30 protein-coding genes (1 of these 30 cut by a window edge) are annotated in these 57,671 nt (G+C 71.9%); 14 read left to right on the top strand and 16 right to left on the bottom strand.

Annotation, left to right across the window (positions count from 1 at the left end):
- The 3 genes from ACFV8H_RS16490 to ACFV8H_RS16480 all read right to left on the bottom strand — a co-directional run.
- Window positions 1-660, bottom strand: partial view of a hypothetical protein gene (locus ACFV8H_RS16490; RefSeq protein ID WP_380400299.1) — the 5' portion only. The gene continues 24 nt to the left of window position 1, outside the view; only the first 660 of its 684 coding nucleotides appear in the window; its start codon is at window positions 658-660; its stop codon lies off the left edge, out of view.
- 165 nt (window positions 661-825) lie between these two features.
- Window positions 826-1,404, bottom strand: a complete 579-nt coding sequence (locus ACFV8H_RS16485; RefSeq protein ID WP_380400297.1) for a hypothetical protein — start codon at window positions 1,402-1,404, stop codon at window positions 826-828.
- 355 nt (window positions 1,405-1,759) lie between these two features.
- Window positions 1,760-5,359, bottom strand: a complete 3,600-nt coding sequence (locus ACFV8H_RS16480) for a ricin-type beta-trefoil lectin domain protein (RefSeq protein WP_380400295.1) — start codon at window positions 5,357-5,359, stop codon at window positions 1,760-1,762.
- A gap of 546 nt (window positions 5,360-5,905) precedes the next feature.
- On the opposite strand from ACFV8H_RS16480, the gene ACFV8H_RS16475 reads away from it, so the two are divergent.
- Complete coding sequence (locus ACFV8H_RS16475) at window positions 5,906-12,982, top strand: polymorphic toxin-type HINT domain-containing protein (RefSeq protein WP_380400293.1); 7,077 nt, start codon at window positions 5,906-5,908, stop codon at window positions 12,980-12,982.
- 858 nt (window positions 12,983-13,840) lie between these two features.
- On the opposite strand, the gene ACFV8H_RS16470 is transcribed toward ACFV8H_RS16475, so the two are convergent.
- Both ACFV8H_RS16470 and ACFV8H_RS16465 read right to left on the bottom strand, forming a co-directional pair.
- Window positions 13,841-14,155, bottom strand: coding sequence for a tyrosine-type recombinase/integrase (locus tag ACFV8H_RS16470; protein WP_380400374.1), 315 nt, complete (start codon window positions 14,153-14,155; stop codon window positions 13,841-13,843).
- Window positions 14,156-15,479: 1,324 nt separating this feature from the next.
- Window positions 15,480-15,998 (bottom strand): GNAT family N-acetyltransferase, encoded by a 519-nt coding sequence (locus ACFV8H_RS16465; RefSeq protein WP_380400291.1) that lies wholly within the window; start codon window positions 15,996-15,998, stop codon window positions 15,480-15,482.
- A 51-nt stretch (window positions 15,999-16,049) separates the two neighbouring features.
- Between ACFV8H_RS16465 and ACFV8H_RS16460 the strand changes: the two genes are divergently transcribed.
- Complete coding sequence (locus ACFV8H_RS16460) at window positions 16,050-16,631, top strand: TetR/AcrR family transcriptional regulator (RefSeq protein WP_380400289.1); 582 nt, start codon at window positions 16,050-16,052, stop codon at window positions 16,629-16,631.
- A 17-nt stretch (window positions 16,632-16,648) separates the two neighbouring features.
- Here ACFV8H_RS16460 and ACFV8H_RS16455 read toward each other — a convergent pair whose 3' ends face one another.
- From ACFV8H_RS16455 to ACFV8H_RS16425, 7 genes are all read right to left on the bottom strand, one after another.
- A complete protein-coding gene (locus ACFV8H_RS16455) occupies window positions 16,649-17,692 on the bottom strand; it encodes a hypothetical protein (RefSeq protein WP_380400288.1) in 1,044 nt (347 codons plus the stop codon).
- Window positions 17,689-19,176, bottom strand: a complete 1,488-nt coding sequence (locus ACFV8H_RS16450; RefSeq protein ID WP_380400286.1) for a phenylacetate--CoA ligase family protein — start codon at window positions 19,174-19,176, stop codon at window positions 17,689-17,691. The genes ACFV8H_RS16455 and ACFV8H_RS16450 overlap by 4 nt, the downstream gene beginning before the upstream one ends.
- Before the next feature lie 362 nt (window positions 19,177-19,538).
- Window positions 19,539-21,149 carry a carboxylesterase/lipase family protein gene (locus ACFV8H_RS16445; RefSeq protein ID WP_380400284.1) on the bottom strand — a complete coding sequence of 537 codons (1,611 nt, stop codon included), beginning with the start codon at window positions 21,147-21,149 and terminating at the stop codon, window positions 19,539-19,541.
- 139 nt (window positions 21,150-21,288) lie between these two features.
- Entirely contained in the window at window positions 21,289-23,679 is a 2,391-nt protein-coding gene (locus ACFV8H_RS16440; protein WP_380400282.1) for an FtsX-like permease family protein, read from the bottom strand.
- On the bottom strand, window positions 23,676-24,362 hold the full coding sequence (locus tag ACFV8H_RS16435) for an ABC transporter ATP-binding protein (RefSeq protein WP_380400280.1): 687 nt from the start codon (window positions 24,360-24,362) through the stop codon (window positions 23,676-23,678). The genes ACFV8H_RS16440 and ACFV8H_RS16435 overlap by 4 nt, the downstream gene beginning before the upstream one ends.
- Window positions 24,359-24,892: a PadR family transcriptional regulator gene (locus ACFV8H_RS16430; protein WP_380400278.1), complete on the bottom strand. Its 534-nt coding sequence runs from the start codon at window positions 24,890-24,892 to the stop codon at window positions 24,359-24,361. Before ACFV8H_RS16430 ends, ACFV8H_RS16435 begins: the two co-directional genes overlap by 4 nt.
- A gap of 135 nt (window positions 24,893-25,027) precedes the next feature.
- On the bottom strand, window positions 25,028-25,930 hold the full coding sequence (locus tag ACFV8H_RS16425; protein WP_380400276.1) for a MarR family winged helix-turn-helix transcriptional regulator: 903 nt from the start codon (window positions 25,928-25,930) through the stop codon (window positions 25,028-25,030).
- Window positions 25,931-26,085: 155 nt separating this feature from the next.
- On the opposite strand from ACFV8H_RS16425, the gene ACFV8H_RS16420 reads away from it, so the two are divergent.
- The 6 genes from ACFV8H_RS16420 (at window position 26,086) to ACFV8H_RS16395 (ending at window position 31,995) form a co-directional block, all read left to right on the top strand.
- On the top strand, window positions 26,086-27,609 hold the full coding sequence (locus ACFV8H_RS16420; RefSeq protein ID WP_380400274.1) for an MFS transporter: 1,524 nt from the start codon (window positions 26,086-26,088) through the stop codon (window positions 27,607-27,609).
- 66 nt (window positions 27,610-27,675) lie between these two features.
- Entirely contained in the window at window positions 27,676-28,092 is a 417-nt protein-coding gene (locus ACFV8H_RS16415) for a hypothetical protein (protein ID WP_380400272.1), read from the top strand.
- Between the two features lie 196 nt (window positions 28,093-28,288).
- Window positions 28,289-29,095 carry a ferritin-like domain-containing protein gene (locus tag ACFV8H_RS16410; protein WP_380400270.1) on the top strand — a complete coding sequence of 269 codons (807 nt, stop codon included), beginning with the start codon at window positions 28,289-28,291 and terminating at the stop codon, window positions 29,093-29,095.
- Window positions 29,092-29,904: a ferritin-like domain-containing protein gene (locus ACFV8H_RS16405; RefSeq protein ID WP_380400268.1), complete on the top strand. Its 813-nt coding sequence runs from the start codon at window positions 29,092-29,094 to the stop codon at window positions 29,902-29,904. Before ACFV8H_RS16410 ends, ACFV8H_RS16405 begins: the two co-directional genes overlap by 4 nt.
- Before the next feature lie 255 nt (window positions 29,905-30,159).
- Window positions 30,160-31,440 carry a hypothetical protein gene (locus tag ACFV8H_RS16400; protein WP_380400266.1) on the top strand — a complete coding sequence of 427 codons (1,281 nt, stop codon included), beginning with the start codon at window positions 30,160-30,162 and terminating at the stop codon, window positions 31,438-31,440.
- 117 nt (window positions 31,441-31,557) lie between these two features.
- Window positions 31,558-31,995, top strand: a complete 438-nt coding sequence (locus ACFV8H_RS16395) for a hypothetical protein (protein WP_380400264.1) — start codon at window positions 31,558-31,560, stop codon at window positions 31,993-31,995.
- A gap of 31 nt (window positions 31,996-32,026) precedes the next feature.
- Here ACFV8H_RS16395 and ACFV8H_RS16390 read toward each other — a convergent pair whose 3' ends face one another.
- The gene (locus ACFV8H_RS16390) at window positions 32,027-32,956 is read right to left on the bottom strand and encodes a YhjD/YihY/BrkB family envelope integrity protein (protein WP_380400262.1); all 930 of its coding nucleotides are present in this window, start codon (window positions 32,954-32,956) and stop codon (window positions 32,027-32,029) included.
- Between the two features lie 99 nt (window positions 32,957-33,055).
- Window positions 33,056-34,375, bottom strand: a complete 1,320-nt coding sequence (locus tag ACFV8H_RS16385; protein ID WP_380400260.1) for a helix-turn-helix domain-containing protein — start codon at window positions 34,373-34,375, stop codon at window positions 33,056-33,058.
- A gap of 491 nt (window positions 34,376-34,866) precedes the next feature.
- On the opposite strand from ACFV8H_RS16385, the gene ACFV8H_RS16380 reads away from it, so the two are divergent.
- Genes ACFV8H_RS16380 through ACFV8H_RS16370 form a run of 3 tightly spaced genes read left to right on the top strand, consistent with a single transcriptional unit; the run spans window position 34,867 to window position 36,015 of the window.
- On the top strand, window positions 34,867-35,199 hold the full coding sequence (locus ACFV8H_RS16380; RefSeq protein ID WP_380400258.1) for a suppressor of fused domain protein: 333 nt from the start codon (window positions 34,867-34,869) through the stop codon (window positions 35,197-35,199).
- A gap of 55 nt (window positions 35,200-35,254) precedes the next feature.
- Window positions 35,255-35,422: a hypothetical protein gene (locus ACFV8H_RS16375; RefSeq protein ID WP_380400256.1), complete on the top strand. Its 168-nt coding sequence runs from the start codon at window positions 35,255-35,257 to the stop codon at window positions 35,420-35,422.
- 14 nt (window positions 35,423-35,436) lie between these two features.
- Window positions 35,437-36,015, top strand: a complete 579-nt coding sequence (locus ACFV8H_RS16370; protein WP_380400254.1) for a hypothetical protein — start codon at window positions 35,437-35,439, stop codon at window positions 36,013-36,015.
- 45 nt (window positions 36,016-36,060) lie between these two features.
- On the opposite strand, the gene ACFV8H_RS16365 is transcribed toward ACFV8H_RS16370, so the two are convergent.
- Both ACFV8H_RS16365 and ACFV8H_RS16360 read right to left on the bottom strand, forming a co-directional pair.
- On the bottom strand, window positions 36,061-37,257 hold the full coding sequence (locus ACFV8H_RS16365; protein ID WP_380400252.1) for an erythromycin esterase family protein: 1,197 nt from the start codon (window positions 37,255-37,257) through the stop codon (window positions 36,061-36,063).
- Between the two features lie 56 nt (window positions 37,258-37,313).
- Window positions 37,314-38,531, bottom strand: a complete 1,218-nt coding sequence (locus ACFV8H_RS16360; protein WP_380400250.1) for an alpha/beta hydrolase family protein — start codon at window positions 38,529-38,531, stop codon at window positions 37,314-37,316.
- Window positions 38,532-38,643: 112 nt separating this feature from the next.
- Between ACFV8H_RS16360 and ACFV8H_RS16355 the strand changes: the two genes are divergently transcribed.
- The 3 genes from ACFV8H_RS16355 (at window position 38,644) to ACFV8H_RS16345 (ending at window position 57,553) form a co-directional block, all read left to right on the top strand.
- Window positions 38,644-39,291 (top strand): TetR-like C-terminal domain-containing protein, encoded by a 648-nt coding sequence (locus ACFV8H_RS16355; RefSeq protein WP_380400248.1) that lies wholly within the window; start codon window positions 38,644-38,646, stop codon window positions 39,289-39,291.
- Window positions 39,292-39,460: 169 nt separating this feature from the next.
- Window positions 39,461-40,054 carry a fasciclin domain-containing protein gene (locus ACFV8H_RS16350; protein WP_380400246.1) on the top strand — a complete coding sequence of 198 codons (594 nt, stop codon included), beginning with the start codon at window positions 39,461-39,463 and terminating at the stop codon, window positions 40,052-40,054.
- Between the two features lie 315 nt (window positions 40,055-40,369).
- Window positions 40,370-57,553: a hypothetical protein gene (locus tag ACFV8H_RS16345; protein WP_380400244.1), complete on the top strand. Its 17,184-nt coding sequence runs from the start codon at window positions 40,370-40,372 to the stop codon at window positions 57,551-57,553.
- The last annotated feature ends 118 nt before the right edge of the window (window positions 57,554-57,671 follow it).

The following is a 57,671-nucleotide window of genomic DNA, read 5'->3' as shown; positions in this document are numbered from 1 at the left end:
CTTGCCGTCCTTGTCGATCCACAGCAGGTTCGTCAGCGGCTTGTCGCTCGGCGCCAGGTAGACCGCGCACTCGTGCTCGCTCTGCCCCTTGACGAAGTCCTTGCCGCCCTTCGGGACGTCGCTCTCGCACTTCGGGAAGCTGCTGAGCAGGTCGACCTTGCGGGCCTGGGCGGTGTCGCTCACCATCACCCGCAGCTGCCGGTTGAAGTAGGGCTCGAAGATCCCGTTGCCACCGGTGTGGGTGTAGGTGACGTTCACGTAGTACGGCGTCTTCCCGGTCATGTCCTCCGGCTTGAGGAACTTGGCCAGGTCACCGATGTCGCCCTTGACCACGCTCGTCGGGGCGATGCTGAGCGAGATGTCGCCCTTGTCACCGTCGTGATAGGTGCCCTGGGCCTTCGCCCCGATCGCCGGGGCCCCCGCGAAGCGACCGCCCGCGATGGCGCTCTGGCTCGGACTCGACCCCGGCTGAGCGGGGTCGGAGGCCGCAGATGTGACGGCCGGCGCGGTCGTGCCGGCCGTCCCTCCCGCCGAGGCGGCCGACGACGGCCCGGCGACGGGGGCGTCCGCACCGCTCTGGTCCGGCCCGCAGGCACTCAGCAGAAGGGCGAGCGCCGCGGTCGCGGGCACGGCCGAGCGCAGCAGGAGGTCGGTACGCATGAAAGGGACTCCGTGGCAGGGGTTGGTGGGAGGACAAGGACCCGGCCGCCCGCAATGACCCGTGGAACCTCGGAGCCACCGCCGGACGCAGGCCCCATGCTCCGGCAGCCGCAGCCCTCCCCGCCTGAGTACGCGTACTCAGACGCGGCCGGCGCTGCTACTCGATCACGACGAGCTGCGCGGGACCGGATGGTTCGCGCTCGGGGGCGTCGTGGTCCACCTCAGCTCCGGTACGCCGCTCACAGCGGGGGACACCGAACAGACGATCAGCACGTCGCCAGTGAGTGCCATGACAGACGTGTGGCCCTTGTAGGCCAGCGCTCGACCGGCCAGGCGTTCGCCCTGGACAACGAGCTCGGTATCCGTTGCAGGCGTGGCCGTGACGTCCCGTAGAACCCTCTCCATGAGCTGCGGCATGCGCAGTCCGGTGTGTTCGCCCGCCGCCCACAGAGCCTGAGCAATGAATCTGGCGGCGGACGCCTCGTGATGCATCCGCGGCGGTGGCGCGTCCTTCCCGGGAACGGGTCGGATGGTTTCCACCGCAGCGACGGGGAGGGAAGACCTGGTATAGGCGATCTCGACCATTATCGGAGTCCCATCGGTGGCTCCCCTGTCGATATTCCACATCCAGGAGTCGTCAATCCGTGCGAGATCGGCGACCGGCCTGCCGAGGCTTTCGAGGACTTCCTTCGGGAATGGCCTTTCGCCGTCGTCATCGTGGGAATTTCCGCTTGTGAAGAACACGGTTGAACCCTTCGAAGTCCGTAGGGGCGGTGCGACACCTGTAGAGGTATCGCACCGCCCCTGACCCGTGTGCAGACCTGCTCCTCGGCCGGTGAGGCGCCCTTCCTGACCGGGTACTCGGAGCCCTTGGCGGTCTGGGTACACGGAGAAGCTATCTCGAACATCCTCCGCACGTCACCTATTAATCACCGTGAGATTCGGAATGGGAAAATCCCGATCCGAGTCGATGGTGAATCATTGCTGGTCGCCCGAAACGTGGCCAGGATGAATCGGTTGCGGGGCGGGGCTCCGGACTTCCTCGGAGCCCCGCCCCGCGGGGTAGCACTTCAGTTCATCTCATGAGGTGGCTGACGGGTTACGGGGTGCGTTCGGGCTGGAGGGTCCAGCGGCTGTTGTCGAAGAGGCCCGGGCAGTCCCAGATGTCGAGCCGGGTGCCCTGTTCGGTGTGCCAGTTGTTCAGCTCGATGCAGCGCCCGGTGTTGGGGTCGCCGCCGGTGATGGTGGTCTGGTTGATGATGCGGCCGTCCGGTCGGACGTTCCACTGCTGGGTGGGCCTGCCGTCGCAGGTGGCGAGGGAGAGCTGGGTGCCGTTGGTGTTGGCGTTGCCGACGGTGGAGACGCAGTAGGAGCCGGCCCGGATGGTGCCGTCCGTGCTGAGGTTGAACCTCTGGTTCACGGTGTTCCAGCAGCTGCCGATGGCCAGCGGCGCGCCGTCCCGGGGGCCGCCCCAGGCGTCCATGCACTGAGAGGAGGCCAGGTTGGGGTGAAGGGAGGTGCTGGCGTCGGAGTAGCCGAGGAACTTCCAGCTGTCGAAGCCGTCGACCTTGTTCTTCGTGCCGGTGCTGCTCTTGCCGGGGAAGACGGTGATGGCGTTGCTGGTGTTGATGGCCCAGAGGTCGGGGTAGCCGTCGTTGTTCAGGTCGGCGGCACCGACCAGCGGCTGGGCGGTGACCGTCCAGTTGGCGCCGGTCAGGATCGGCGTGCCGGCGTCCGGCTTGGTGAGGGCAGAGTAGTCGACGGTGCCGTCGGCCTTCCAGGACAGCGGGTAGGCGTAGATGTTGCCGTTGGTGCGGTGACGGGCCCAGACGGTGGTCTGGTACGTCGGGTCCGTGGCCCCCGGCATCGTCGTGGCGCCGTTGGCGGCACCGGGCGTGAGGATCTCGAAGTCCGACCAGTTGCCGCTCGCGGTCGGGATGAGCGTCGCCGTGTCGAGGCCCTCGGCGAGCCCGTTGGGCTGGAAGAGGTAGAGGCTGTTGTTCTCCACGGTGAGCAGGGAGGTCTGGGTCATCATGACCTTGTGGTCCGGGTGGCCGGGCTCACCGCCGATGGCCTCCCCCTCGGGGGTACCGATGGCCACGACCTGGGAGACGTTGCTCCAGACCTTCTGCGTGTAGGCAGGGCAGGGTTTGCCGGTTCCGTAGGTGGTGCAGGTGGTGGGGCGGTTCAGTGCGGACGGGGTCAGCGTGCCGAAGCGGCCGGTGCCGTCGTTGGGGATCAGGTACATGACGTCCTTGAGTTGGGGCGTCTTGTCCTTGTTGTAGTGGGCGACGAGCTGGTCGACCGGTTGGCCGACGGCGAAGGTGCCGTGGTGGCTGATCTGGAAGTCGGCCCACGTGGTGCCGAACTCGCGGCTGCCGGGGGCGGCTGCGGCGGGAGCCGCCAGCGAGGTCGACGGGTCCGCGCCGCCGCCGATGATCCGCAGGTCGCCGTTCTTGTCGGCGAGGACGATGTCCGGCTTCTGGTCGTTCGTGACGTCGCCGAACAGCGGCTGGGTGCCGGGCTTCCACGGCACGTAGAAGTTGTAGATCGCGGGCTGGCTGTAGTTGCCGGCGTTGTCCATGGCCCACGCGTACAGGGTGTTGGTGCCCCACTGCTTCGCCTGGTAGTCGTACGGCTGTCCGGGGGCGAGGGTGTCGTTCTGGCCGCACTTCCAGCCGACGACGGGGGTCGGGTCGGTGCTCACCCGCACACAGGCGACACCGGAGGCCCGCAGGCCGGGGCCGGGGGCCGGGTCCTCGGCGTTGACCGTGAACCTGCCCCAGTCGTTCATGTACTTGGCCGGGTTCGGGTTCGGGGTCCCGGACGGCGGGAAGTCGGTGGAGCTGATGCTGACGCGGGGGTTGGTCCGGTCGACGCGGAAGTAGCACCAGCCGCTGCCGGGCGAGCTGAGGGTGCCGTCGGCGGACTGGGCGTACCAGCCGTACTGGTGGCCGTCGGACAGCGGCCCCGGCGTGACGGACTCGGCGGGGTTGTTGTAGCTGCCGCCCCAGCGTCCGTCGGTGAAGGAGAAGTTGGCGTCGTTGTCGTCCCACATCCGGTAGCTCGTGTACAGGGACATGCCGGCGGGGGAGTAGCTGTTAGCGGTCAGGTAGATGTTCTGGTTGCTGCCGATCCAGCCCGGGTTGTCCCAGGGATGGGCGCCGCCGGTGGTGCACGGTGCCGAGCTGTTGTCGCTCGCGAACCCGGGGGTGGGGGTGGCTCGCGTCCACCAGACGGTGGGGGCGATGTCGTAGGTGGTGGTGATATAGGGGTTGTTGGCGATGTAGTGGCGGAACGTCTGGTCCCACTCGTTGGTCTGCGGGGCGATGGCGGCGGTCCACCACGGCCACTGGCCGGCGATGGCCTGCTTCATGATGTCGGTCACGTCGATGGCCAGCGGGCCAGTGCCGGTGAGCCGCTGCCCGTTGACGGCAGGGCAGTTCTCCATGACGATGACGCCGTTGGTGCCGCAGGGCTGGTCGTTCCAGCTGGTGTGCTCGTGGATCGGCTTGGGCGCCGAGAACACTTCGAACGGCGTGTCCGTCCCGGCACTGGAGGCGCTGGTGACCTGGGCGTTGAGGGTGGAGGTGAAGATGGTCGGCGGGCTCTCGGCCCCGCCCGGCTTGGTGTAGAGCGCGGGGTTGATGCCGAACTGGAAGTAGGCGCGCTGGCGCCCCTCGCTGCCGCAGTCGAGGTTGGGGTCGCTGCTGTGGTAGCCGCAGAAGCCGGTGGCGAGGTTGTTCTTCTTGTTGAAGTTCTCCGCCGTCTTGTGGTTCTCCTGGACCTCCACCGAGCCCTGGACCGAACTCGTCGCGACCAGGGACGGGTCGAGGTACCACGGGCCGGTGCCGGAACCGAGAGCGTCCTGGTTCGGCGTCAGCTCGACCGCCGCTGAGGTGACCTTGGTCGTGATCGAGGCTACGTTCGCCCCGTCACCCGGTTCCTCGGCGGAGGACCGCACGCCCGCGGTGGGCACGGAGTCGGCAGCTGGGGCGGCAGGTGCGGCGGCGAAGGAGGCCTTCACACTCTTCGACACGCGAGCGGACGCCGCCGGGGTGGTGGAGGAGTCCCACTGCAGCGGCGAGGGCGAGCGGAACCGCAACGTTCCCTTGTCGTCCTTGACGTCGATGTGCCCCTGGGGGTCGGAGGTCACCGTCAGGCCCTGGGCGGTGATCGGGAACCGCAGGGTCTTCAGCGCAGGGTTCGCGGCCGCCTCGGGAGTACGGACCACGATCACGTCGCGCCACCCCCCGATGGGCAGCACGGTCAGCTGGAGGTCGACCCCGGGCAGCACGTTCGCGTAGGTCGCGGTCGCCCCGTCCAGGGCCGGCTTGGGCAGAGTGAACGGCGCGCCGAACGAGAGCCGCTTGCCGTCGGAGGTCGACACGGTCGCCATCGGGCCGCTGCCGCCGCCGGAGAAGGCCAGCGCGGTGCTCGCGACGGCGGGGCTCAGCGTGCCGTCGGAGTTCGGGCGCAAGGTCGGGTCGAGGTCGGCCCACGCCCCGTTCTGCTTGGTGCGCACGGCCTGGGCGTTGTCGGTGGTGGTGAGGGTGCCGTCCGGGTTCGCGAGGGTCTTGGACACCTCATTGGTCATGGTGTCCACGACCACCGCCTTGCCCGTCGACTTCGCTTTGGTGACGGCGTCGACCATCGCCTGCTGCACGGGCGTGCGGGCCGGGCCCGGCGTCGGCGGCACCAGCGGCGGGATCGGACCGGTCGGCCCATGCGAGGGCGGGGGTGGGGGAGCGGTTCCGGCGGCGAGCGCGACGGGTGCGGCCAGCAGACTCACACTCAGGGCGCAGCTGGCGCCCAGGGCGGCGAGGCGGACCGCCCGCCGCCCTCGTATCGATGGCGGTGGTGGTGTGGGTGGAAGTGTGCGTGAAGTGTTGGACATGCCTGGTTTGCGCTCCCCTCCCGATGCGCCACCCCTGTCTGGGTGTTGCGTTCGGGTCGGAACGATGCGGCCTGAGCTGCGGATAGGTCAAACGCATTGCCGTATTGGGGAGACATGTCCGGATGGTTCCGATGCGAATGGTCAAGGCTTTACAAAGTTCTCATGCATGGCGATCGAACAACCTGGCGATGTGTCCGAGGCCTCACATAGTGTCACGCCCAGCAAGGGCACAGCTCTGCCTACATGACGCTGTGTCGACAATCCTCGAAAGGACGCACGGTGGGGGTTTGGCCTGCCCGGAAACGGGCTGGGACGAAGACGACAAGAGGCCGATGGCGGTCACCTGCGGTGGCGACGGTCCTCGCCCTGGCCATGACCGGGCTGGCCGTGCCGCCCGCGGTGGCCTGGACGTACCCGGCGCCGGAGGGGGATGTGTGGGTTCCTCCGCAGACCCCTCTGGGCGGTGCCACCGCTTCGGTGAAGGGGCATGACGCCCAGTCGACGGGCAAGGCCGTCGACAAGCCGGCCGACTGGAAGCCGGAGCTCGCGGCACCCGTTGTCACGGGCAGCGCGACGGTCACGCTGGGGCCCGACAGCGCCGAAGCCGAGGCCGCCCGCAGGGCGACCGGCGGAGCGTCGCCCGCCTCCGGCGGCGCGACGGGGGTCAAGGCCGGGAACCTGGCCGTCCGGGTCTCGCCCGGAGCCGGCGCGGGCGAGAGCGCGCACACGGTCAAGGTCGAGGTCGCCGCACAGGAGAAGGGCAAGGCCGCAGGCGTCACCGGCCCGCTGGTGGCGCTGACCGACGCCGACGCGCCGACGACGGGTAACGGGCGCGAGGCGCGCGTCACCCTGGACCTCAAGGCTCTGCAGGCCCACGGATGGTCCGACCGGGCCGGCCTGGTCGCCCTGCCGGCCTGCTCGCTGACGACACCGGAACGCCCTGAGTGCCGTACGCAGACTCCGGTCCCGGTGAAGTCCGGCGCGTCCGGCACAATCACCGCGGACGTCACCCTTCCTCCTGCCACCGCGTCCAGCGGTGTGCAGAGCGGTGCAGTGAAGGCCTCCTACACGGCAGCGCAGGCGTCTGTCCGGACGACGACTGGTGACGGAACGGGTACCAGTGGCACCGGCGGCCCTGTGGTCATCGCGCCGACGCCCTCGCCGTCGGGCGCCATGGGCAGCTACGCCGCGACACCGCTGTCGCCGTCCTCGGCCTGGAAGGCCGGGTCGAACGCCGGCAACTTCACCTACAACTACCCGCTCCAGGTGCCCGGTTCCCTCGGCGGAGCCGTCCCCGCCGTGGCCCTGGGCTACAACTCGGCGGCCGTGGACGGCAAGACGTCCGCGACCAACTCGCAGTCGTCGTGGATCGGTGACGGCTGGGGCTACGAGCCCGGCTACATCGAACGGTCCTACCGCGGCTGCGACAAGGCCGGCATCACCGGCTCGGCCGACCAGTGCTGGGGCGGGCAGAACGCCACCATCTCCCTGGCCGGCCACTCGGGCGCCATCGTGCGGGACGACGCCACCGGAGTCTGGCACTTCGAGAGCGACGACGGCTCCAAGATCGAGCAGCTCACCGGCGCCCCGAAGGCCGCCGGCGACACCGACTACCGCGACATGGAGTACTGGCGGGTCACCACTCCCGACGGAACCCAGTACTACTTCGGCCGCAACCACCTCCCCGACGGCGACGGCAGCGACCCGGCCGCCAACTCGGTCCTGACCACCCCGGTCTACTCGCCCAACACCGGAGACCCCTGTTACAGCTCCGCTGCGGGCAAGAACTCCTGGTGTCAGATGGCCTGGCGCTGGCAACTCGACTATGTCGTCGACACCCACGGCAACCTGACCACGTACAAGTACGCCGTCGAGGGCAACAAGTACACCCGTGGCGGAGCCCAGAACAACGGCAACGGCACCCTCGCCGACTACCAGCGGGCCGCCTACCTCCAGGAGATCGGCTACGGCCAGCGCCTGGACGATCAGAAGGCCGCCAAGGGCGGCGCGAACCCGGCCGCCAAGATCGTCTTCAAGGTCGACGAACGCTGCAAGGCCTCCGGCGCGATCACCTGCGCGGAGGACCAGCGCACCGCGGCCAACGCCGACGCCTGGCCCGACGTGCCGATCGACCAGATCTGCACCGGATCTGGAACCTGCTCGAACTACGCGCCGACGTTCTTCACCACCAAGCGCCTGACCGCCATCACTACCCAGGTCCTCATCGGCTCCGCCTACCGAGACGTCGACACCTGGGCGCTGTCCCAGTCCCTCGCGGACCCCGGCGACGGCACCAAGCGCACCCTGCAGCTCGACTCCGTCCAGCGCACGGGCTCCAACGGGCAGGCCCCGATCAGCCTGCCGCCGGTCACGTTCAGCTACGTGATGCTGGCCAACCGCGTCGACGGCCTCGTCCCGGCAGCGCCGATGTTCGTGCGCCCGCGTATCCAGGGCATCACAACCGAGACTGGCGGACGGATCAACGTCATCTACAGCGACCCTGAATGCTCCCGGGTCAACAAGCACATGCCGGCCTCCGAGGACGGCAACACGATGGCGTGCATGCCGGTGAAGTGGTACCTGCCGGGCCAGTCCTCGCCCGACCCGGTCAACGACTGGTTCAACAAGCCCCTGGTCAAGGCTGTCACCGAGCAGGACCTCGTCTCCACCCCCTCCATCGGCAAGACCACCGAGTACACCTACAACGGGGGTGCCGCCTGGCACCGCAACGACGCCGAGTTCACCGACCCCAAGACCCGTACCTGGAACGACTACCGCGGCTACCTGTCGGTGACCGTGGCCACCGGCAGCGGATCGGTCAGCGAGGCGCCGAAGACCCAGCAGACCGCCACCTTCCTGCGCGGCATGGACGGCGACTACCGCGCCGACGGCACCCGGCGCAGCGTCAAGGTGGAAAGCCCCCTCGGCGGCACCGTCACCGACGACGACTGGCTCAGCGGCCGACTCGTCGCGACCGAGATCTACGACCAGGCCGGCGGCACGGTCCAGGCCGTCTCCGGAAGCACCTACAACGGGCAGCAGGTCACCGCGAGCCACACCCAGAGCGCGGGCGCGCCGACGATCTACGCCCGTTACGCGGACTCACAGACCACCAAGATCGCCAAGGCCAAGCTGGCCGACGGCAGCTGGCGCACCACCACCGCCGTCGAGACCTCCGACCCGGTCCACGGCAATCGCCTGACCCAGGTGGACGACAAGGGAGACGGCACCGCAGCCACCCCCGAGACCTGCACCACCACGAGCTACGCGACCAGCGACAACCCCCAGCGCCTCATGCTGGCCTCCGAGGTCGTCACCGTTCAGGGCACGTGCGGCACCGTGCCGTCGGCCTCGAACACGGTCACCGGCAGCCGAACGCTCTACGACGGCAGGCCCTTCGGGCAGGCGGGCGCAACCGGCGACCAGACCAGCGCCCAGGTCCTCGACCACTTCGACCAGGCGGGCAACCCCGTCTACGTCCAGAGCCTCAGCGGAACGTTCGACGTCTACGGTCGGCCCCTGACGACCGCGACGACCGACGGCTCCGCCTACGACCGTACCGGCGCCCAGGTGAGCGCCCCCTCCGTCACCCCTGCTGTCACGACCGTCGCCGTCACGCCGGCCTCGGGCACTCTGCCCACCGAGGTCCGGAGCACCGGACCGCTGGGGGCGGACTGGACGACGACCGTCACCCAGGACCCCGGCCGCGGCTCACCCCTGACCAGCCGGGACACCAACGGCCGCGTGACCACCATCCAGTACGACGCGCTTGGCCGTGCCACCGCTGTGTGGGCACCGGACCGGCCGACCACCGACAACCCGACCAAGAAGTTCACCTACACCGTCAGGGGAGCGTCCGGACCGGCTGCGACCAAGACCGAGACGATCACCGACGACGGCCGCACCTACTCCGCGTCCATCGACCTGCTCGACGGACTCGGGCGCCCCCGTCAGAGCCAGAGCACCAGCGCCGCTTACCCGACCGGGCGCCTGATCACCGACACCGCCTACGACACCCACGGGTGGGTCATCAAGACCTCCAACCCGTACTACGAGGGCACCGCCTTCCCCACCGAATCGGTGTTCATCCCGCAGGGCGACGGCCAGGTACCGAGCCAGACCTGGAACACCTACGACGGCGCAGGCCGGGTGCTGCGCTCGGAGTTCCGCTCCTACGGCAACCCCCAGTGGGCGACCAGTACCAACTACCCCGGTGCGGACCGTACCGACGTCACCCCGCCCGCGGGCGCGACCCCGACCTCGACCGTCACCGACGCCCGGGGCCGTGCCACCGCCGTGTGGCAGTACCGCACCTCCTCCGCGACCGGCAACTCCGCCGACGCCGACGTCACCACCTACGACTACACACCCGGCGGCCTCGCCTCCCGGCACACCGACAGCAGCGGCAACACCTGGAACTACACCTACGACCTGCGGGGGCGGCAGACTTCCGGGTCCGACCCGGACACCGGCCTCACCCAGACGTTCTACGACGCCAACTCCCGCATCGACCACACCACCGACGCCAAGAACAACACCCTCGCCTTCACCTACGACCTGCTCGGTCGCAAGACCGGCATGTACAACGGCAGCGTCACGCCGGCGAACCAACTGGCGTCCTGGACCTACGACACGATCGTCAAGGGCCAGCAGACCTCCTCCACCCGCTACGTCGGCGGAGCCGGCGGCGCGGCCTACACCAAGGCGGTCACCGACTACGACACCGCCTACCGTCCGCTCGGCACCTCCGTCACCATCCCCTCCGCCGAAGGCGCACTGGCAGGCACCTACACCAACACCAACACCTACAGCGACGTCAACGGCTCGCTGACCAAGGTCGGCCTCCCCGCCGCCGGCGGCCTGCCGGCCGAGACCGTCAGCTACGGCCGAACGGTCACCGGTCTCGTCACCTCGGCGACCAGCCGCGGCAAGTCGGTCATCACGAAGGTCGAGTACGACGCGCTCTCCCGGCCCGTCCGCACGACCGCCGGCAGCTACGGAGCACAGGTCGTCTCCACCCAGCAGTACGACTGGGCCACCGGCCGACTCATCAACTCCTTCATCGACCGACAGGTCAACACCGTCTCCGTCAACCAGACGAGCTACACCTACATGCCGTCCGGCCGGATCACCTCGATCTCGAACATCCAGGACGCCGCGGCGACCGACACCCAGTGCCTCACCTACGACTACCTGGGCCGACTCACCAACGCCTGGACCGACACCGGTGGCACCTCAACCATCGCGGACTGGACCGACTCCGTCGGCACCGTCCACGGAACCGGCAGCTCCAGCAAGGTGCCCGGAACCGGCGCCTGCATCAACAAGGACGGCCCGGCCACCGTCAGCCCCGGCGGGCGCACCGTCGGTGGCCCCGCACCGTACTGGAACACCTACAGCTACGACGCGACCGGTAACCGCACCAGCCTCGTCCAGCACGACACCACCGGCAACAGCCTCAACGACACCACCACCACCCAGACCTTCGGAGCCGCCAGGACCGCCAACAGCCCCACCAACGCCCCCAACACCGGCGGCGGAACCGGCGGGCCCCACGCCCTCCTGACCTCCACCACCAGCGGGCCCGCGGGCACCAAGGCCGTCACCTACCAGTACGACGCCAAGGGCCGCACCACCTCCACCACCGATACCAGCGGCACCACCACCCTGGTCTGGAACGGCGAGGACAAGCTCGACTCCCTCACCAAGACCGGCGAGGCCGGCGCCACCACCTACCTCTACGACGCCGACGGCAACCAGCTCATCCGCCGCAACCCCGGCAAGACGACACTCAACCTGCCCACCGACGAGCTCACCCTCGACACGGCCAGCGGTTCCACGACCAACACCCGGTCCATCGCGGCGCCCGGCGGCCTCACCTACACCCGCGTCACCGCCCCCATCGGCGGAGGCACCGTCCTGATCCAGGCCGCCGACCCGCACGGAACCAACGGCGTCCAGGTCAACACCGACACCAACCAGACCATCACCCGACGCCCCACCGACCCGTTCGGAAGCCCCCGTGGCACCCAGCCCGGCACCACCGCGTGGGTGGGCAGCAAGGGCTTCGTCGGCGGCACCAAGGACGACACCACCGGCCTGACCAACCTCGGAGCACGCCAGTACCAACCCACCACCGGGCGCTTCCTCAGCCCCGACCCGATCCTCGACCTCGCGTCCCCGCAACAGTGGAACGGATACGCCTACAGCAACAACGACCCCGTCAACCTCAGCGATCCGAGCGGGCTCCGTCCTGACGGCGAAGTCGGCGGTTTCGGTAGCAAGGTCTCGCACAACCTCACCGAGTACTGGACCCCTGACGGGCACGACGGCTGGGATGCGCACGTGGATGCCGTCTACGGCCTCCCGGGGCAAAAGCCGCTCCTCGTGCACAACACGCTCCACTTCAACGCCAAGAGCAACAAGCCAGCCCTCTCTTGGACATCCGAAGAGCAGAAGCGCAATATCAATACCACCTGGGCCGCCATCACCCACTTCGTGGGTGAGGTCACCGGTGTGAACGATGCCATCGACTGCGCTCACGGCTCAGCACGAGCCTGCGTCAACACCATGCTCAACCTTGTCGGCTACAACAAGGCCAAGATGGCTATGCGAGGAGCGGAGGCCCTGGCCAAGGAAGCCTTCCCGGAAGCCGACCACCCGAGCATTCCACGTGGGTGCAAGAGCCCTAACAGCTTCGCACCCGACACACGAGTCCTTCTAGCTGACGGCACCGCCAAGCCCATCGGTGACCTGAAGGCCGGCGATAGGGTCATCGCGACAGACCCGGAGACTGGTGCGACGAACGCCGAATCAGTCACGGACACCATCGTCGGGTCGTACGACCGCGACTTCACCGACCTGGCTGTCGGCGACCCCTCCGATCCATCCAAGAGCTCTGCGATCACCTCCACCCAGAATCACCCTTACTGGGATGAGACGACTCAACGCTGGACAAGTGCCGGCGAGCTCAAGGCTGGTGACCGCCTGCGGACTGCAGACGGCGAGACCGCGACGGTCCTTCAGGTCCACAACTACCGAACAAGCCCGCAGTCTGCCTATAACCTCACCGTTGCCAACCTCCACACGTACTATGTACTTGCGGGTGGGACTCCAATCCTGGTTCATAACGACGACGGTGCACCGGATGTTTCACGCCTGCCAGACCTCTCTGGAATGAGTCAGTCTGACGCGGAGGCTGTACTGGCGCGAAATGGATTTGAACTGCAAGCCATCTCCGAGAAGTACGCCACATATCTCGGTGGCGACAAGAGTAAGCTGACGATTCGCTTGGAAGATGGCCGGGTGACGCGCACGTCGGTGGTTGATCCTGGGCCGAATCAGAAAAACTATCCTCAGCGCTGGGATCAGAACGGCGAGAAGACTCAATCACACGATCATGGAGAGTATCTTGGGTGCGAGTAGTGACTTCAGAGTTACCTGCGAGCGAGCCGCCAATTTCCTTGACGGATTTAATGGTTGCTTCATCGAGAGAGTGCAGGTCGATTCTTCATGTCCAGGCGGGCGTGTCGACGTATCCCTTCGGAACGGTGTAGATCGTCCAGATGTGGTGATCTCACTAACTGGAATCGTTGGCATATTTGCCGAGAACCTGCTCGAAATGGACGCCTCCTTCGTTGATGAAATGACGGTGGAGTGCATCCCGGGGGCCGAACCCTCCTGGCCGCATGGGCTCGAAAGGCTCGGTCGCCGACACTCTGGATTCCCGGATGTTGCTCGACTGATCATCGTAGGGCCAATGACTGTGGAAGTGATTGCGCGAACGATTTCGATTTCGGTGGCCCAGGTGTACTAGGATTCACCAGTTCGGGATTCTGCAATTAGCGGGCGCCTGTCGAATTGATGTCGATAGGCGCCCCGGCGCTTTCTGAGCACCCACTCTGAGCGGAGCGGCGCCGCTCGTACTATGGGCTGGTGTGACGCCGGTCCTCGTTCACAACAGCGACTGCAGCCCTCGTTTCGAGGTCTACTCAAAGGGGGCCGGGACCGATCTCACCAAACCGGGCGGCAGGGTCGGCGTTCCGAACCTTGATGGCGACACCCTGCAAGAAGTAGGTGGACGCATCTGGGGTTCCGGAGATCCCTCTCATCTCATAGGAACGCGCTCGCCGACTGAATTGCGAGGATTGGCCGTTGTGCGCATCGGGGAGAAATCCCCGCCAACGTCACCGGGCATGAATCTACCGATGCAGATCTGAAGCCCCACCAGGTAGTGCCTGGTGGGGCTTCAGCATGGTCTGACGGCAGTAGTTGACGGCAAGGTCAGCGGACGGGTGCTGCACAAAGTGGTGGTTCGTCGTCGCCGTCGGGTTGGATGGCGGGCTGGGCGGGGTCGCGGAGGGCGTTGCCGAGGAGGTCTATGGCGTCGCGCTGGAGGCGGAGTCGGACGTGGGCGTAGACGGTGGCGGTGACGCCGATGTGGGCGTGGCCGAGGAGTTCCTTGATGACGACGAGTTCGACGCCTTGTCCCAGGAAGAGGGTCGCGGTCGAGTGCCTCAGGTCGTGGAAGCGGATCTGGCGGAGGCGGGCGCGGCGGAGTAGGGCGTTGAAGTGTCGGGTGAGGGTGGCGGGTTCGATGGGGTGGCCGTCGGGCCGGGTGAAGACGTGGCCGCTGTCTACCCAGCCCGCTGGCCTTCTCCTTCTCCCGGGCTTGCTGCCCTAGTGGGTGTGAATTGAGGGCAGGCATGGGGCGGAAGGGCGATGCGATGTTCGGAGCCGGCTGTCTGCTTTATGCGGCCGAAGGGATGACATGAATCAAGAGGAATATCGAGCGAAAAGGGAAGAGGTAGCTCTAACCCTTCAGGAGCGATGGAGTCGTGATGGATCGGTTATCGGGGTCCTGCATCTCCTGATCTCGGAGATCGGCCCGAGAGACGACATGGGAGCCGTGGCGTTTGCCGTGGTCGGGTGCATGCACGACGCGTTTGATATGTCGTTGATGGAAGCCCGCCGACTCGCGAGATGGCATGCCATCGGAGGGGATCTCTCGGACACAGAGATCGAGCAGCGATTCGCGACCATCGTTCCTCGCGGGCCTGACTCCTAGTACATTGATCCATTCCTCAGGACTGTTCCTGCGGGAGCACGGAAAGCTCCGCGCTCCCGTGTTCGTTTCCGTGGCGGAGGGTCACCAGCCCGCGCCAGCGGGATAGGAGGAGGCCGCAGATCGCTTCCTACTTCCCGAGCGCGGGACGCTCCTGAGTGTTCGCCGACGCTGAGCGGGAGCCCCACCGACGTGGAAGTCGGTGGGGCTCCCGTGCCCTTCCGAGGGCAACGCTTATGTTGCTCGAGGGCTCTGCCGACGGGTCGATGGCGTGGCCCGGAGCGTCGGAGGTTGCGGCTCTGGAGCCGTCTGCGGTGGATAGGCCCGCCCGCCAGGACGGACGCTCCGGCCCCGAGCATGCGGCCGGTTTGTGGCCTGGCGAAACTGCGATCAAACCTGGTGATCGCTTGTCGCACGTGAGTATGTGAGCGGGTGTCCCACCGTAGGCGGCCGAATCAGGCCGCGGGGGCGTGTCGCGGCGGATGCCACGTCATCCGGTCAACGGTCCCAATCAGTCATATTCGTAGAGCGGTTGCTGGTCGAAACAGGCAGCCGTCCAGGGGGCGCCGACAAGCACGCCCTACTCGGCGGGAGACGGGTGTTCGTGCCTCCCGTCAGATTGGCGCCCAGGACCGGGTGCGGCAGCGGGACTACGTCCACCTGGTCGGGGCGGCGGAGTCCGCGCGGCCGTCGGCCGGCGCGCTCCGGGACCGGCTCGCCGGGGATCCCGGCTGGACGGTGCACGAGATCGCCGTCGGGGAGCCGCCCCGGCCGGTGGGCCGGTTGGCTGGCGGGGTGAGCGGTGGAGCTGTACCCGCGGGTCCGGCTGACGGCGGCGGGCAGGCTGGCGGCGGGTGGTCAGAGGCGGAGTTCCATCCGTTGTTCCACGGTGTCCAGGCCGAACTTGTGGGCCGGGCGGGAGAGGGTCAGCTCGAACCCGGCGGTCGCGTACAGGTGGTGGGCGGCGTCGAGGCCGGTGATCGTCCAGAGCAGCACGCCCTTGTAGCCGCGCTCGCGGGCCTCGTTCAGGGCGAGGTCGAGCATCCGGCGGCCCAGGCCGCGGCCGCGGGCCACCGGGTCGAGGACCACCCAGCGCAGCTGGCCCCAGCCGGGGCGCTCCTCGGTGCGGGCCAGGCCGACGGCTCCGACGACCCGGCCGTCCAGTTCGGCGACCCACAGGCGGCCGGGTGCCGCGGAGCCCTCGACGGCGCCGGCCAGCACCAACTCGGCCATGCCGGCGGCGACGTAGGCCTCCATGGTGGCGTCCATGCCGTACTCGCGGGTGTACAGGACGCCGTGCAGGGCCGCGACGGCGCCCAGGTCTCCGGGCCGGTCGGCCTCGCGGACGGTCACGGTTCCGGGTGCGGTGGTGGCCATGGCTCCATCCCCTTCCACTGAAACACTCGTTTCAGTGGAACGATAGACCACGTGTCCACCCCAGCCCCCGCACCCAGCCACCCCGCGCCGCGCCGCCCGTCGGTGCGCCGCGAGGACCTGCTCGCCGCGACCGTCCGCTACGTCGCCGAGCACAACGTGTCCGACCTCTCGCTGCGCCCGCTCGCGGCCGGGATCGGCACCAGCCCGCGCGTGCTGCTCTACCTCTTCGGATCGAAGGAGGAACTGGTGCGGGCCGTGCTGGCCGTCGGCCGGGCCGAGCAACTGGCGCTGCTGGAACGCTCGGAGGAGGAGGGCGGCAGCGCCCGGGAGACCCTCGAACGGCTCTGGACCTGGCTGGCGGACCCCGGACGCCGGGGCGCGCTGCGGCTGTTCTTCGAGGGGTACGTCCGGGCCTTCGGGCAGGTCGAACCCTGGCGGGACTTCGGCACCGCCTCGCTGGCGGAATGGCTCCCCCCGCTGGCCCGGGTGCTCGACGGCACCCGGGCCAACCCCACCGTGGTGCTCGCCGTGCTGCGCGGCCTGCTGCTGGACCTGCTGGCCGGTGACGGCGAGGCCGACGCGGCACGGGTGCAGGCCGCCTGGCGGGACTTCCTGGACGCGACCCTCGACTAAAGCTGTAGCCGGGGTGCTCAGACCATCCGGGCGGTGGTGGGGGCGTCCGCCCCCTGGCGGCGGGCGTCGCGCCGGGCCAGGCCCGGGGTCGGGCCGGTGCCCAGGACCCGGCCGTCGCCGAGGGCCAGCCAGCTGCCGGGCGGGGTGCCCTCGGGTGCGGGCGCGGCCAGCGCGGCCGCGAGTTCGGTGCCGGACGGCGCCGGTGCCGGGCCGGGCCGGCCCTCGCGCCACCGGGCGGTGGTGCGCTCACCGCCCGAACGCCGTCGCCAGTACAGGTGCTGGGCGACGATCAGCGGCCCGAGCGCGGTCAGCAGCGGGAAGCCGCCGGACAGCACGCCGAGCGCGAAGCAGGCACTGACGGCGCTGGTCACCAGGACGCCCGCGAGCGCGGCGGACCAGGCCGCCGCCCGACCGTACGCCTTCGCCGCGACCAGCGGGAACAGGACCAGCAGCAGCAGGTCGCCCAGGCCGACCCCGACCGGCCGGTCCCCGCCGGTAAGGGCGAGCATCGGCGCGAACGGCCGGTCCTGGACCTGCGCGAAGAAGCGGGCCGTGGTGTCGGTGAGCGTGGTGGCGGCCAGGTCGTACGCGGTGAGTACGGCGGCCAGCGCGGCGGTGTGCCCGGCCCGCAGGCCGCTCTGCGTCCACAGGTTGGCGACCCCGACCACCGCGACGGCGATCAGCAGGCCGCTGCCCGCCCGGGCCCCGCCCGGGTGGCCGGTGAGGGCGGCCAGCGCGGTGGCGGCGGTGCCGGCCAGGGCGGCGGCCCAGGGCCACGGCGCGGCCCGCAGCCCGGCGGCGGTGAGCAGCGGGGCGAGGGTGAACTGCACGGCCAGGCACAGGACCAGGCCGAACACGGCGGAGACGGCCGCCCCGGGCAGCGCGGTGTACAGCAGCGGCGCGAGGACCACGCCGGTGCAGAGCACGGCGACGTCGCCCCCGGTGTACACCCCGACCGGCGGCCGGGGCATCCGGACCCGGGCCAGGTAGCGGGCCGCGACGGCGATCTCGACGGCGACGGCGGCGCTCAGCGCGGTGAGCGCGAGGGGGCTGACGCTCATTCAACGCCTCCTGGGGTCGGTGGCGCCGGGGCACTGGCGCCCGGTGCTTCGAAGCTGTGCTCGCGCAGGTCGGCGCGGACGGGTGCGGTCGGCGGCATGGCGGCCCGGTCCTCGTGCAGCACGATGGCGGACAGCCGCAGGCCGGCCGCCGCCGCCCGCTCCTCCAGCCGCCCGAGCAGGGCGGTCGCGGGCAGCCGGGGGACCAGCAGGTGCAGCCGGGCCGGGCCCGTCGGCCCCGCGGGCCCCTCGGTGAGCGCGTACCGGGCGGGCAGCGGGACTTCGGGCTCGGCCTCCACCAGGTCGAGCACCTCGCGGGTGGTGACGGCGGTGCTCAGCGGGCCGGACCAGCGGCCGAGGATCCCGGAGGTGGCCGGCAGGTGGGCGAGTTCGCAGTCCGGCTGCCCGTCCGGGAGGCGGACCAGGTCCCCGGTGGCGTACCGCAGCAGCAGGGTGCACTCGCGGTAGGGCACGTACGGGGTGTGCACCACGGTGCCGATCCCGCCCGGGGTGGTCGGCTCCCCGCTGACCGGGTCCAGCACCTCCAGGTGCCCGAACTCGGTGGTGTGGTGCAGATGGCCCTCGGTGCAGGGGCTCGCGCCCGAGGGCAGGATCTCGGTCATCAGGTACGCCGAGGCCACGGCCGCGCCGAACACCGCCTCGGCCCGGCGGCGCAGCGGCGCGGACAGCACCTCGCCGCCGACGCTGATCGACTCCAGCCCGAAGTCGCCGTGCTGCCACTTCTGTTGCTCGGCCTCCTGGACGAGTGCGGCCAAGTAGGAGGCGGAGGTGGTCAGATGGGTGATCTGCGGCGCCCGGCCGGGCAGGCCGAGCGGGGCGGCCAGGCGGTCCAGCGCCAACGCCGGGTCGACGGTGCCGAACTGGACGAAGCCGGCGCCGGCCCGGGTGGTCGACTCCTCGGCGTAGACCAGCGGCAGGGTGGCGCGCGAGCAGCCCGCGTAGGCGACGGTGTGGCGCGGCCGCAGGCCGAGGCCGAGCACGGCGGAGATGGTGCTGAACGCGATGGCGGTCTCGATCTCGGCCCGGGAGAACCACACCGCGGTGGGGGTACCGCTGGTGCCGGTGGTGAGCGCCATCAGGGCGGGCGAGGCGGCGGCGGAGACGAAGGCGGCGGGCAGCGCTTTCAGCGCCTGCTTGGGGGTGACCGGCACGCGCGACCAGTCCTCGGGCTCCAAGGTCGCCGGATCGAGGTCGAGTTCGGCGAACCGTCGGCGGTAGTAGGCGGTGTGCCGGACGGCGGCGCGGGCGGTGGCGCGCAGGCTGCGCCGGGCCACCTCGCGGCGCAGCTGGGGGTCGACGTGCCCGGCCCGGCCGGGCAGCTGCGCCGAGTCCTCGCCGGGCTCGCCGAACTCGGCGATGGTGTCGACCAGGTCGCGGGCGAGGCGTTCCAGGTCGCCCGGACGGATCCGGCGGTTCGTCAGGATCGCTGCACCGTAGCGCAGTTGACTGATGGCGGTCGCGAACAAGCGGGCTCCCCGGGCCAGGGTCGGACGGTACGCCACCCGGCCCTGGCCGGGGTCGGCCGGATCAGGCCATGTGCAGGAACATCGCGGCGGTGAGGGTGCTGTAGGCGTACTTGAGGTAGTGCTTGACCATGGTCGGTTCCTCCTCCGTGCGGGCGCGCGGCCGTACGGGTCGCGCGCTGCGGTGTCGCCCGCGGCCGAGAAATGGTCGCCGGGCAGCGGCAGTGTAGGCACGGAGCGGGGTCCCGGAACAGCCCATGTGCATGGGTAATTCCTCGGCGATTCACCTCAGTTGTCGGCGGGCGCCGGTGGAGCGGCGCCCGCCGATGGTCGGCTTCCCTGCTGTCACAGCAGAGTCGGCGAGGTCAGAAGTCCAGGTCGGGGAAGTCGTAGCCGTCCCACAGCGCGCGCTCGTCGTCGTGGGGCGCGTACCGGACGCTCGGTTCGAGGTCCCAGATCCGGGTGGCCCGGGAGTCGGGGGTGTAGCACGGCCAGCCCGGCCCGTCGCCGTGGGCGAAGTCCGTCCAGGCCGTCATCATCCGGTCGGACAGCCGGGTGAGCGCGGGCCGCTGCTCGGCCACGGTCTGCGCGCCGCGCGGGAACCGGTCGAGCTGCAGACCGCCGAAGACGAAGGGCAGTTCCAGGGTGTGCGCGGCCCCCAGGTTCTGGGCGGCCGGCAGCCCGGGGACGTACGGCACGTGCCAGTCGAACCGGTAGACGTAGGTGGGCCGCCAGCGGGACTGCGCCTCGGCGAGGCGCAGGGTGGGGATCCGCTCCGTCTGGTCGGTGAGCATCGCGTTGACCACCCGGCCCTCGGGCAGTCCCGGGCGGTTCGCCGCGTACCGGTCGTACATCCGCTGCTTGCGGTCGGCGAGCACGGCGGGGAAGGTCCGGTAGCCGCTCAGCGGCAGGTCCAGCACGGACGGGTTGAACAGTGCCCAGAAGTCGGTCTCGTTCTCGGTGGTGCCGGTCATCACCTCGACGTGGCGGGCGCTGCCGGCCGCGACCCGCTCGACCACCGGGCCGGGGATCAGCGAGCCGTCGATCCAGGGGCCGAAGAAGACGGCCGCGGACGGCCCGGACAGGCCGCCCTGGGCGCGTTGCTGGAGCTCCAGGACCTGGCGGGTGGTCAGCCGGTCGAGGTCCGCCACCGAGTGGATGCCGCCGGTCGTGAACACGCGCTCGGCGGCGCGCCGCGCGGAGCCGGCGGTGTGCACCAGGTAGCCCGGGCCGCTCTGCACGACGGCCCGCCGGAACAGCCGCTCCGGGTGGTCGCCGGCCAGCATCGCGCTGATCGAGACGGCGCCCGCGGACTGCCCGAACACGGTGACGTCCGCGGGGTTGCCGCCGAAGGCCGCGACGTGGCGGTGCACCCACTCCAGGGCGGCCAGTTCGTCCCGCAGGCCGTTGTTGCCCGAGCCCGCGTAGGCCGGGTCGAGGCCGCCGAGTTCCGTCCAGCCCAGGATGCCGAGCCGGTAGTCCAGGTTCACCACCACCGCGTCGCCGCGCACCGCCATCCGGCCGCCGTCGAACACCGGCTCCTCGGCGGAGTCCAGCTGGAACGCGCCGCCGTGCAGGAACACCATGACGGGCTTGTGCCCGCCCCCGGCGCGCGGCGCCCACACGTTCAGGTGCAGGCAGTCCTCGACGCCCTCCCCGCCCGCGCCCAGGTCCTCCGGGCAGCCCGGCCTCTCCTCCGCCGCCCGCAGCGTGCCGCCCCACGGCTCCTGCGGCTGCGGCGGCCGGAACCGGTTCGCCCCGGTCGGCGCCGCCGCGTACGGAACTCCGAGGAAGGCGCACCGGCCCTCCTGCGCCACCCCCTCCACCCGGCCCAGCGAGGTCACGGCGCGACAGCCGTGCCCCTGCCACCCGTCGGCCGCCAGGGCCTCCCGGGCTCCCGCCGGTCCGGCCGGCGCCAACGCCAGCAGCGTGGCCGCGGCCGTCGCCGCCCACCTCTTCACCCTGTGCACGCGCACCTCCGACTCCGCACCCGCGACCCCCGGCCGGGGCCGCGACGTGACACGGCCCAAGCCTGGCTGGCGGCCTGACGCCGTGTCATAGGCGCGCGGGTGGAGGTGCCCCCTCCACCCCGGGGTGGAGGGGGCGGCAGGGCCGCTACTCGTGCCGCAGGGCGCCGGGGCTCATCAGGCGCAGCAGCTGCGGCAGCCCCAGGACGGTGGTGAGCAGCACCGCGGCGGCCGCGATCGCGGACATGGTCAGCATCGCGCCCCAGTCCACGGCCGCCGAGACGCCCGCCGAGTACTGCAGCAGCGCCCCCATCAGCAGGCCGGCGACGGCCGCCAGCGCCAGGCCCAGGGCCACCGGGATCAGCGTCTGCCACAGCACCGACAGCCCCAGGACGCGCCGGCGGGTGCCCACCGCGTTCAGCACGCCGAGGACGCGGCGCTGCTCCCGGAAGCGTTCCAGCTGGCCGACCAGCAGGCTGAGGGAGACCAGCAGCAGGGTGATCGTCGAACCGGCCGTCAGCAGCCGCTTGACCGCCAGGTAGGTGGGGTCGAGCGTCCGGTCGAGCGGGAACTCGGCGCGGGCCTGGGGGTCGATCGCCATCACGGCGGTGGTCAGCTGCTCCTCGGCGTCCGGCAGCCCGTCCGCGAGCGACACCAGGACGGTCGCGGGCTGCCCGCGCAGCGCGTCGGCGGGGACGGCGGCCGGGGTGAGGAGCAGCAGGCCGGCGCCGATCCGCCCGTTGGGGTCCGCGCCCTCGACGGCCGGGACGGTGGCGGTCGCGGCGGGCAGCGGGAAGGCCGCCGGCTCGCCCGAGCCGCGGAAGTAGGCGGCGTGGACGAGGGTGCCGGGCCGGACCGGTTCGCCGCCCGGCCGCTCCGGGCCCTGGACGGCGAAGGAGTCCCCGTCCCGGCAGTCGGGCAGGGTCGCGAGCTCGCGCAGCACCGCGCAGGGCGCGATCCGGACCTCGGGCAGCTCCCAGGACTTGGCGGTCGCGCTCTCCAGGGAGAACTCGGTGTACGCCGCCGCGGCCTTCACCCCGGGGCTGCGGGTCAGGCGCTCGGCGAGCTGCTGCGCCCGGGGCGCACCGCCGGGGAAGGCCACCGACTGCTGGTACGCCCCGGCGGTGACCTGCGGCCGCGACCAGGCCTCGTAGCGTGCGCCGACGCCGAGGAAGAGGGTCTGCAGGGCGATCGCCCCGGCGACGGCCACCACGATGCCGCTGACCGCCGCGGCGGCCGGTCCGGAGCCCAACTGGAGGCGGCGGACGGCGAGTTGCCAGGACGGCGGGCCGCCGCCGGCCCGCCGGGTGACGGCCTCCACCAGCCAGGGCAGCAGGGTGCAGACGCCGACCAGCATCAGCAGTACGCCGAAGGCCACGAGGATCGAGCCCCGGGTGTCGCCCACCGGGTCGAGGACGGCGGTGCGCGGGAGGGCGCCCGGCCTGCTCCCTGCGGGCAGGATCAGGGCGAACACCGTCACGGCCAGCCCGGCGAGCGGCAGCATCAGCCGCCAGCCGATCCGGCGCCGGGCGGGGCCGGAGCGGCGGACCACGCCGAGCGGGTCGACGGTGGCCCGGCGCATGGCCAGCAGGGTGACGCCGATGCCCAGCAGCGGCACGACCACGGCGATCGCGGCGGCGATCGCGGGCTGGGGCGCGACGTCCTCGGGGTAGAAGCTGAACCCGGCCAGCCGGATCCGGCCGATCAGCTGACGGCCGAGCAGGAACAGCGCCGAGCCCGCGACCAGGCCGAGCAGCGCGCCCACGAGGGACTCCCCGGCGGCGAGCCGCGCGGTCATCCGGCGGTCCGCTCCGCCGAGCCGCAGGGCGGCGAGCCGGCGGTCGCGCCGTTCGCCGCCGAAGCGCGCGGCGGCGGCGAGGAAGACGCCGACCGGGGCCAGCATCACCGTCAGACCGACGGCGTTGAGCAGGATCAGCTTGGGATCCATGGGCTTGGGCGGCGAGAAGTGGCCGAACTCGGTGATCCGTAGGGCGCCGGTGTCGACCGAGAGGTGGTCGCCGCCGAGCACGTACGCGGCCTGGCCGGGCCCGAGCAGTCCGGCCGCTCCGATGCTGCCGACCACCGGGTGGGGGAGGCGCTCGCGCAGCAGCCGGTTGGCGGGGTCCGCGAGCAGCTCGGCCAGCGCGGGGGAGACGACCATCTCGCCGGGCCGGGGGTAGCCGGCCACGCCCGGCGGGAGCGCCGGGTGCGGCCCCTCGGGCTGGACGATCCGGCCGCGTACGGGCGTGCCGTGGAAGGTGGTGTCGGCGACGGCGATCAGGACCGTCCGGTCCCCGGGGGCCGGCAGCGCCTCGTCGTCGAAGGTGTCGTTCTGGGTGTACAGCCGCTGGTCGCGGTGGTGCACGATGCCCGGGAAGGAGGCGGTGAACAGCAGCATGGCTACGCCCAGCCCGACGCCCAGGGCGGTGAGCAGCAGTCGGCCCCAGCCGTCCCGCCCGCTGGTGACGGCCAGTCGGACGCCCAGGCCCAGCTGGTCCAGGAACGGCGAGCGGATCTTCGGCCCGTCGGCGGCGCTCACCGGGCGGGGGTCAGGTCGAGGGTGCGGCCGTCCCGGACGACGATCTCCCGGTCGGCGTAGGCGGCGACCCGTACGTCGTGGGTGACCAGCACGACGGCCGCGGCGGTCTCCCGGGCGGCGCGGGTCAGCAGCTTCATGACGCGTTCGCCGTTGAGGGAGTCGAGGGCGCCGGTCGGCTCGTCGGCGAACACCGCCTTGGGGCCGGTGATCAGCGCGCGGGCGGCGCCCACCCGCTGGCCCTGGCCGCCGGAGACCTCGCCGGGGCGCTTGGCGGCGAGGTCCGCGACCTCCAGCCGCTCCAGCCATTCGGTGGCCCGGGCCTCGGCGGCCCTGCGGCGCAGGCCGTTGAGGCGCAGCGGCAGCGCGACGTTCTCCAGGCAGGTGAGTTCCGGGACGAGTTGGCCGAACTGGAACAGGAAGCCGAACTCGGTGCGCCGCAGCGCGCTCAGCCGGGCGTCGGAGTGGGCGGTGAGGTCCTGCCCCTGGTAGCTGATGGTGCCGCGGTCGGGGCGGGTGATGCCGGCCAGGCAGTGCAGCAGGGTGGACTTCCCCGAGCCGGAGGGGCCCATCACGGCGACGAGTTCGCCGGCGGCGACGGTGAGGGAGGCGCCGTCGAGGGCCGGGGTGAGGCCGAAGGACTTGTGCAGGTCCCGGGCCTGGAGCAGGGGCTGGTCGGTGGTCAACGCGGCTTCTCCGTCAGGCGGGTGGTGAGGTCGTCGAGGCGGGCGGCGGTCAGCTCCAGCCAGCGCAGGTCGGCCTCCAGGTGGAACAGGGCGTGGTCGCAGATCAGTTCGTCGGTGAGGTCGCCGTCGAGCTTGCGGCGGGTCAGTTCGCGCATCGTCCGCAGGTGTTCGGCCCGCTGGACGTCCAGCACGTCGGTCGCCGAGCGGCCGGTCAGGATGGCGAGCACGACCTTCTGGTACAGCGTGCTCTGCAGGTACGGCTGGGGGTCCTCCGGTTGGGCGAGCCAGCCGGCGAGGTCGGTGACGCCCGCGTCGGTGATCGCGTACCGCTTGCGGTCCGGGCCGCCGCCGGCCTCGACGCCCTCCACGACGACCAGGCCGTTCTTCAACAGCCGGGAGAGGGTGGCGTAGACCTGCCCGTAGTGCAGGGCGCGGTCGCGCCCGAAGTGGTCGTCGTAGAGCCGTTTGATGTCGTACCCGTGGCGGGGCTGGTCTTCCAGCAGCCCGAGGAGCATCTGTCCGAGTGCCATGATCATCGACTATACACACCAGCTATACATGGTGTGTATAGCGAGGCATGCGACCCCACTGGAACCATCCCTGCTCGGACGGCGACCCCGCACGCGTGCACGCCCCGCCCGGGCGGGGCGTGCACGCCGGGGGCGTCAGGCGCGGTCGAGCGCCTCGCCGATCCGGGCGGCCATGGCGGTCATGGCCGGGCTCGCGGGGGTGCGGATCCGCAGCGCGGCCTCCACCGCGACCCGGATGACGGAGCGGAAGTTCTCGGCCTCGCCCGGGTCGGCGTCCCCGAGCAGCGCGGCCGAGGCGGCGAGGGCGGGGAAGACCTGGTCGGCGATGTCGGCGGTCGACTTGCCTCCGAGCTTCAAGCCCTTGGGCTTCTCGGCCAGGACGCGTCCGGTCAGACCGGTGGCGGAGCTGAGGGCCTTTCCGGCGGCCATCCCGGCCCGGGCGGAGGAGAACGCCCCGGGGTCGGCGGCGGCCATCAGGGCGACGACGCCGTGGGCGGCGGTCTGGACGGTCAGCTTCTGGCTCTGGGTGAGGGCGGGCTCGCCGACGCCCGGCCGGGTGCCCGGCAGCTCGGCGGTCAGCTGTGCGGTCGCCTCGCGCTGGACGGCGGCGCCGGCGGTGAGGAAGCCCGCGATGGTGGCGAGTTCGGTGTCGCTGTAGCGCGCGTACAGCTCGTCCATGCCGCTCATGAAGTGCTCGAAGTGCGGTGCGAGGGCCTCGGCGGGGGCCTCCGGGGCCTCGATGAGCACGCTGCGCTTGTCGGCGGGGTTGGGGATCCGCCGGGCGAAGCCCTTGCGCTGGAGCCGGTCGACCAGCCCGGTGACCGAGGCCGGGGCGAGCCCGGAGTGCTCGCCGAGTTCGCGCGCGGTGAGCGGGCCGAACCGTTGGAGCAGGTCGATGGCCTTCTCCTCGGTGCTGCTCAGTCCGTGCAGCTGCGCGAGCGCGCTGTGGAACATGACCGCGGCCGTGCTCAGCTCCCGCCCGGCCGTGTTGAGCCGGGCGATGAGCTCGCCGCGCGAGGGCTGGTCGGTGGTCGTCATGCGCCCAGATTAGCAAGCTGCTTCGCTTCGCCGAACTACTTGTTTCGCTGAACCGAACTACTTGCTATGCTTCTTTCGTCCGAACGAAACATCTTGGGCGGTGCGGCCACGGCCGGGGCCCGCCCCCACCCCTCCGAAACCGAACGAAGAAGGCCATGTCCAAGCAGCGCACCCCCATGCCCGGAGGAGCCCAGGCGCCCGCCGCCGCCTCCCCGGACACCCCGCCCGCCCACCACCGCCGCGGCCTCGCGATGCTCGTCCTGATCGTCGCGTCCTTCATGGACCTGCTCGACACCACCATCGTCAACGTCGGCCTGCCCGCCATCCAGAAGGACGTCCACGCCACCCCCGGCCACCTGGAATGGGTCGTCGGCGGCTACACCCTGGCGTTCGCGATCGTCCTGATCACCGGCGGACGGCTCGGCGACATCATCGGCCGCCGGACGGTGTTCCTCGCCGGGGTCGCCGGCTTCACCGCCGCCTCGCTCGCCGCCGCACTCGCACAGAGCGGCGACGCGCTGGTGGCGGCCCGGGTCGTCCAGGGCGCCTTCGCCGCCCTCATGGTCCCCCAGGTCCTCGCCTCCGTGCAGGCCCTGTACCGGCCCAGGGAGCGCGCCGCGATCCTCGGCATCATCGGCGCCGTCTCCGGGATGGCCGCCGTCGCCGGCCCCCTGCTCGGCGGCTGGCTCGTCTCCGCCGACGCCTTCGGCATCGGCTGGCGCAGCATCTTCGTCATCAACGTCCCCGTCGGCGTCGCCCTGCTCGTCGCCGCCCGGCTCCTGGTGCCCGACACCCGCTCGGCCCACCCGCTGCGCGTGGACGTCCCCGGCCTGCTGCTCGTCTCCACCGGCCTGTTCCTGCTGGTCTTCCCGCTGGTCGAGGGCCGGGAGTCGGGCTGGCCCGGCTGGATCCTGGCCATGCTGGCCGCGGCCCCGGTCGTGCTGGGCGGGTTCGTGGTGAACCAGCGGCGCCGGATGCGCCGGGACGGCTCGCCGCTGGCGCCGATGCACCTGTTCGGCCGGCGGGGCTTCGCCGCCGGCAGCCTCGTCCAGCTGTGCTTCTCCGGCGCCATGGCCGGGTTCTTCCTGATCCTCGCCCTCTACCTCCAGCTCGGCCTGCACTTCTCCGCCATGGCCTCCGGGCTGACGCTGCTGCCGTTCACCGCGGGCGCCTTCCTCGGCTCGGGCGTCTCGGTGCCGCTCGCCCGGAAGGCCGGCAAGCCGCTCGTCGTCCTGGGCGCCCTGATGCAGGCCGGCGGTGCCGCCTGGGTGCGCCAGGTCGTCGACTCCCACGGCGCGGGCCTGTCCGGCTGGGACCTGCTGTGGCCGCTCGCCCTGGCGGGCCTGGGCCTCGGCCTCCTCGTCGTGCCGCTGGTCGACCTCGCCCTGGCGACCGTCGACGTCCGCGAGGCCGGGGCCGCCTCCGGCGTCTACAGCACCTTCCAGCAGTTCGGCGCGGCCCTCGGCGTTGCCGTCACCGGAGTGGTCTTCTTCGGCCGCACCCACGACGGCTACGACCCCGCCGTCCTGCGCACCGCCCTGCTGGCCGGCGCCCTGGTCTGCGTCGCCGGCTACCTCCTCGCCGCCCTCGCGGGCCTGTTCCTGCCCGCCAGCCGGCTGGCCCGCCACGAGCCCGCCGACGAGGAGGAGGCCGGCGACCTCCTGCCCGCCGCCCACTGACCGCTCGACCGCTCGATCACTCACGGCCCCTGCTCCACACCGAACCCGGAGAGAAGGAAACCCACCATGTCCGACACCACCGCCGTCCTGACCGCCGACGACCGGCTCACCCTCCAGACCGCCGCCCACGGCGTCGTCGTGCTGATGGCCGCCTCCGACCCCGGCGCGATCTCCTCCGCCAAGGCCGGCATGGCCGCCGGCAAGGCCCTCAGCTCCGCCACCGGCCTCACCGGGCGCGTCCTCGCCGAGAAGCCCAAGGGCCTCAAGCTCGACGGCAGCTCCACCGCCGACATCGCCGACCGGGTCTTCGACGCCATCCGCCGCTCCCTGGCGCTGCTGGACGCCAAGGCCCCCGAGGAGACCGACAACTTCCGCGCCACCCTGACGGTCGCGATGCGGGCCGCCCAGCACGCCCGCCCCGGCGCCAACCCGGCCCAGGCCGCGATGGCCGACAAGATCGCCGGCATCCTCGACGGCGCCTGACCGCCCATCGGCCGGGGCGGCTCCGGCCGCCCCGGCAGAGCGCCCGCCCCGGTCACCTTTCGCCCCCGCAGCTCACCCCCAGGGGTGAATTCGGGGGCCGTTCGGGGTACCGGACCAAGCCGGGCGGGCGAGCGTGCCGAACGTCAGGGCAGAGCGGTCCGGCATCCGGCCGACCGCCTGGCCGAGACGGGACATGATGGCCAGCGAGCACATCGACACCCGGCTGCTGGAAGAACTCACCGAGCAGTCACAGGACTTGAACAGCGACGCGCTGCGGATCAGCCGCGGAGCGCTGACCGACTTCGCGGAGGGCACCGAGCCCCCGCGCCGCTGGTGGCAGCGCGGGGCGACCCTCGGCGCCCTGGCCGGCGGGGCCGGTCTGCTGAGCGCCGTGCGCGCCGCGGCGGCCTCGCCGTCGGCCTCCGCGTCCGCCTCCGCCGACGACATCAGGGCGCTGCAGACCGCCGCGTCCCTGGAGAACCTGGCGGTCAGCGTCTACCAGACCGCCGCCGCACTGCCGTTCATCAAGGACGGCAACAAGACGGTCGCCGCGTTCATCGCCAAGACCACCGAGCAGCACCAGGCCCACGCCAAGGCCTTCAACGCCGCCGCGACCACCGCCGGCGGGCAGGCGCAGAACGACCCCGACCCGAAGTACAAGGCCGTCGTCGACCAGACCCTGCCCACCATCAAGACCCCGGCCGACGTGGTGAAGCTCGCCATCACGCTGGAGGACGTCGCCGCCCAGACGTACACCAAGAACGTCGGCCAGGTGAGCAACGCCGACCTGCGCAAGCTGTTCGCCTCGGTCGCCCCGGTCGAGGCCCAGCACCGTGCCGTCCTGCTGGCCGTGCAGGCGCTGCTGGCGGGCAACGCCGCCGACCTGATCACCATCCCGGTCGACCCGGCGAAGCTGCCCGCGGCCGCGGGCAGCGTGGGCTTCCCCGACGCCTTCTACAAGACCGACAACGCCTCCCCGATCACCGAAGGGGCCGTGAAGTGAGCACCGACCGCACCTGGGAGCCCGCCATCGGCGAGGCCGAACTCGCCCGCCTGACCAGGGACATGGACGAGGCCCACCGCGCCACCCTCCCGGTCATGCGCGAGAGCGCACGCGAGCTGGCCGACCAGATCCGCGTCACCGGCCAGGCCGAGCTGGCCCGGCGCCGCTTCCTGCTCGGCGCGGGCGGGGTGGCCGCGGCCCTGACGCTGGCCGCCTGCTCCAGCAGCAAGGACGTCAAGGACCCGGCGCCGTCCAGCCCGGCCGGCACGATGCCCGGCTCGGCGTCGGCGTCGGCGTCCGGGAGGTACACCGGGGACCTCCAGGTCGTCGCGCTGGCCACCGCCCTGGAGAACCAGGCCGTCGGCGCCTACCAGGCCACCCTGGACGCCGCCAAGGCCGGCAAGCTCGGCACCGTCCCCCCGGCGGTGGCGACCTTCGTCACCACCGCGATGGCCCAGCACGCCGACCACGCCAAGGCCTGGAACGCCGTCCTCACCGGCGCCGGCCTGCCCGCGATCACCGACGTGCCGCTGTCCAACCAGCCGGAGACCCTGGCCGCGCTCGGCAAGGCCGCCTCCGTCGGCGACGTCGCCAAGCTCGCCCTCGACCTGGAGGACCAGGCCGCCCAGACCTACCTCTTCGCGACGTACAACGTCACCAGTCCCGCCGGCATCGCCACCGCGGCCAGCATCGCGCCGGTCGAGGCCATGCACGCGGCCATCCTGAACTACGTGCTCGGCCAGTACCCCGTCCCGGACGACTTCCTGCCCACCGACAAGGCCGCCAGCCCCACCCTGCTCACCGTCTGACCCGACGACCCCGGGTCCGACGTCCCCCGGGTCCGATGTCCCCCGGACCCGACGACCCCAGACCGGGCGCGCGCCCGGCCCACCGGCACCCGACACCCCGCCGGCCGGGCCGGCGCGCGCCCTCCCTCCGGCCACCCGTCGCGGGGGAAGGCCTCCTTCGCCCGGACGGCCCACCCCGGAGTGCCGGCCGCCGGGCCCTACGGGCCAATGGTGGTCAGCGGCGCCACCGCCGCACGGAGCGCTGGGAGCCCCCCGATGAACGAGCCGCCGGAGCCCCCGGCCCGGCCGGGGCGCGCCTCCCGGGCGGGGCGGCCGGTCCGGAGCACGGTGTCGGCGGTCCTGATCGCGCTGACCTGCGTGCTGGTGCCGGTGTCGCTGCTCACCGTCTGGGTGCACGACATCGCCCTGGACACCGGCCGGTACGTGGCGACGGTCGCCCCGCTCGCCACCGATCCGGCGATCCAGGACGCGGCGGTCAGCCGGATCACCCAGGCCGTGGACGTACGGGTGGACGGTCCGGCGGTCACCTCCGACCTGGCCGCCTGGTTGCAGGCCCGCGGGCTGCCGCCCCGGGTCGCCTCGGCGGTCAAGGCGCTCGGCCCGAAACTCGACGACGCGGTGAACCAGGTGGTCACCGAGGCCGCCACGCAGGTCGTGCACAGCGACACCTTCGTCACCGTGTGGACCCAGGCCAACCGGGTCGCCCACACCGCCGTGGTCCAGGCCCTCACCGGTCACGGGCGGGGCGCGGTCGAGGTCACCGACGGCACGGTCACCCTCGACCTCGGCTCGGTCGTCGACCGGCTGAAAGACACGCTGGTGGCCGAGGGGCTGAGCCCGGCCGAGCGGATCCCGGACGTGGACAAGCGCATGGTGCTGTTCCAGTCCGACCGGCTGGCCCGGATCCGCGGCGCCGCGCACGCCCTCGACGTGGTCGGCAACTGGCTGCCCGTGCTCACCGTGTCGCTCGGCGCCGTCGGCGTCCTGCTGGCCCGCCGCCGACGCCGGGCCCTGGTGTCCGCCGCCCTCGGTGCGGCCGGGGCCAGCCTGCTGGTGGCCCTCGCCCTGGTGGCCGCCCGCCACTACTACCTCGACCACCTGCCGCCCGCCGTACAGTCCCCGGCCGCCGCCGCGGCCGTCTTCGACACCCTGCTGCACTTCCTGCGGATCAGCCTGCGCACCGCGATCGTGCTGGGCGTGGCGGTGGCGCTCGGCGCCTACCTGGGCGGCTCGGGACGGCTGCCGCGTGCTGCCCGCAGCCGGGCGGACCGCGCCGCGGACTCCGTCGCCCACTGGGGCGACGCCCACGGCGTGCGCGCGGGCCGGGCCGGCACCTGGACCGCCGCCCACCGCCGGTGGCTCGCCGGCACGGCCGTCCTGGTGCTGGCCCTGGTGTTCGCCCTGTGGGACGACCCGACCGCGCTGACCGTGCTGCTGCTGGTCGCGATCCTGCTCGCGGTGCTGGCCGTCCTGGCCCTGCTCGCCGCGTTCGGCCGGGTCGTCACCGGCGGGCCGGACGGTTCGGTCCTACGGTGAGAGAAGGGCCGCTGCCCGGCCCCTCCGTTCCTTCCCTCCCTTCCCTCCCTTCCGTCCCGTCTCCCGTCCCCGTCCGCGTACCGGAACGAGGCGGCCGTCGTCGAAGGAGTCCATGCCATGACCAGCCGTGTCACCGAATCGGGCCGTACCGGCCGGCCCGCCGAGCACCGCCCCTTCGCGGCCGGGTGGACCGTCTTCGCCGCGGTCATGCTCATCGCCGCAGGCACGATGGCGGTCTTCCAGGGGATCGCCGCCATCACCAAGGACAGCCTGATCATCGTCACCCGTCACTACGTGTACTCGATGAACACCGAGGGCTGGGGCTGGATCCACGTCATCCTCGGACTCGTCGTCGCCGCCGCGGGCGTGGCCCTCTTCAGCGGCGCCCCCTGGGCCCGTGGCGTCGGCATCGTCGTCGCGGTCCTGGGGATGGTCGCCAACTTCCTGTGGCTGCCCTACTACCCGTTCTGGGCGCTCGTCCTGATCGCGATCGACGCCTTCGTCATCTGGGCGCTGTGCGTCGGACCGGCCGGCCGGAGCCCCGACGACGCCTGAGCCCCACGACGCCTGAGCCCGGCGCAGACGCTCACTCCTCCTCCTCCTCCGTCGCCACCGGGGCCGCGCCCGGAGTCGCCAGCAGCCGGGCCAGCCGGCCCTGGCCGGCCAGCACGTAGCCGATGCCGATGCCGAGCGTGATGGCGGTGAACACCACGATCAGCCAGCTCAGCAGGGTGAAGACCAGACCGAGCGGGCCGAACTGCGCCACACTGCGGTTCAGCGAGCGGGGGATGTACAGCCGCGACCCCCAGGCGAGCGCCGTCAGCGCCGCACTGGTCAGCACGGCCCCCGGCAGCAGCGGCAGCCAGGGCACCCGGCCGCCGAGCAGCAGGTGCTGGGTCCACCACCAGAGCAGGACGGCGCTGACCAGGTAGAGGAACACCCCGAGGCCGTCGCCCAGCCCGAACCCGGTCCGCACCTGGCCCTGGACGATCAGGACGGCGAGCCACACCAGGAGCCAGGCGAGCCACCGCCAGGCCGCCAGGCGTCCGGCCAGGTGGGGGAGGTGCCAGCTCCGTTCGCACAGCCGTTGCAGCACCCGGCTGCAACTGGTGGCCGCGAGCAGTGTCACCACGATGCCGAGGCCGCCGTAGGTCTCGGTGGTGGCGCTCCCGCTGTCCGTCCGGAGCACCTGGGTGAACTCGTCGTAGGCGGCACCCCGCAGCCCCAGGACGGTGCGCAGGGAGTCGGACACGCTGCTGCGCACCTCGTCGGGCATGAAGGCGGCCAGCACGAAGACCACCGGGATGGCCGTGAGGAACGCCTGGGCCGCGAGACGGGTGGCGGTGTCCAGCACGTGGATGTGGAGCAGCTGCGCCGCGAGTCGGCTGGGGAACGGGGCGTCGCGCAGCGTGGCCGTCCGCCCCCGCAACCAGGCGGAACCGGTGCGGAACCAGCGATCGCGGCCCGGCCGATCGCGCCGTTCCGCCACCTCGCCCTCCCGTCCCGCTGCCAGCATCTCGGATTCCGTCCAAGACTGGGCGACGGGGCGCTCACCGGCATCCCGGGCACGCCGCCGTTCGGCGCAACGGCCGGGGGAGGGCGACCGCGCGGGTGCTCAGCCGCCCTCGCGCTTGATCCACTCGCCGCCGCCCAACGGGTAGTCGTAGCCCGGGCGGTTGACGTCGGCGCTGGTACGGAAGGGCGTACCGCCGTTGTCGATGCGGACGGTGCCGTGGCGGTCGCCGCTGGACCAGTCCAGCGTGAGGTCCCAGCGGACGTCGTGCGCCTTGGTGTGGGCGGTGACGTAGAAGACCTCGGGGTCGGACTTGCTGACCTTGTACGGGAAGTCGCGCTGCCCGCCCTTCACGGTGATCACGGGACTGCCCCGGTCGAGGTCGATGTCGAAGGACTTGGCGTCGACGCCGCCGCCGCAGCCGACGCCCATCGAGTAGTCGTTCCAGGCCAGCGGCGCGCCCTTGGCGGTGACCCGCACGTGCAGCCCCAGCAGGACGACCGTGTCCGTGCCGGTGCCCTGGACGGTGAGGGCGACCTCCTGCTCGCCGGAGGACACCGCGCCGTAGGCGGCGGCCCAGCGCGGGGCGTCGCGCTCCGGGGCGGGCGGGCCGACCTGGGCGGGCCCGCTGTTCACCAGGAAGTGCTGGCTGCACGGGTCGGCGTAGACGTACGGGCGGGTGCCGACGGTGAGCGGCGCGGGGCCGCTGTCGGTCGGGGTCGGGGTCGGTGTCGCGGTCGCGGTCGCGGTCGGGCTCGGGGGCGTGGCTGAGCTCGGGGCCGGGGTCGTTTCGGCGGCGGCTGCGGGGGTGGTGGGCAGCGGTTCCGGGGCGACGGGCGTGGTCGCGCTGTCCGTCGTCGCCGTCCCGGTCCCGGTCCCAGTCCCGGTCACTGTCGTCGCCGTCGCACCGGCGGCCTGCTGGTCGCCCCTCGCCTGGCCACCGTCGCCGCCCCAGCCCGTGGGTCGTGCGACCACCAGTACGGCCGCCACCAGGGCGACGGCCGTGGCGGACACGATCAGCGCCGTGCGGCGCCGGCGCGGTGGCGCGGGCTCCGCGGACACCACCTCGACCACCGGCTCCGCCTCCGCCTCCGCCGCAGGCAGGTCCGCCGGGGGCAGGTCCGCCGCGGGGGTCTCCGGCGCCCGCTGCTCGGCCCGGCGCCCCCGGGCCGCGTCGGCCAGGATCCAACTCCGGTGCAGCTCCACGAGCTCCTCGGGAGTCGCCCGGCACAGCCGCGCGAAGCGCTCCGCGGACGCGAACTCGTGCGGCAGTGCCGTCCCGTTGCAGTAGCGGTGCAGCGTGGAGGTGCTGGTGTGCAGCCGCTTGGCCAGCGTCCCGTAGCTCAGCCCCGAGCGCGTCTTGAGCTCGCTCAGCAGCCGCGCGAACTCCTCCGTCCCCGCAGCCCCAGTCCCGTCCGACACCCGACGTCTCCCGTTCCCCGCGTCCCGCCCCCGCCGGCCCGGTGCCCTTACACGTCACCGCTGTTCAGGGCCCGTTCCGGCGTCCCACCTTACCCATCCGTGCTGATGGACGTGGCAGTCGGCACGACCGGTTGCGCGAGCGCCGGTGCCCCGACTCCGGCGAGGATCGGATCCGGTGAAGATCGTGTGATCCGCCGGTACCGAACCCCGTCGATCGGCGCCGGCGGGCTCGGGCATCATGAGCGGATGCCGAACAGCGCAGCACGCACCGCCCTCCTCGACCACCTCCGTCGGACACTCCCCGGTCGCGTCATCGACGAGGTCCCGGGTGTGGACGGGCCGATCGAGGACCGCGTGCCCGGATTCCGGGTGTTCCGGGTCCATCCCGCGTATCCGGGTGACTGGTGGCTGTACGTGACGTCGGGCTGCTGGGAGGCGACCCAGCACGACGGCCACGGCGCGGAGTTCTTCCTCGCGGCGCCGCGCGACGAATGGTCAACCTGGAGAGCATCACCGTCAACGCGTACTACCACTGCGGACCGGTGCACCAGCGGCTCGACGTCGGACACACCGTCCCGATCGGCCGCCCGTGGCTCGACGAATCCGCCTGCGACCACTACCTGGTGAGCCTGCCGTACCCCTTCGGGCCGGACTTCGAGGTGTGCGGCTGGGGCGGCGGAGCCCATGCCCGCATCCTGTGGCTGTTGCCGATCACCGAGGCGGAGAAGGACTTCCGGCGGGAGAGCGGCCTGGAGGCGCTCGAAGTCCGTTTCGACGAGCACGCGATCGACCCGGTCGATCCCGCACGGGCCTCCGTTGCCTGACCGGAGCCCGGACAATTCGCATGACAACGGCGCCCGGATCCCCGATCCTTGGCCCGTGCCCAAGGAACCGGACGTGCTCAGCCTCAGGATCACCGGCCCACCGCCGGAGGACCGGTATCTGGAGGTCCGGCCGATCGTCAACGGCCGGGATTTCCTGACGGACGTGTCCGCCCACGTCGACGGCGGCCCCCCGTACGCGGGGGTGGGCCCCGGTACCTCCTGAGCCCGGACGGGCCGTTGCAGGCCCGCGAGGCGTCCCACGAGGTCCGCCTCGCGTGGGCCGGCTGCGGTTGCGAGAAGTGCTGCGGCGCGCTGTACGTGACGGTCGGCCGCGACGGGGAGCAGGTCGTCTGGTCGGGCTGGCGCAATTCGGCCTCCGGGGACGTCGACCTGCCGGAACTCCGGTTCGCCGCAGGGCCGTACGAGGCCGAGGTCCGGCGGGCCGAGGCGGACCGCGCCTGGGAGACGACGACCGGAGCGGTCGCGCGGCTGCTCGAAGCGCGGCTCCGGAGCCGGACGGACTGGCTGCTCAGGTGGGACTGCGAGGTGGATGCCGTCTGGAGCCACCGCGAGAACCCCGACCGGATCCATCTCCTCCTGCTGCACCCCCGCGACCGGGCCGAAACCGACCTGCCCTGGCTCCAGTTCGGCATCGCCCTGCCGATCTCCGCCGACGACCCGTCGGCCCAGGCCGAGCAGTTGGAGGCCCGGCTGACCGCGACCGCCCCCCGGGCCACCGCCGAGGTCTGGGGCGGTTCGCACCACGCCGAGCAACTCGGCTACCCGTGGCCGCCGGTCGACCCGGATTTCGGCTGACCGACCGGGGGGCGGTCGTCGGCGCGGGCCCCGCCGGCGGGCCGCTCACGGCAGCCAGTGCACCGGGGAAGCCCGGCGGACGTGGACCAGGACGTCGAACGCGTCGGCCAGGGAGTCCACGGCCAGGTGCTCGACGGCGTCGCGCTCCGGGGTGTAGAGGCCGCTGACCACCCGTGCCTTCGCCGGGCCGTCCCACGCGCGGCGGACCTCCGCCCGGCGCAGGTCCAGCCAGCGGGCGGGCAGGCCGGGCTCGCCGAGCCTCGCGTCGACCAGGTCCGCGGCCGGTGCGGGGGCGACGGCGGCCCCGAGGTCGCCGTGGTGGAAGCCGATCGCCACCGAGACGTACCGCCCGCCGTAGCGCCCGCGGAGCAGACTGCCGACGGTGGCCTGCGGGCCCCGCTCGGGTGCGACGCCGAGCACCGCCTCGGTCGCCGCGGTGTGCGCGATGCCGTCCCAGTAGACGGTGCGCAGGCCGGTGCGGTGCTGGAAGGCGGCGATGGCCCCCGCCCACAGCTCGGCCTCGCCCGCGTAGGTGCCGCGCCCGGCGACGCTGTGCTCGTGGAAGTCCACGATCAGCCGCATCCTGGTGACGGCGTCACCGTCACCATCACCGGATCCGGCTCCGGTGCCGGGCAGGGACTCGACCAACGCCAGTGTGGCGCGGGCGTGTTCAGCGAACGGCCGGCCGGGGTGGACACCCCGCGCCCGCTGCACGTGCTCGTCGATCCGATGGGCCGTACGGATCGGCTCCAGGTGGGCCGCCAGTTCCGCGAGCCGCTCCGGCGCCGCCGCGCGCACCTGAGCCAGGGCGGCTTCGTAGTCGGCGTCCCGGGCCTGGACCGGCTTCACCCCGAGGATCCGGACCGGGTCGTCCGGGTGGTCACCGTTGAAGGCCCGGATCCACTCCAGCGCGCCGGCCATCTCCTCGGTGCGCCCCGGCCGCCAGGCCCCGGCCAGGGCGTCCGCCGCCGAGCCCTCGCCGCCGCGTACGTACGCGTCGAGGGCTTCACCGACTCCCGTGCCGTCCTGGACGGCCAGGGCGCGGAAGCCGTGGTCCCGGACGAGTCGGCGGAAGAGCTGGTCCCGCACCCCGAAGGTCTCCCGGGCGAAGCGGGTGGACTCGCCGAGGCCGACCACCGCCGCCCCGGCGGCCAGTCGCCCGGCCATCGCGTCGAGTTCGCCGTCGGGCAGGGGGAGGGCGGCGTCGGTGTGCGGGCGGGAAGCTGCGGTGGTGTTCGGCATGTCGATCAGTCTCGATCCTCAACTCGACTTGAGGTCAAGGGCGGGGTGCGACGGGGTCAGGCCGTGCCCCCGGGGGCCGGGGCGAAGGTGGTGTCGAGCCAGTCGAAGGCGACCTGCTGGAAGCGCGCCATGGCGCCCATGTGGCAGTGCTCGCCCGCGCCTTCGGACTCGGGGAGGGTGATCAGGGTGTGCGGGCAGGTCAGGGCGGCCGCGACCCGCTGGGGCTCGCCGCGGAAGAACTGGTCGTCCTCGGCGTCCAGGACGAGGGTGGGGCAGGCGATGAGCGGGGCCACGCCTTCGAGGGTGTAGGCGGCGGTCCGGCGGATGTAGTCCGAGGCGGAGCTCGCGCCGAAGGCCCACACGCCGTTGCGCAGGGCCCAGCGCAGCTGGGTGACCGCCTGCATCATCAGGCCGAGCACCGGGTCGGCGAGGTCGTCGCGCCCGCTCTCGACCCAGTCCAGGAGGAACGGCGGCATGACCCGGGTGTGGGCGTTGTGGTAGTCGTACAGGCCGTCGTCCAGGACGAGGGCGGCCAGCCGGTGCTCGTGGGCGGCGGCGCGGGCGGTGAGGTAGCCGCCGAGGCTGTAGCCGAACAGGGCGATCCGGTCGGGGGCGATCTCCGGGCGGGTGAGGGCGTAGTCGACCACCGGGGTGACCACGGCCTCCCAGTCGGGGCGGAAGGTGAGCCCCTGCTCGCGCAGTACGGCGCCCTGGCCGGGGCCGTCGTAGGCCAGCACGTTGTAGCCGCGGCGCAGCGCGGCCGCGCCGATGACGAAGTAGGCCTCCTCCAGGGTGGAGTCGAAGCCGCTGGTGAAGACGACGGTCGGGCGGGGGAGGCCGGAGTCGTCGACCAGGAAGAGGTACCCGGGGAGGGTGGTGTCCTGGTAGGGGATGCGCACGGCCTCGACGGGGTGGTCCAGCAGTCCGGCGGCGGTGGCGAAGGTCTCGCGGGAGAGCGCGGAGAGGGTCTTGACCTCGGGGTCGTGGGCGGGGTCGTCGCGGCGGTAGAACTCGGCGGTGCGGTAGTAGTTCGAGGCGCGCAGCAGGGCCTCGCGGGCGCTGACCCGGTGGCCGGCGGCGAGGGCGCCGGTGCCGATGGCGTGGACGCGCTGCGCGGTCCGCTTCCACTCGCGCAGCCAGGCCTCCTCGTCGCCCGCGGCGACGTTGCGGAGGGTGGTCAGGACCTCGCCCAGGTCGGCGCCGCCGTCGTTGGCGAAGCCGGCCGCGCGCAGGGCCTCGAAGGAGAAGGACTCGTCCTCGTACAGGAACTGCATGGTGCACCCCAGACCGTTTGTCGAGACGGAACGGTTTCGTCTCGCCTTCGATGTCGACGATAGACCTCGCCCAGTCGAGACGCAACCGTTCCGCCTCGTGTAGGTTCGGGGCATGCCCAGCACCCCCACGCCCCCGCCCCCGCCCTCGACCCCCGCCTCCGCCCCCGGCCGCGCCCCCGCACGCAGGCTGCCCGGCGGGCCCGTCCTCCAGGACTCGGTGACCGAGGCCATCGCCGAGGCGTTCTTCGAGGAGCTCGCCGCGGTCGGCTACGCCCGGCTCTCCCTGGAGGCGGTGGCCAAGCGCGCCGGCGCGGGCAAGGCGGCCATCTACCGCCGCTGGGCCTCCAAGCTGGAGATGACCGTCGACCTGGTCTCCGCCGTCGCCGTCGCCGAGTCCGGACCTGCCGACACCGGAACCCTGCGCGGCGACGTCCTGGCCTTCGTCACCGAGGTCGCCGACGCGCTCAACCAGCGGCTCCCCGCGCGGATCATCCCCGACCTGCTCGCCGAGGCCGGCCGCACCCCCGAACTGGCCCGGGCCCTGCTCACCAACGTCCGCGACGCGCGTCGCGGCAGGGCCACCCAGCTCCTGGAACGGGCGGTCGACCGCGGCGAGCTCCCCGCCGACGTGGACCGCGAGATCGCCCTCGACCTCCTGGTCGGCCCGCTCTACTGGCGCCTCGCCGTCGTCCACACCCCGACCGCCCCCGACCACCTCGACCGCCTCACCGACAAGCTGCTCGCGGCCTTCCGCGCCTGACGGGGTGCGGCGCGGCGCGGCGCGGGCCGCCCGCACGACGGCGGACGGGTGACGGGCGGGGCGGTACGGGCCCGACCTCCCGTCAGGCGGCCCGGCGTGGTGCCACTATCTGGGGCGTATCGGCGCATCCGGCGCGATTCGACCGGTTCCCCCAAGGAGGAGCTCCGCAATGAGCCGTCGCACCCACCGCCCCGCCATGCTCGTGGCCCTGGCGTTCGTCCTCGCCCCGCTCGCCGGCTGCAGCGGCGCCGGCGTCAGCGGCGCGGGCCCGGTGGCCGTCGCGCCCCCGCCGCCGGAGAAGGCCTTCGGTCAGGCGTGCGCCGCGCTGCCCGGCCAGGGTGCCGGCAGCCTGGAGGCGATGGGCGGCACGCCCGTCCTGACCGCGATCGACCAGACCAAGGACCTCTCCCAGCTGTCCACGCTGGTCAAGACCGCCAAGGCCAAGGACATCTTCGACTCGATGGAGAACGTCACGGTCTTCGCCCCGAACGACGCCGCCTTCGCCAAGCTGACGGAGGACCAGAAGAAGACCCTCGGCACCCAGCAGGGCGCCGGCGACCTGGTCCGCAAGCTCATCGTCGTCCGCGACCTGCGCAAGGACGACCTCCAGGACAAGCAGTACAACTCGCTGCAGGGCGCCGTCATCAAGGCCAGCGGCAGCGGCGAGGACTACCGCATCGGCGGGGCCCAGGTGCTCTGCGGCAGCATCAAGACGGCCAACGCCCGGCTGGCGATCCTGGACACGGTGCCGGCCTTCGGCTGACACCCCCCTCCCGTGGCGGGCCGGTCCCCTGGACCGGCCCGCCTTGCGTTTCCGCCCCGGTCGGCCGTCGGTCCGGCAGCGGCCCCGCCACCAGCCGCTTGCTGCCCCCGGCCGTCCGCTGCGCCGAACGAAGTCGGGCGCTGGGCCGAAAGCGCGCATTCCGGGACGAAAATACGATGACACGACGTCCGATCAACCGTACGAGCCGTTGACCTCGGCAATTCTCTTGCTCACGCACGCGGGCATTCGCGTGACGGTCCTGTTGTCCGCCCACCCACGTGCTCGTGGGTGGGCGGTCGCGAGAGGAGACGCCGGATGGCTCCGGTGAGGTTGTTGCTCGGCGGTCGGTTCTCGACGGCCATGCGTGGTGTGCTCGCGCTGCTCTGCCTGCTGCCCCAGGGCGGACTGGCGCTGGCCGCCGCCCCGCCCGCGTACGCGCCCCAGGAGCCGTCCGAGGAGCAGCGGGCGCTGGTGGCGTGCACGCCGACCGGCACCTTCACCAACTGCACCCGGTTCACCTACAGCGGCGGCGATCAGACCTTCACCGTGCCGGCCGGTGTCACCAGCGTCTACGCGCGGCTCTGGGGCGGCGGTGGCGGCGGCTCGCCGAGCGCCTACTACACCGGTCAGTTCGGCGGCGGTGGCGGCGGCTTCACCACCGGCACCATCGCCGTGACGCCCGGTCAGAGCCTGACCGTCACCTCCGGTCAGGGCGGTCTGATGAACCGGACCACCGCGGTGTACGGCGGCGGCGGTCCCGGCGGCCGGGGCGGGGCCGGCGGAGGCCTGGCGACGGGCGCCAGCGGCGGCGGCATGAGCGCCGTGTGGAACGGCAACTACGGCGGCACCCCGTTGCTGATCGCCGGCGGCGGCGGCGGTTCCTCGCCGGGCGCCGACACCGGCACCCCCGCCGCGGGCGGCGGCGGCGGGACCAATGGCGGCCAGGACAACCGCCCGGCGAGCTCCGGCCGCGGCGGCACCCAGAGCGCCGGCGGCGCGGCCGCCACCCAGACCAGCTGCGGCAGCGCCACGGCGGGCAGCCGCTTCCTCGGCGGCAGCGGCGCGCCCAACAACAACGAGGGCGGCGGCGGTGGCGGCGGCGGCCTGTACGGCGGCGGTGGCGGCGCCTGCCAGGGCCCGAGCTCCCTGGAGCTCAACGGCATGGGCGGTGGCGGCTCCGGCTACACCGGCGGCACCGGGGTGACCAATGCGCAGACCGCCGCCGGCGCCAACAGCGCCGCCAACGGCCAGGGCGGCCTGGCCGCAGGACGCGACGACGCGCTCTACGGCTCCGGCATCGGCAACGGCGGCGGCACCGCCAACGGCGGCAACGGCGAGGTCACCCTGGAGTGGGTGACGCAGATCGGCCTGTCCATCAGGAAGACGGCCGCCCCGACCGCCTACGTCCCGGGCCAGAGCCTCACCTACACCGTCGTGGTCAGCAACGCCGGTCCGGCACCCGCCGTCGGCGCGGCGGTCCGGGACGCGCTGCCCGCCGCGCTGTCCGGGTTCACCTGGACCTGCTCGGCCGGCTCCGCGAGCAGCGGCTGCGGCGACGCGAGCGGCACGGGCAGCATCGATACGACGGCGACTGTCGCGGTGAACGACTCCGTGACGTACACGGTGACCGGCACGGTCCCGTCCGGGACCACGGGCACCCTGTCGAACACCGCGACGGTGACCCGCCCCAGCGCAACGACGGACCCGAACTGCGGACCGACCTGCTCCAGCTCCGTCGACACCCCGGGCCGGGTGACCACCGGACTGTCGGTGACCAAGACGCCCGACAAGAACCCGTACGTGCCCGGGCAGCCGCTGACCTACACCATCGTGGTGAAGAACGCCGGCCCCTCGGACGCCGTCGGCACCTCGGTCGCGGACAAGCTGCCCAACGCGATCCAGGGCTTCACCTGGAAGTGCACGGCCTCCAGCGGCAGTAGCTGTGGTGCCACCGCGTCCGGCACGGGTGACATCAACACGACGGTCACCATCCTGGCGGGCGGCCAGGTGAGCTACACGCTCACCGGCACGGTGCCGTCGGACGCGAACGGCTCACTGGACAACCGCGCCACGGTCAACCCGCCCACCGGCGCCACCGACCCGAACTGCTCGCCGAAGTGCACGAGCACCGCCAACCCCATCCCGCCGGGCAACCAGGCGAACCTGGTCGTCTCCAAGACCCTGCTGACCAGCCCGGTGGTGCCGGGCCAGCAGGTCAAGTGGCAGGTGAAGGTCACCAACAACGGGCCCTCCCGGGCCCGCAACGTCGTCGTGACCGACCAGGTCCCGGCCGGGGTCACCGGGGCCGCCATGGTCAACGACCAGGACGGCAGCGCCTGCCCGGTCGCCAACGGCACGGCCACCTGCCCCGCCGTCGAGATCCCGGTCAACGGCACCGCCAGCTGGACGCTCAGCGGCACGCTCGACCCCAACGCCACCACCACGCCGACCAACTCCGCCGTCGTCACCGGCGGCCCCGACCCGTCGGCGTCCTCGCGCACCGCGGTCGCCTCGCCGACCGCGACGCCCACGCCGCAGGCCGGCCTGACCATCTCGAAGACGCTGCTGACCAGCCCCGTGGTGCCCGGGCAGCAGATCCAGTGGCGGGTGACGGTCGCCAACAGCGGGCCTTCGCGGGCCCGGAACGTGGTCGTGACCGACCAGGTGCCGGCCGGGGTGAGCGGCGCTTCGATGAAGGCCGACGCGGACGGGACCGCCTGTTCGATCAGCGGTGGTGTCGCGACCTGCCCGGCGGTGGAGATCCCGGCGGGCTCGTCCGCGAGCTGGACGCTCAGCGGCACGCTCTCGCCCGACGCGACGACGACCCCGACGAACACGGCGGTGGTGACGGGCGGCCCCGACCCCTCGGCGACCGCCCGTACGGCGGTGGCCTCGCCGAGCGCCCTGCCGACGCCGCAGGCCAACCTGGTCGTCTCCAAGTCCCTGCTGACCAGCCCGGTGGTGCCCGGGCAGCAGGTGCAGTGGCGGGTGACGGTCGCCAACAGCGGGCCTTCGCGGGCCCGGAACGTGGTCGTGACCGACCAGGTGCCGGCCGGGGTGAGCGGCGCTTCGATGAAGGCCGACGCGGACGGGACCGCGTGCTCGATCAGCGGTGGTGTCGCGACCTGCCCGGCGGTGGAGATCCCGGCGGGCTCATCCGCGAGCTGGACGCTCAGCGGCTCGCTCGACCCCAACGCCACCACCACGCCGACGAACACGGTGACGGTGACGGGCGGGCCCGACCCGTCGGCCTCGACCCGCACCGCCGTGGCCTCGCCGACCGCTGCGCCCACGCCGCAGGCGGGCCTCAAGGTCTCCAAGTCGCTGGTGACCAACCCGGTGGTGCCCGGTCAGCAGATCCAGTGGCAGATCAACGTCTTCAACTCCGGGCCGTCGCGGGCCCGGAACGTGGTGGTCGGCGACCAGATCCCGGCCGGGGTCAACAACGCCACCATGACCGGGCCGAACGGCACCACCTGCCCGATCGCCAACGGCGTCGCCACCTGCCCGGCGGTCGAGATCCCGGCCGGCCAGGCGCTGAACTGGACGCTCACGGGGACGCTGGACCCGAACGCCACGGCGACGCCGACGAACACGGTGACGGTGACGGGCGGTCCCGATCCGACGGCGTCCACGCACACGGCGGTGGCGTCCCCGTCCAACTCGCCGGTGCCGCAGGCGAACCTGGCCGTCTCGAAGGTGCTGCTGACGAGCCCGGTGGTGCCGGGTCAGCAGGTGCAGTGGCAGGTGTCGGTGACCAACAACGGTCCGTCGCGGGCGCGGAATGTCGTGGTGACGGATCAGGTGCCGGCTGGGGTGAGCGGTGCTTCGATGACGGGTTCGGACGGTTCCACCTGTCCGATCAGTGGTGGTGTGGCGACGTGTCCTGCGGTGGAGATCCCGGCGGGGCAGACGATGACGTGGATGCTCTCCGGGACGCTGGACCCGAACGCCACGGCGACGCCATCGAACACGGTGACGGTGACGGGTGGTCCGGATCCGACGGCGTCCACGCACACGGCGGTGGCCTCTCCGTCCAACTCGCCCTCGCCGCAGGCGAATCTTTCGGTGTCGAAGGTGCTGCTGACGAATCCGGTGGTGCCCGGGCAGCAGATTCAGTGGCGGGTGTCGGTGACGAACAACGGGCCTTCGCGGGCGCGGAACGTGGTGGTGACGGACCAGGTGCCGTCCGGGGTCGCCGATGCCTCGATGCGGGCCGACGCCGGTGGGGCCGGCTGTCCGATCAGTGGTGGTGTGGCGACGTGTCCGGCGGTGGAGATCCCGGCAGGGCAGACGTTGACCTGGACATTGACGGGAACGCTTGCCTCCGATGCGACGGCGACGCCGACGAACACCGTGACGGTGACCGGTGGTCCGGATCCGACGGCCGCCACGCACACGGCGGTGGCGTCTCCGTCCAACTCGCCTTCGCCGCAGGCCAATCTGACCGTGTCGAAGGTGCTGCTCACGAATCCGGTGGTGCCGGGCCAGCAGATCCAGTGGCAGGTGTCGGTCACGAACAGCGGGCCTTCGCGGGCGCGGAACGTGGTCGTGACGGATCAGGTGCCGGCTGGGGTGAGCGGTGCTTCGATGGCGGGTGCGGACGGTTCCACCTGTGTGATCAGTGGTGGCGTCGCGACGTGTCCGGCGGTGGAGATTCCGGCCGGGCAGACGATGACGTGGACGCTCTCCGGGACGTTGGACCCGAACGCGACCACCACGCCGACCAACTCCGTGACGGTGACCGGCGGTCCTGACCCGACGGCGTCCAGCCACACGGCGGTGGCCTCGCCGACGTCGTCGCCCACGCCGCAGGCCGGGCTGAGCATCGGCAAGGTGCTGCTGACGAACCCGGTCGTGCCGGGCCAGCAGATCCAGTGGCAGGTGACGGTCACCAACAACGGGCCCTCGCGCGCCCGGAACGTGGTCGTGACGGACCAGGTGCCGGCGAGCGTCAACGGCGCGTCGATGACGGCAGACGCCGACGGCGCCAACTGCCCCGTCAGCAGCGGGGTTGCGACCTGCCCCGCCGTGGAGATCCCGGCCGGGCAGGCCCTCACCTGGACGCTGAGTGGCACACTCTCGCCCGACGCGACGACCACCCCGACGAACACGGCGGTCGTCACCGGCGGCCCCGACCCGGCGGCCACGGCCCGTACGGCGGTGGCCTCGCCGAGTTCCTCGCCGACGCCGCAGGCCAAGCTCGTCGTCTCGAAGGCGTTGCTCACCGATCCGGTGGTCCCGGGCCAGCAGGTGCAGTGGCGGGTGACGGTCACCAACAACGGGCCCTCGCGGGCGCGGAACGTCGTGGTCACGGACACGGTGCCAGCGGGTGTGAACGACCCGAGCATGGCGGCCTCCGACGGCACCGCCTGCCCGATCGCGAACGGGACGGCAACCTGCCCGGCGGTGGAGATCCCCGCAGGCTCGTCCGCGACCTGGACCCTGACTGGGACGCTGGCGCCGGACGCGACCGTGACGCCGACGAACACGGTGACGGTCACGGGTGGGCCCGACCCGTCGGCGTCCACGCACACCGCCGTTGCTTCGCCGACCTCGACGCCTTCGGCGCAGGCGAAGCTCGTCGTCTCGAAGGTGCTGCTCACCGATCCGGTGGTGCCCGGCCAGCAGGTGCAGTGGCGGGTGTCGGTCACGAACAACGGGCCTTCGCGGGCTCGGAACGTGGTGGTGACGGATCAGGTGCCGGCTGGGGTGAGCGGTGCTTCGATGACGGGTTCGGACGGTTCCACCTGCCCGATCACCAGCGGTGTCGCGACCTGTCCCGCGGTGGAGATTCCGGCCGGGCAGACGATGACCTGGACGCTGTCCGGCACGCTGGATGCGAACGCGACGACCACGCCGACCAACACGGCGGTCGTCACGGGCGGTCCTGACCCGACGGCGACCGCGCACACCGCCGTCGCGTCGCCGAGTACGTCGCCCTCGCCTCGTGCGAACCTCACCGTCTCGAAGTCGCTGCTGACGAACCCGGTGGTGCCTGGTCAGCAGGTGCAGTGGCGGGTGTCGGTGACCAACAGCGGTCCTTCGCGGGCTCGGAATGTGGTGGTGACGGATCAGGTGCCGGCTGGGGTGAGCGGTGCTTCGATGGCGGGGTCGGACGGTTCCACCTGTCCGATCAGTGGTGGTGTCGCGACGTGTCCGGCGGTGGAGATCCCGGCCGGGCAGACGATGACCTGGACGCTCACCGGCACCCTGGCGCAGGACGCCACGGTCACACCGACCAACACGGTGACCGTCACCGGTGGTCCGGATCCGACGGCCGCCACGCACACGGCGGTGGCGTCTCCCTCTAACTCGCCTTCGCCGCAAGCGAATCTGACCGTGTCGAAGTCGCTGCTGACGAACCCGGTGGTGCCCGGGCAGCAGATTCAGTGGCGGGTGTCGGTCACGAACAACGGGCCGTCGCGGGCGCGGAACGTCGTGGTGACGGACCAGGTGCCGACCGGGGTGAGTGCTGCCTCGATGGCGGCGGACGCGGATGGGGCTGTCTGTCCGATCAGTGGTGGTGTGGCGACGTGTCCGGCGGTGGAGATCCCGGCCGGACAGACGGTGACCTGGACGCTCACCGGCACGCTTGCCTCCGATGCGACGGCGACGCCTTCGAACACGGTGACGGTGACGGGTGGTCCGGATCCGACGGCTGCCACGCACACGGCGGTGGCTTCGCCGTCGAACTCGCCTTCACCGCAGGCGAATCTGACCGTGTCGAAGGTCTTGCTGACGAACCCGGTGGTGCCTGGGCAGCAGATCCAGTGGCGGGTGACCGTCACCAATAACGGGCCGTCGCGGGCGCGGAACGTCGTGGTCACGGACACGGTGCCGACCGGGGTGAACGCCCCGAGCATGGCGGCCTCGGACGGGACCGCCTGCCCGATCGCGAACGGGACGGCGACCTGCCCGGCAGTGGAGATCCCCGCGGGCTCGTCCGCGACCTGGACCCTGACCGGGACGCTGGCGCCGGATGCGACCGTGACGCCGACGAACACGGTGACGGTCACGGGTGGGCCCGACCCGTCGACGTCCACGCACACCGCCGTCGCTTCTCCGTCGAACTCGCCCTCGCAGCAGGCGAAACTGTCGGTGTCGAAGGTGCTGCTGACCGACCCGGTGGTGCCTGGTCAGCAGGTGCAGTGGCGGGTGTCGGTCACGAACAACGGTCCTTCGCGGGCGCGGAATGTGGTGGTGACGGATCAGGTCCCGTCCGGGGTGAACGGTGCCTCGATGGCGGCGGATGCTGACGGTTCCACCTGCCCGATCGCCAATGGTGTGGCCACGTGTCCGGCGGTGGAGATCCCGGTCGGGCAGACGGCGACCTGGACGCTGTCCGGCACGCTGGATGCGAACGCGACCAGCACGCCGACGAACACGGCCGTCGTCACCGGTGGTCCCGATCCGACGGCGACCGCACACACGGCGGTGGCTTCGCCTTCGAACTCGCCGTCGCCGCAAGCGAATCTGTCGGTCTCGAAGGCGCTCCTCACCGACCCGGTGGTGCCGGGCCAGCAGGTGCAGTGGCGGGTGTCGGTCACGAACAACGGTCCTTCGCGGGCCCGGAATGTGGTGGTGACGGATCAGGTCCCGTCCGGGGTGAACGATGCCTCGATGCGGGCGGATGCGGGTGGGGCTGCCTGTCCGATCAGTGGTGGTGTGGCGACGTGTCCGGCGGTGGAGATTCCGGCGGGCTCGTCCGCGAGCTGGACGTTGACCGGGACGCTGGCACCGGACGCGACCGTGACGCCGACGAACACGGCGGTGGTGACGGGCGGTCCTGACCCGACGGCGACCGCACACACCGCTGTCGCTTCGCCGACCTCGACGCCTTCGGCGCAGGCGAAGCTCGTCGTCTCGAAGGTGCTGCTCACCGATCCTGTGGTGCCCGGCCAGCAGGTGCAGTGGCGGGTGAGCGTGACCAACAACGGGCCTTCGCGGGCTCGGAATGTGGTGGTGACGGATCAGGTGCCGGCTGGGGTGAGCGGTGCTTCGATGGCGGGTTCGGACGGTTCCACCTGCCCGATTGCCAGTGGTGTGGCGACGTGTCCGGCGGTGGAGATTCCGGCAGGGCAGACGATGACCTGGACGCTCTCCGGCACGCTGGACTCCAACGCGACGACCACGCCGACGAACACGGCGGTCGTCACGGGCGGTCCTGACCCGACGGCGACCGCGCACACCGCCGTCGCCTCGCCGAGCACGTCGCCCTCGCCCCGTGCGAACCTCACCGTGTCGAAGGTGCTGCTGACGAACCCGGTGGTGCCGGGTCAGCAGATTCAGTGGCGGGTGTCGGTGACCAACAACGGGCCTTCGCGGGCTCGGAATGTGGTGGTGACGGATCAGGTCCCGGCCGGGGTGAACGATGCCTCGATGCTGGGGTCGGACGGTTCCACCTGTCCGATCGCGAATGGTGTCGCGACGTGTCCGGCGATGGAGATTCCGGCCGGGCAGACGATGACCTGGACGCTCTCCGGCACGCTCGACCCGAATGCGACTGCGACTCCCGGCAACACGGTGACGGTGACGGGCGGTCCTGACCCGACGGCTGCCACGCACACGGCGGTGGCGTCTCCCTCCAACTCGCCTTCGCCGCGGGCGAATCTGACCGTGTCGAAGTCGCTGCTGACGAATCCGGTGGTGCCCGGGCAGCAGATTCAGTGGCGGGTGTCGGTCACGAACAACGGGCCTTCGCGGGCGCGGAACGTCGTGGTCACGGATACGGTGCCGACCGGGGTGAACGATGCCTCGATGCGGGCGGATGCGGGTGGGGCTGCCTGTCCGATCAGTGGTGGTGTGGCGACGTGTCCGGCGGTGGAGATCCCGGCCGGGCAGACGCTGACCTGGACGTTGACGGGCACGCTCGCCTCCGATGCGACGGCGACGCCGACGAACACCGTGACGGTCACGGGTGGTCCGGACCCGACGGATGCCACGCACACAGCGGTGGCGTCTCCCTCCAACTCGCCCTCGCCGCAGGCCAATCTGACCGTATCGAAGGTGCTGCTGACGAATCCGGTGGTGCCGGGTCAGCAGATCCAGTGGCAGGTGAGCGTCACCAACAACGGGCCCTCGCGGGCGCGCAATGTGGTGGTGACCGATCGGGTGCCGGTTGGAGTGAGCGGTGCCTCGATGACCGGTTCGGACGGTTCCACCTGCCCGATCAGCGGCGGTGTGGCCACCTGCCCGGCGGTGGAGATCCCGGCCGGCCAGACGATGACCTGGACACTCTCCGGGACGCTGGACCCGAACGCGACCACCACGCCGACCAACTCCGTGACGGTGACCGGCGGTCCTGACCCGACGGCGTCCAGCCACACGGCGGTGGCCTCACCGACGTCGTCGCCGACCCCGCAGGCCGGGCTGAGCATCGGCAAGGTGCTGCTGACGAACCCGGTCGTGCCTGGGCAGCAGATCCAGTGGCGGGTGACGGTCACCAACAGCGGTCCCTCGCGAGCGCGGAACGTCGTGGTGATGGACCAGGTGCCGACCAGTGTCAACAGTGCGTCGATGACGGCGGACGCCGACGGTTCCACCTGCCCGATCGCCAGTGGTGTGGCGACGTGTCCGGCGGTGGAGATCCCGGCGGGGCAGACGATGACGTGGACACTGTCCGGGACGCTCGACCCCAACGCGACGTCGACGCCGGGCAATACGGCAGTGGTCACGGGCGGTCCCGACCCGAGTGCGACGGCGCACACGGCGGTGGCCTCGCCTTCGAGCTCGCCGTCGCCGCAGGCGAATCTGTCGGTCTCGAAGGTGCTTCTCACCGATCCGGTGGTGCCTGGCCAGCAGATCCAGTGGCGGGTGACGGTCACGAACAACGGTCCTTCGCGGGCGCGGAACGTCGTGGTCACGGATGCGGTGCCGGCGGGTGTGAACGACCCGAGCATGGTGGCCTCCGACGGGACCACCTGCCCGATCGCGAACGGGACCGCGACCTGCCCAGCGGTGGAGATCCCCGCGGGCTCGTCCGCGACCTGGACCCTGACCGGGACGCTGGCGCCGGACGCGACGGTGACGCCGACGAATACGGCGGTGGTGACGGGTGGTCCGGATCCGACGGCGACCGCACACACGGCGGTGGCGTCTCCCTCGAACTCGCCTTCGCAGCAAGCGAGGCTGACCGTGTCGAAGGTACTGCTCACCGACCCGGTGGTGCCGGGCCAGCAGGTGCAGTGGCGGGTGAGCGTGACCAACAACGGGCCTTCGCGGGCTCGGAACGTGGTGGTGACCGATCAGGTCCCGTCCGGGGTGAACGGTGCCTCGATGACGGCGGATGCTGACGGTTCCACCTGCCCGATCGCCAATGGTGTGGCCACGTGTCCGGCGGTGGAGATCCCGGTCGGGCAGACCTTGACCTGGACGCTGTCCGGCACGCTCGACGCGAACGCGACCAGCACGCCGACGAACACGGCCGTCGTCACCGGCGGTCCCGACCCCTCGGCCACGGCGCACACGGCGGTGGCTTCGCCGCCGAACTCGCCGTCGCCGCAGGCAAAGCTGACCGTGTCGAAGGTGCTGCTGACGAACCCGGTGGTGCCGGGCCAGCAGATTCAGTGGCGGGTGACGGTTGCCAACAACGGTCCTTCGCGGGCTCGGAACGTGGTGGTGACGGATCTGGTCCCGTCCGGGGTGAACGGTGCCTCGATGAAGGCGGATGCTGACGGTTCCACCTGCCCGATCGCCAATGGTGTGGCCACGTGTCCGGCGGTGGAGATCCCGGTCGGGCAGACGGTGACCTGGACGCTCACCGGGACCCTGAGCCCGGACGCGACGGTGACGCCGACCAATACAGCGACCGTGACCGGCGGTCCGGATCCGACGGCTGCCACCCACACGGCGGTGGCTTCTCCGTCGAACTCGCCGTTGCCGCAGGCGAATCTGTCGGTGTCGAAGGTGCTGCTGACCAGCCCAGTGGTGCCCGGGCAGCAGATCCAGTGGCGGGTGACCGTCACCAACAACGGTCCCTCGCGGGCCCGGAACGTCGTGGTCACGGACCGGGTGCCGGACGGTGTCAGCGGTGCGGGCATGACCGCCGCCGACGGGACCGTCTGCCCGATCACGAACGGGACGGCCGCCTGCCCGGCGATCGAGCTGGAGGTCGGCCAGTCGCAGACGTACACGCTGAGCGGCACGCTCATGCAGGACGCGACCGTGACGCCGACGAACACGGCGGTGGTGACGGGTGGTCCCGACCCGAGTGCGACGGCGCACACGGCGGTGGCCTCGCCTTCGAACTCGCCGTCGCCGCAGGCGAAGCTGACCGTGTCGAAGGTGCTGCTGACCAACCCGGTCGTGCCGGGGGAGGAGATCCAGTGGCGCGTTTCGGTGACCAACAACGGTCCCTCGCGGGCCCGGAACGTGGTCGTCAGTGACCGGATCCCGGACGGGGTCTCCGATGCCGTGCTCCAGTCGGACGCCGACGCGAGCCGGTGCCCGATCACCGGCGGGACGGCAGTGTGCCCGGCGATCGAGCTGGAGGTCGGGCAGACCGCCTCGTACACGCTGACCGGGAGGCTGGCGCCGGACGCGACGGTGACACCGACGAACACGGCGGTGGTGACGGGTGGTCCCGACCCCTCGGCCACGGCGCACACGGCGGTGGCTTCTCCCTCGAACTCGCCCTTGCCACAGGCGAACCTGAGCATCGCCAAGGTCCTGGTGACCAACCCGGTCGTCCCCGGGCAGCAGATCCAGTGGCGGGTTTCGGTGACCAACAACGGTCCCTCGCGGGCCCGGAACGTCGTCGTGACCGACACGATCCCGGCGATGGTCAACGCCCCCGGGATGGCCTCGGACACGGACGGCTCGACCTGCCCGATCAGCAACGGCGTGGCGACCTGCCCCGCCGTCGAGATCCCGGCCGGCTCCACCGTGTCCTACACCGTCACCGGGACGCTCGACCCGGCGGCGACCAGCACCCCGGCGAACGTCGCCGTCGTCACCGGCGGGCCCGACCCGACGGCGACGGCCCACACGGCGACCGCGGAGGCCAGTGAGACGGTCGTGCCGCAGGCCCGGCTGTCGGTGTCGAAGGTGCTGCTGACCGACCCGGTCGTGCCCGGACAGCGGATCGAGTGGCGGATCAGCGTGACCAACAACGGGCCGAGTCGGGCCCGGAACGTGGTGGTCAGCGACCGGCTGCCGGACGGCGTCGTCGGCGCCGAGCTGACGCCGGACGCGACGCACGCGGCCTGCCCGGTCTCGGGCGGCGTGGCGACCTGTCCGGCGGTGGAGATCCCGGTCGGCGGGACGGCGACGTACACGGTCGCCGGCATCCTCGCCCAGGACGCGACGACGGTGCCCGGCAACATCGCCGTGGTGACCGGCGGACCGGACCCGAGCGCGACGGCCCACACGGCGGTCGCCTCGCCCACCGGCTCGCCCTCGCCGCAGGCGCGGCTGAGCCTGGCCAAGGTGCTGGTCACCGACCCGGTGGTGCCGGGTGGGACGATCCAGTGGCGGGTGACCGTCACCAACCAGGGGCCGTCCCGGGCCCGGAACGTCGTGGTCACCGACCGGGTCCCGGACGGCGTGACCGGCGCCATGATGGTCTCGGACGAGGACGGCACCCGGTGCGCGATCACCAACGGCGTCGCCGGCTGCCCGGCGATCGAGCTGGAGGTCGGGCAGATGGCCTCGTACACGCTGAGCGGGACGCTCGCTGCCGATGCCGTCGTCACCCCGACGAACACGGCGACGGCCACGGGTGGCCCGGACCCGAGCACGCCGACCCACACGGCTGTCGCCTCGCCCACCAACTCGCCGTCGCCGCAGGCGAATCTGTCGGTGTCGAAGGTGCTGGTCACCGACCCTGTGGTGCCGGGTCAGCAGATCCAGTGGCGGGTGACGGTGACCAACCACGGGCCTTCGCGGGCGCGCAATGTGGTGGTGACGGATCGGGTGCCGGCCGGGGTGTCGAATGCGTCGATGGTGGCGCAGGACGGTACGGCGTGCCCGATTGCGAGTGGGACGGCGACGTGTCCGGCGGTGGAGATTCCGGCGGGGCAGACGCTGACCTGGACGCTGTCCGGGACGCTGGATGCCAATGCGACGGTGACGCCGATCAACTCGGTCACCGTGACGGGTGGTCCGGATCCGACGGCGTCCTCGCACACGGCGGTGGCGTCTCCGTCGAACTCGCCCTCGCCCCAGGCGAATCTGTCGGTGTCGAAGGTTCTGCTCACGAATCCGGTGGTGCCGGGTCAGCAGGTCCAGTGGCGGGTGAGCGTGACGAACAACGGTCCTTCGCGGGCGCGGAACGTGGTGGTGACCGATCAGGTGCCGTCCGGGGTGAATGGTGCCTCGATGGTGGCGGATGCTGACGGGGCCAATTGCCCGATCGGCGGCGGGGTTGCGATGTGTCCGGCGGTGGAGATTGCGGCCGGTGGCACGGTGACCTGGACGCTCACCGGGACTCTCAGCGCGGATGCGACGGTGACGCCGTCCAACACGGTGACCGTGACGGGTGGTCCGGACCCGAGTACGCCGACCCACACGGCGGTGGCGTCCTCTTCGAACTCGCCCTTGCCGCAGGCGAATCTGGTCGTGTCGAAGGTGCTGGTCACTGACCCGGTGGTGCCGGGTCAGCAGATCCAGTGGCGGGTGACCGTGACGAACAACGGGCCTTCGCGGGCGCGGAACGTGGTCGTGACCGACCGGATTCCCGATGGGGTGCTGAACGCGTCGATGAGTGCGCAGGACGGTACGGCGTGCTCGATCGCGAACGGTACGGCGACCTGCCCGGCGGTGGAGATTGCGGCCGGTGGCACAGTGACCTGGACGCTCACCGGGACGCTGGCGCCGGACGCGACGGTGACGCCGACGAACACGGCGGTGGTGACGGGCGGTCCGGATCCGACGGCGACCGCGCACACGGCGGTGGCGTCTCCCACCAACTCGCCCTCGCCCCAGGCGAACCTGTCGGTGTCGAAGGTTTTGCTGACGAACCCGGTGGTTCCGGGGCAGCAGATTCAGTGGCGGGTGAGCGTGACGAACAATGGTCCTTCGCGGGCGCGGAACGTGGTCGTGACTGATCAGGTGCCGGCTGGGGTGTCGAACGCGTCGATGGCGGCGGATGCTGGCGGGGCCAATTGCCCGATCAGCGGCGGGGTTGCGACGTGTCCGGCGGTGGAGATCCCGGCGGGGCAGACGGTGACCTGGACACTCACCGGGACTCTCAGCGCGGATGCGACGGTGACGCCGTCCAACACGGTGACCGTGACGGGCGGTCCGGACCCGAGTACGCCGACCCACACGGCGGTGGCGTCTTCTTCGAACTCGCCCTTGCCGCAGGCGAATCTGGTCGTGTCGAAGGTGCTGGTCACTGACCCGGTGGTGCCGGGTCAGCAGATCCAGTGGCGGGTGACCGTGACGAACAACGGGCCTTCGCGGGCGCGGAACGTGGTCGTGACCGACCGGATTCCCGATGGGGTGCTGAACGCGTCGATGAGTGCGCAGGACGGTACGGCGTGCTCGATCGCGAACGGTACGGCGACCTGTCCGGCGGTGGAGATTGCGGCCGGTGGCACGGCGACCTGGACGCTCACCGGGACGCTGGCGCCGGACGCGACGTTGACGCCGACGAACACGGCGGTGGTGACGGGCGGTCCGGATCCGACGGCGACCGCGCACACGGCGGTGGCGTCTCCCACCAACTCGCCCTCGCCGCAGGCGAACCTGTCGGTGTCGAAGGTGCTGCTGACCAACCCGGTCGTTCCGGGCCAGCAGATCCAGTGGCGCGTGACGGTCACGAACAACGGGCCGTCGCGAGCGCGCAACGTCGTCGTGACCGACCAGGTGCCGGCCGGGGTGTCGAACGCGTCCATGGCGGCGCAGGACGGTACTGCCTGCCCGATCGCCAATGGTGTGGCGACGTGTCCGGCAGTGGAGATCCCGGCCGGTGACACGGTGACCTGGACGCTGTCCGGGACGCTGGATGCCAATGCCACGGTGACGCCGATCAACTCGGTCACCGTGACGGGTGGTCCGGACCCGAGCACGCCGACCCACACGGCGGTGGCGTCTCCGTCGAACTCGCCGTTGCCGCAGGCGAATCTGTCGGTGTCGAAGGTTCTGCTGACCAACCCGGTGGTGCCCGGGCAGCAGATCCAGTGGCGGGTGAGCGTGACGAACAACGGTCCGTCGCGGGCCCGGAACGTCGTCGTGACCGATCAGGTGCCGGCCGGGGTGTCGAATGCGTCGATGGCGGCGCAGGACGGTACCGCCTGTCCGATCGCGAATGGTACGGCGACCTGCCCGGCCGTCGAGATCCTGGCCGGTGGCACGGTGACCTGGACGCTCACCGGGACGCTGGACGCCGACGCCACCGTCACACCGACCAACTCGGTCACCGTGACGGGCGGGCCCGACCCGAGCACGCCCGTGCACACCGCCACCGCCTCGCCCAGCGGCACTCCCGAGCCGCAGGCGAACCTGGTCGTGTCGAAGGTGCTGGTCACCGACCCGGTGGTGCCGGGCCGGCAGATCCAGTGGCAGGTCAGTGTGAGGAACGACGGTCCGTCGCGGGCACGCAACGTGGTCGTGAGTGACCAGGTGCCGGCCGGGGTGCTGAACGCCTCGATGGCATCGCAGGACGGTACGGTGTGCCCGATCGTGAACGGGACGGCGACCTGCCCGGCCGTCGAGATCCCGGTCGGCGGGCTGCTGACCTGGACCCTGACCGGCACGCTCGACCCCGCCGCCACGGTGACGCCGACCAACACGGCGCTCGTCACCGGCGGCCCGGACCCGAGCGCCGTCACCCACACGGCGGTGGCCAGTCCCTCGACCGGGCCGGTGGCCGAGGCGCGCCTGTCGGTCGCCAAGGTGCTGGTCACCGACCCGGTGGTGCCCGGCGGGCGGATCGAGTGGCGGGTGACCGTCACCAACCAGGGGCCGTCCGTCGCTCGTGACGTGGTGGTCACCGACCGGGTGCCGGACGGGGTGTTGAACGCGTCGATGACGGCGGACGACGGTATCGCCTGCCCGATCGCGAACGGTACGGCGACCTGTCCGGCCGTCGGGATCGCCGTCGGCGCCACCCGGGCCTGGACCCTGACCGGCACGCTGGACGCCGGTGCCACCGTCACGCCGGTCAACACGGCGACCGTGACCGGTGGGCCCGACCCGGTGACGCCGACCCACACGGCGGTCGCCTCGCCGAGTTCCTCGCCGTCGGCGCAGGCCCGGCTGACCGTCGCCAAGGTCCTCGTCACCAACCCGGTGGTGCCCGGGGCGCCGATCGAGTGGCAGGTGACCGTGACCAACGACGGCCCCTCCACGGCGCGCGGCGTCGTGGTGACGGATAGGGTGCCCGCCGGGGTGAGCGGCGCCTCGATGACCGGGCCCGGCGGTGCGAGCTGCACCGTCACGGACGGGACGGCGACCTGCCCGGCGGTGGAGATCCCGGTCGGGCGGACGCTGACCTGGATCCTGCGCGGCACGCTCGACCCGGCCGCGACCGTCACGCCCGCCAACACGGTCACCGTGACCGGTGGGCCCGACCCGGTGACGCCGACCCACACGGCGGTCGCCTCGCCGAGTTCGTCGCCCTCGGGGCAGGCCCGGCTGACCGTCGCCAAGGTGCTGCTGACCTCCCCGGTCGTCGCCGGGCAGCAGATCCGGTGGCGGGTCACGGTGACCAACGACGGGCCCTCGCTGGCCCGCAACGTGGTCGTCACGGACGAGGTGCCCGCCGGGGTGAACGACGCGTCGATGACGGCCGACGCCGACGGGACACCGTGCCCCGTCGCGAACGGGACGGCGACCTGTCCGGCGGTGGAGATCCCGGTCGGTACGACGCTGTCCTGGACACTGACCGGCACGCTGGACCCGAACGCCACGGCCGTTCCGGTCAACACGGTGGTGGTGACGGGCGGCCCGGATCCGAGCGCGACCGCGCACACGGCGGTGGCGACGCCGACCGAGCCGATCACCGTCCAGCACGACCTGCTGCTCAGCAAGCAGGCGAGCCCGGCGAACCCGAAGGCCGGTGACACCGTCACGTACACGGTTACCGCGACCAACCGGGCCAGCGGCACGTACCTCGGGGCCGTCGTCACCGACGACCTCTCCGGGGTGCTGGACGGCGCGGTGTACGACGCCGACGCCCGGGCCAGCAGCGGACGGACGGCCTATGCGGCGCCGCGGCTGACCTGGACGCTGGACCTCCTGCCGGGTGCGACGGAGACGCTCACCTACACCGTCACCGTGAAGTCGGACGCGGGCGGCACGGCGCTGGTCAACCGGCTGGCCGCCGACGGGTCCAACTGCTCGGGCGGCAACGGGGCCCGGCGGGCGGTGGCGGGCAACTGCTCGACCACCACCACCGTCCGGAACACGCCCAGCCCGAGCCCGACCAGCAAGCCGCCGCTGCCGCCCACCGGGAGCGGGAACCCGTTCGCGGCGCTGCTGGCGACGGTGGTGTTCCTGGTGGTCGGCGGAAGCCTGATCGCGGCCCGCCGCGACCGCCGCTCCCGCCGCTGACCCGCGGTGACCGTCGGGGGGGGGGGGGGGCCCCGCGCCCCCCCCCCCCGGGGGGCCCCCCCGGGGGCCCGCCCGCGGAGCCGCGGGAAACCCCCGCGGCGGGTTGGCCGCCGGGCGG

Origin of the sequence: Kitasatospora sp. NPDC059827, from assembly GCF_042731675.1 — a bacterium.
Taxonomy (GTDB): Bacteria; Actinomycetota; Actinomycetes; order Streptomycetales; family Streptomycetaceae; genus Kitasatospora.
The sequence above is the reverse complement of the archived record's forward strand: the minus strand, read 5'-3'. Positions and strand labels throughout refer to the sequence as shown.

Excerpts from the sequence above, each read along its gene's own strand:
- ACFV8H_RS16400 (WP_380400266.1), top strand. The coding sequence starts at position 30,160 with ATGAACGAGCCGCCGGAGCCCCCGGCCCGGCCGGGGCGCGCCTCCCGG.
- ACFV8H_RS16395 (WP_380400264.1), top strand. The coding sequence starts at position 31,558 with ATGACCAGCCGTGTCACCGAATCGGGCCGTACCGGCCGGCCCGCCGAG.
- ACFV8H_RS16360 (WP_380400250.1), bottom strand. The coding sequence starts at position 38,531 with ATGCAGTTCCTGTACGAGGACGAGTCCTTCTCCTTCGAGGCCCTGCGC.
- ACFV8H_RS16345 (WP_380400244.1), top strand. The coding sequence starts at position 40,370 with ATGGCTCCGGTGAGGTTGTTGCTCGGCGGTCGGTTCTCGACGGCCATG.
- ACFV8H_RS16350 (WP_380400246.1), top strand. The coding sequence starts at position 39,461 with ATGAGCCGTCGCACCCACCGCCCCGCCATGCTCGTGGCCCTGGCGTTC.
- ACFV8H_RS16365 (WP_380400252.1), bottom strand. The coding sequence starts at position 37,257 with ATGCCGAACACCACCGCAGCTTCCCGCCCGCACACCGACGCCGCCCTC.
- ACFV8H_RS16425 (WP_380400276.1), bottom strand. The coding sequence starts at position 25,930 with ATGACGACCACCGACCAGCCCTCGCGCGGCGAGCTCATCGCCCGGCTC.
- ACFV8H_RS16390 (WP_380400262.1), bottom strand. The coding sequence starts at position 32,956 with ATGCTGGCAGCGGGACGGGAGGGCGAGGTGGCGGAACGGCGCGATCGG.
- ACFV8H_RS16410 (WP_380400270.1), top strand. The coding sequence starts at position 28,289 with ATGGCCAGCGAGCACATCGACACCCGGCTGCTGGAAGAACTCACCGAG.
- ACFV8H_RS16420 (WP_380400274.1), top strand. The coding sequence starts at position 26,086 with ATGTCCAAGCAGCGCACCCCCATGCCCGGAGGAGCCCAGGCGCCCGCC.
- ACFV8H_RS16415 (WP_380400272.1), top strand. The coding sequence starts at position 27,676 with ATGTCCGACACCACCGCCGTCCTGACCGCCGACGACCGGCTCACCCTC.
- ACFV8H_RS16430 (WP_380400278.1), bottom strand. The coding sequence starts at position 24,892 with ATGGCACTCGGACAGATGCTCCTCGGGCTGCTGGAAGACCAGCCCCGC.
- ACFV8H_RS16465 (WP_380400291.1), bottom strand. The coding sequence starts at position 15,998 with ATGGCCACCACCGCACCCGGAACCGTGACCGTCCGCGAGGCCGACCGG.
- ACFV8H_RS16355 (WP_380400248.1), top strand. The coding sequence starts at position 38,644 with ATGCCCAGCACCCCCACGCCCCCGCCCCCGCCCTCGACCCCCGCCTCC.
- ACFV8H_RS16455 (WP_380400288.1), bottom strand. The coding sequence starts at position 17,692 with ATGAGCGTCAGCCCCCTCGCGCTCACCGCGCTGAGCGCCGCCGTCGCC.
- ACFV8H_RS16380 (WP_380400258.1), top strand. The coding sequence starts at position 34,867 with ATGGTCAACCTGGAGAGCATCACCGTCAACGCGTACTACCACTGCGGA.